This window comes from Tessaracoccus caeni (assembly GCF_029211185.1).
Taxonomy (GTDB): domain Bacteria; phylum Actinomycetota; class Actinomycetes; order Propionibacteriales; family Propionibacteriaceae; genus Arachnia; species Arachnia caeni.
This window is the reverse complement of the sequence record NZ_JARGDO010000018.1, coordinates 54,754-102,677: the sequence shown is the minus strand read 5'-3', so window position 1 is coordinate 102,677 and position 47,924 is coordinate 54,754. Positions and strand designations below refer to the sequence as shown.

Here is a 47,924-nt window from a genome sequence, read left to right as displayed (position 1 = left end):
CGGCATCGCGATCCGCAACGCCATCAACCTACTCCGAAACGCCGGCGTCACCGTCACCTTCCCCAGCCCCACAGAAGCGGTGGTCACCTAACTTTCGTATGAGCACCCGGAACGAGCCCCGAAGCCGTAGCCTCGAAAAGAGCCAGCGTGAGAATCCGCAGGTAGCTGGCCACAAGCCCTTATGTGTGGTCGCGCTCTCCTTCGGGCTCCTCGCGGAGCTCGTCGTACCCCGAAAGCGTGGATGTGGTGCTGGTCGTGACCGGCTCGAGATCAGCGGAGAAGGGGGTACTGAACGGGTACGCGTGACCTTGTGGTCAGTATTTCCGGCTGAGGTAGCAACCCGACCTTGATGGGCTGTGGCCTGCTGACCACAGGTTTCCGGGTTCTCGTGTCGAAGGTGATCTGCCAGCGAGGGTTCACCAGGTCTTCACCTTTCGGCTCGAGGAGGCCGTGGTGATGTGGGCATGCGAGGACGAGGTTGCCCAAAGACGTCGGCCCGCCCCGCACCCAGGGGACCACATGATGCGCATCGCACTCTGCGTCCGGCACGGTGCAGGAGGGGAACACGCACTTCTTGTCGCGTACTGACAGGGCCCGTCGGATGGCTGGGGTGACGAACCGGCGTGTGACACCGACGTCGAGGATCTCCGAATCGCCACCGAGCACGACAGGGAGGATGTTCGCGTCGCAGAGGAGCGTGCGGAGCTCAGCGGCGGGGATCTTCTTTCCTGAGGCGAGCACGCCGGCAGTACGAGCCTTCGTATAGAGGTCTTGCTCTGCCATGGTGACGATCACCGTGGCCGCCGCCCGACGACCCGTGCCGCCAGCGGGCTGCTGAGCGAGAGTGGCGAGGGCGCCGGCGTAGCGCTGTTCCCGGGTGATCTCTCGCTGGGGTGCGCGGGCCGGTCGGTCGCGTTCGGCTCGCTTGCCGGCGGCCACCAGCTGATGGAGGCTGTTGAGCAAGGGCTCGGCCTCGAGGTGTGGCAGCTGGCCTCGGAACCAGGTGGAGCCTTCGCCATCGTCTCCGAAGGTGAAAGAGCGGCGTCGTATCGCGATGCGACGCTGCTCCGCCAGGATGCGGTCTTCATGGTCGCCACTGGGGACCAGCTCCGGTGCCACCTGTCTCAGAGCGGCCTTGGCCTTGGAGGCAGTTCACTCGGCGTGGAGGTGGTGGCCTCGTTGATCAGGATGGCGCTGATCTGGTGGGCCTGATGACGTGTGATGCCCGGCGGGAGTTCTCCCATCGCCTTCACAACGCCACGGGCGTGGTCGGTAGAGATCTTTCCGTCGAGGACGGCGCTGCTCACCACGGGATTGCGAACCAGCTCCCGCCCCTGGAGCACGACCCTGTTGGCGTCCTTGCCATCGCGGTGTTCGGTTTGTGCGATCAGCGTGTTCAGCGGGGTGCCGGCCACGAGGATGGCAGCGTTGCGGCGTTCGACGGTGGCGGTGAGCATGCCGGCGAGGCCCGTGAGACGGTCGGCGGCCTTGCGGGTCTGCCACATCAGCTCCAGCAGTTCGGGCTCGGGTACGGAATCCCACTCGACGGGATCGATGCACGCGGCCCACCCCGAGATAGCCTGGATGGCCTCCCGGGTAGTGGTTCGCGTGGTGTTTTCCATACCCCCAACGCTAGACCACGGGTCTGACAAAACCGATCACCTGAACGAATCGGGCAACACCTCGTCTGCTATGGACAACATCTAGCCCACTTCGGGCAACATTGGCACCTTGCGCCGGCTCGTTCCGGCCGGCGACCGCTCCTGGATAGTGCGTCGTCGGAGTCTGGGGTGTGCGGTTCTAGTCGGCGTGATGGAGCGCACTTTTGCGCGTAGGTCGCCGCTGATGGTGAGGAGGTGCCTAGCGTCGGCTGCTTCGCTCAGCAAGACCGACGGAACCTCTACCACGACAGAAGGGGAGGGTTACTTTCGGGGGAGGGTGAGGATTTCGGCGCCGGTCTTGGTGATGGCGACGGTGTGCTCGCTGTGGGCTGTGCGGCAGCCGGTGGCGCTGCGGAGGGTCCAGCCGTCGGCGTCGGTGACCAACGCGGCGGTGTTTTCCATCACCCATGGTTCGATGGCCAGCAGCATGCCGGCGCGCAGCTTGAAGCCCCGGCCCGGCTGGCCGTTGTTGGGCACATGCGGGTCTTGGTGCATCGTCGAGCCGATGCCGTGGCCACCGAAATCGGTGTTGATCCGGTAGCCGGCCCGTCGCAGCACCTTGCCGATGGCCGATGAGATGTCGCCGATGTGCGCGCCCGCCTTCACCACCTTGATCGCTGCGGCCAATGCGCGTTCGGTGGTGTCGATCAGAGCGACGCTCTCTGCGGGACGGGCGTCTCCGACGAGGAAGCTGATGGCCGAGTCGGCCGCCACACCGCCGAGGATGACGGCGAGGTCGAGGGTGACGAGGTCGCCGTCGGTGAGTGTGTAGTGGTGGGGCAGCCCGTGGAGGACCGCGTCGTTGACGGAGGTGCACACGTAGTGGCCGAACGGACCGCGGCCGAAAGACGGTGCGTAGTCGACGTAGCAGGACACTGCTCCGGCCTCTTCGATCATCTCCTTGGTCCACTGGTCGATCTCCAGCAGGTTGGTGCCCACCGTGCTGCGCTCCCGCAGCGTCTGAAGGATGTGACCGACCAACGCGCCGCTCTCGCGCGCCTGAGTCAGCTGGGTGGAGTTGAGGATCTCGATCATGGGCTTCTTTCTCGTCGGTGCACCAAGCTACCCCATGGAACCGAGAGCGAACGGGAGGACGGCCTGGGCGCCGGCGGTGCGGAGGAGGCGGCCGGCGACGGTCATGGTCCAGCGAGAGTCGACCAGATCGTCGACGAGGAGGACCGGGGCGGCCATCGAGGCTAACTGTTGCTGCATCAAGTCTGGGACGGCGAAACGATGCCAGACGTCGCGCACCCGGTACGCGCTGTTCGTGGACCGCATGAGCGGCCCGGCGGCGGGGTTCAGAGCGAGGGGGCCGAGCAGGGGGAGTCGGCCGGCTGTCGCGATGCCGCGTCCCAACGACTCGACAAGGCGGGGACGGGACAGGCTGGGGATCCAGGCGACGGCACCGGGGCGCTCATCCCAGTTCCACTCTCGCAGCACCCGCACGCACGCGCGGGCCAGCTCGTCGGGCACCTCGGCGTCGATGGGGCGGCCGTCGGCGTCGGTGCGGAAGAGGTCGCGCAGGGCGTTGCCCCAGCCCAGGTCGGTGAGGCGGGCCGTGGCGCGTCCCTCCAACACCTGCTGTTCGACCGGGATCTTTCCCCTCAACGCCTTGCCTTCCGCATCGGTGAGGCCGAGCCGGTCGAGGCCCGACGGCCAAAGCGCCCGTGGGGCGATGGCCACGCCTACCCGATCCAACTGCGCACGGGCCGATGTGCTGACCTGCGCGGCGACTCCGGTGGGATACCACGGCCCGGCGCAGACGTCGCACCGGCCGCACGGCGACGAGTGGGGGTCGTCCAGCTGCGCGGTGAGGAAAGCCATCCGACAGACCTCGCCCCGCTCGTAAGTGAGCATGGCCTCCTGCTCGGCCACGCGCGCCGCCGCGATGCGGCCGTAGCGCTCCTGGTCGTAGCGCCATGGCTGGCCGGTGGTGGTCCAGCCGCCGGGCACGAACTCGACGGCGCCGTCGACGGCGAGCACCTTGAGCAGCAGCTCCAACTGGGCCCGTCGTAGGTCGACTCGGGCCTCCAACGCGGGAACCGACAGTGGTCCGTCGGCCTCGCCCAGGGCAGCGAGCACCGCGTCGGCGCGCTCTTGGGTGGGCATGGCGTTGGTGGCGAAGAAGTGCCAGATCTCGCGATCCTCGGTGCCGGGGAGTAACAGTACGTCGGCGTTGGGGGTGGCGCGGCCCGCGCGGCCCACCTGTTGGTAATACGCGACCGGCGAGCTGGGCGCGCCGAGATGCACGACGAAGCCGAGATCGGGCTTGTCGAAGCCCATGCCGAGCGCAGACGTGGCCACCAGGGCCTTCACCTCGTTCGCCTTGAGCGCCTCCTCAGCGGCCAGCCGTTCGGAACCGTCGGTGCGACCGGTATAGGGCAGCACTCGGTGCCTTGCCGCGGCGAGGGCGGCGGCGGTGTCTTCTGCGGCCGACACGGTGAGGCAGTAGACGATGCCGCTGCCGGGCAGTGAGCCCAAGTGTTCGATCAGCCAGGCCACGCGTTCGGACGTGCGGCTCAGGTGCAGCACGCCCAGGCGGAGTGAGTCGCGGGCCAACGTCCCGCGCAGGGTGAACACCTCCTGCGGACGCGACGACGAGGCGCCGAGCTGTTCGGCGACGTCGGTGACGACGCGCTCGTTGGCGGTGGCCGTCGTGGCCAGGACGGGAACGCCGTCGGGAAGCTCCGAGATGAGGGTGCGAATCCGCCGGTAGTCGGGCCGGAAATCGTGGCCCCAGTCGCTGATGCAGTGCGCCTCGTCGATCACGAGCAACCCCATGGTGGCAACCAGCCGGGGCAGCTGCTCGGCGCGGAACCGCGGATTGACCAGGCGCTCGGGCGAGACGAACAGCACGTCCACCGCGTCCTCGTCGAGGAGGCGCTCGATCTCCGACCACTCGGTGGCGTTGGCAGAGTTGATCGCCGCCGCTCGCACCCCGGCACGCTCGGCAGCAGTCACCTGGTCGCGCATCAGCGCGAGCAGCGGGGAGACGATCAAGGCGGGGCCTGCACCGGCCCGGCGTCGCAACAGAGCCGAGATGAAGTACACCGCCGACTTGCCCCATCCGGTGCGCTGCACCACCAGGGCGCGGCGCCGCTGCGCCACCAGTGCCTCGATGGCCTCGAACTGCCCGGCGTGGAACTGTGCGCCGGGGTTGTCCGTCAGCTGACGCAGGATGGCGACGGCCTCGTCGCGCAAGGGCTGGGGTTCGTGCATGGAGCCAACCTTTGCACGTCGCGCCGACAGCCCGCTTGGCGCGGCGCCTTAGCTGTGGATAACTTCGCCACGGTCGGATGACTGGGCGGTTCGCCTGGGGTGGCGACGCGGCCGGAACGAGCAGGGTCTTGGCCACTTTTCGGCATCAGACACCGGAAAATCGGCCATTGGCCGATTTTCCGGGATTGGAGTGGGGGTGCTCGGGCCCGAGGTTGGGCGGAAGGGGACTTGGGGGTGTTGGTGGCTGTGCAGGAGGTCAGTTCCGGGTGAGATTGCGACGTAGGGCGTCAGCTGCGGGTGAGATTGCGGTTCCGGGCGGCGGCGAGCGTCTCGGCGAATCCGTCGGCGGCCGACGTCGGGGCCAGCGAGAACGTCGACTCGAAGAGGCTGGAGTCGAAGACGTACGGCTTGGCGAACTGGTAGACCAGCTCGAGCGTCTCTCTCGCGGAGGAGTTGAACAGTGCGCCGAACCGCACGGTGCCCAGCGACATCACCTTCGCCCGTGCGTCGGACCCTGCTGCCATCTCGACGTACTCCTGTCCGGTGAGCGCGGGCGCGGTCGGCAGGTGCCAGGTTCGGTTGAGGGCAACCGGATCGGTGCCGAGGATGGCCAGCGCCTCGCCGATGTCCGGGGTGTAGGTGAGCGAGTGGGCCAGCCCTGCGTCGAAGAGCCAAGTGCAGCGCTTGTCGGCGGCGGCCCGGTCGATCACGAAGTCGTTGATCATGCTCGTCGTGGCGCCGGGACCGTAGAAGTCGGCGCTGCGACCGACGGTGACGTGCAGGCCTCGCTTGGTGCGCGCCGTCTCCAGCGCGCGGATTGCATCGGCGCGGATCTGTCCCTTCTTGCTGGTGGGACGCAGCGGCGTCTGCTCGGTCATCGGCGCGTCGACCTCGCCATAGGCGTAGACGTTGTCGAGATACACCAGGTGGGTGCCGTGCTGCACGGCGGCGTCGATCACATTGCTCAGGATGACCGGCCACTCGGCCGCCCAGACGCGTGCCGAATAGGGCAGTCCGACGGTGAAGTAGGCCACGTCTTTGCCCGCGAGCACCCGCGATGCGTCGGCGGGACTCCGCAGATCGGCGGTCTCGGAATGGGTGCCGTCGATGGTGCACGGGCGTCGCCCGACGGAGGTCACCGCCTCGCCGCGACGCAACAGCGCCCGGATCGTCTCGGTGCCGGTGATGCCGTTGCCGCCGAGGACGGCGTGGGTGAGAGCAGTCATTGGTCTTCCTTCGAATCGGTGCGGAACTCGTCGTGAGTGGCGTCTTCTTGGGCGAGGCGACGCAGCCCTGCGAAGAGCGGGTCGCCCAACACGCTGCCCACCACCATGAGCTCGGCCTGCTGCTCGGGTGTCGGCAGCTCGGCGAGCGCATGCAGGTCGGCGGCGGCGGCCGTGGCTGCGGCGGCCGCATAAGAGAGGAGATAGGCGTCCGGCGCGTCGAACCCGATCGCGGTGAGGCCGTCGAGTGCGCGCGCTGCCGCGTCGATGCCCGGGTTGTCGTCGGTGATCTTCCACGCCTGCGCCCGCGCGACGGCGACGACGCGCTCCCGCGCCTGCGGGCTCGGCTCCGGTTCACTGGTGCGCGAGCTGCTCATCGCGTGCTGCGCGACGCTGAAGACCTCGGGGAGCGGGGCGCTGTCGAATGCAGCGATGACCTCCTTCGCCGCAGCCACCGAAAGTCCGCCGGTGCCGAGCAGCGCCCGGACTAGCCGGACCCGCTGCACATGTGTGTGGTCGTAGGAGGTCTGGTTGGGCGCGGACTTCTTGCCGAGAGGCAGCAGGCCCTCGCGTTGGTAGTACTTCACCGCCGTCACGGGAACGCCCGCTTGGGAGGCCAATTCGGATATCTTCACTATCGGATAGTAGCACTATCTGAAATGCGAAGGAAGAGGGGGGGACTGGCGTTAGCTGTGAAGTCGCCAACCCGACGCCGCCTCCTGGTGATGCCAGAACTCCGCGAACCGGCCGCCCTGCGCCAGCAGCTCGTCGATCGTGCCGTCCTCGACGACGCGGCCGCGCTCCATGAACACGACGCGGTCGGCGGCCCGGATGCTGGAGAGGCGATGCGCGACGATCACCCGGGTGCGGGGCGCCGGGTCGGCGGTCAGCGCAGCCGCCACCGCCGCCTCGTTCTCGGTGTCCAGTGCGCTGGTGGCCTCGTCGACGAGCAGCAGCGGGGCCGGCTTCAGCAGCGCCCGGGCGATGGACACGCGCTGACGTTCGCCTCCCGACAGCCGAGCGCCAGCCTCGCCGACGCCGGCCTTCCAGCCGTTCGGCAGCGCGCGGAGCACCGGGGCGACGCGGGCCAGTTCGGCCACTCCCGAGAGGGCCCGCTCGCCGGCCTCGGGATCTCCGGCCAGGACGTTGTCCCGGATGCTGCCGTCGAAGAGATAGGGCTGCTGGAACACCATGCTGACCAGGGAGCGGCGCGAGTCGGCATCCAGCTGGAGGGCGTCGTCGCCGTCGATGACGATGCTGCCCTCCGTCGGGTGGTGTAGGCCCGCGAGCAGCGCGAGCACCGTCGTCTTTCCTGAGCCCGACGGACCGACGATGGCGGTGGTCGTGCCCGGTGCGAAGGCCAGATCAAGGCGGTCCAGTACCGGGGGAGCGACGTCGTCGTAGGCGAAGGAGACGCCCCGCAGCTCGGCTGTCACCGGTTCCGCCGTCCGCCGAGTGACGGAGCCGGCCGGAACGACGGGGGACTCGAGCACGGTGCGGATGCGGCGCAGCACCCCGCTGGCGGACTCCACGCCGCCGCTGAGTTCGGCCAGCACGGTGAACGCCTCCAGATAGCGCACGATCACCACGATCAGCGCGATCGCCTGCGGCACGCCGAGCCTGCCGTCGGAGACCAGCCACACCGTGGTTCCCGTGAGTGCGAGCAGCATCGCCTGGCTGACGACGCTGAAGACAAGCTGGCCGGGGATCTGCATGCCGATCAGGCGCATCATCGCCCCGTGCTGCGCGCGCAGCGCCGCGCCGACCTGGCTGCGTTCCGGATCCACTCGTCGGGCGGCGCGCAGCGCATGCTGGGTGCGCGCGAACTCGACGATCCGCTCGGTGAAGGCGCTGTTCGCCTCCGACGCCGCCTTGTCCGCCGCCCGGCCGAAGAAGCCTCCCGCGAGGTAGGCGCCGCCCAGCAGCGGCACCCCGGCCAGGGCGACGAGGCCCAGCATCGGGGCGATCGGCAGCAGCGCGATGCCGATCATGATGGGCAGCAGCAGCGCGGAGATCACCGGGGTGACCAGGTAGACCATGATGCCCGGCAGATCGGGCCCGGTCGCGGCGATGCTCTGCCGGGCTGTGGCCCGGTTGTCGCCCGTGAACCAGGTGAGGCGGGTCCGGGCCAGCCGGTCCGCCAGGGTGTGCTGACCGGTGTCCAGCAGCCCGAAGCCGAGCCGGTAGCCGACGCGTGCGCCCGCCCAGTCGAGCGCCCATCCGGCGGCGGTGCTGAGGGCCAGCGCGCCCACCCAGGGCCACGCGTCCTCGGGCCGCGTCCCGAACAAGGCCGCGAGCAGCGGAATCAGCAGTACGGCGCTGATCGCGCGTACCACGACGCTCACCACGGTGAGCGCGAAGTGCAGGACCAGGCTTGGCCGGGCGCCGTCGGGCAGCATCGCGAAGAGGGTGCGGATCACGAGCGCGCTCCTTCCGGGACGGTGAGGGTGCCGCGGGCCTCCCACAGCTGCCGGTACCGGCCGTCGGCGGCGAGGAGGTCGGTATGGGTGCCGGCCTCTGCGATCCGGCCGTGGTCGAGCACGACGATCCGGTCGACGTCGACGATGGTGTGCAGACGGTGCGCGATCACCAGCACGGTGCGCCCCGCGGTCAGCCTGTTGAGCGCCTGTTGAACCTGGTACTCGGATTCGGGGTCGGCGAAGGCGGTGGCCTCGTCGAGCACAAGAACCGGCGTGTCGGCCAGGATGGCGCGGGCGATGGTCAGCCGTTGCCGTTCGCCGCCGGATAGCGCCACATCGGGGCCGAGCGGGGTGTCGTAGCCCTGGGGCATCGCGGCGATCCGGTCGTGGATCTGGGCGGCCCGCGCGGCCCGCTCCACCTCGTCGAGCGCCGCATCCGGCCTAGCCAGCGCGATGTTATCGCAGACGGTGCCCTGCACCAGCTGGCTGTCCTGGAAGACGAAGCCCACGCGGCGGTACAGCTCGTCGGCGGAGAGCGCGCGCACGTCGTCGCCGCCGATGCGGATGGCACCCTCGCCGACGTCGTGGAAGCGGGCCAGCAGCGCGGCCAGCGTCGATTTGCCGGAACCCGAGGGGCCGACCAGCGCGGTGACCGTGCCTGGCTCGAGCGTGAGGGAGATGTCGCTCAGCACGGGTACTCCCGGTCGATAGGAGAATCCGACGCCGTCGAACTCCACGCGCCCGGCCGGCGCGGGGAGGCGCGGGAGATCGGGCGCGGTGTCGAGTTCAGGTTCGTCGAGGGTGAGCTGGATGCGGCGCGCCGCGGTCAGCCCGCCGCGAAGGCCGGACAGGCCGTATCCGATCCCCAGCAACCGGGCCCCGAAGGTGGTGCCGAGCAGCAGGAATGGCAGCAGTGAGGCTGGATCCATCGCGCCGACGGTGATCCGCAGCGTGCCGAACACGGCGATCAGCAGCAGGAAGGTGGTGGGGCGGGTGGCCAGGTCCATGATCGTCTTCTGCCGGATGAACGGCCGCTGCCAGGCGCCGAGGAAGTCGATGTACTCCTGGACCCGCGCGCGGAACGACGACGCGGCGCCGCCGCCGAAGACCCGGACGACGCTCTGCCCGTCGAGATAGCTGCCGGCCTCGCTGTTCATCCGCTCGGCCCAGCGCTGGGCCTGGGCGGTCTTCGCTCCGGACGCGACCACCATCGCCCACATCGTGACGATATAGACCAGCACCGGAAGCAGCAGCACCAGGCCCAGCCGCCAGTCGACGACGAAGAGGTAGACGAGCACGGTGATCGGCGCGACGATGGCCGCCACCGCGTCCGGGACGGCGTGAGTGGCCAGATAGTGAAGCGACAGGGTGTCGTCCTGGATGACCTGCTTCACCTGGCCGGAGGTGCGCGCGTCGAACCAGCCGAGCGGCAGCCGCGACAGTTTGGTGAGCAGGCGCTCGCGGACCTCGCGCTCGAACCGCGCGTCGACGACGTGCAGCCACACCAGCAGGCCCGTCGCGAGCAAGGCACCCAGGCCCATTACGACCATCGCCCAGAGGCCCAGACCCCACAGCTCAGCCGCCGCGGCGCCGTCGAGCATCCGGCGCGCCAGTTCGGCGATCAGGACGTAGGGAACCAGTTGGAGCAGCGTGACGAGGCCCTGCGACACGCCGGCGATGATGAAGGTCTGCTTCAAGGGGGCCAGCAGTCGGTTGCCTGCCTGCACGCGCCAGGTGCCGCGCGCCGCCGTGGGCTCGCCGACGGACGGCTGGGGCGACGTGGCTGCCGGTGTCGGCGCTTCGTCGGAGACCTCGGCAGCAGCTTGAGGCGCGACTGGCTGATTCGGCGCGGACTCCGCCTCGTCGCGCGAGCGGTTCTTGCCCATGGCCCGCCCGTGGATCCAGTAGGCCTGCGCGTAGACCTCCGACTTGGGAAAGCCGAACTCCTCCTTCAAGCGGGCGCGCAGCGCCTTCAGCGACGCCGACTCGCATGCCACCCAGGCCTTCCAATCGGACCAGTCGCGGGCCTCGATCGCCGCCGCCAGCGACGACGCATCCTGGCGCGGCACCCAATGCAGCGACAGCTTGGGGTGATCGGGCAGCGGGATAAGCCGGTCGCGCTCGTCGTGCTGCTCCAGGTACAACTCGATGGGCACCTCGGGCGGAATGGTCTGGAGGATGCCGGTGATGCCCGGGATCGACGCGGAGTCGCCGATGAGCAGGTAGCCGGATGGGAGGTCGTCGGGCAGCTCGAACTTCGTCGTGGCCAGCGCCATCACAGGGACCGTCGTGCCTCGTTGTGCGCGCTGCGCCCAGGTGGAAGCGGGTCCGGCGGGCTCGTGCAGCACGAAGTCGACGGCGAAGTCGCCGGTGGTCGGATCGGCCTCGGCCAGGGTATAGCCGCGCTGGTGCTCGGTCTCGCCCCCGTCCGGATCGGGGAACCAGAATCGCATCCAGGCGGTGGGTGCCACCTCGAGCTCGGAGAACAGCGTTGCCGAGTTCATCCGCACGCGCAGAAAGTGCGGCGCGATCAGCTCCGTCTCGTGCACGGTGGCGATGTGATCGCGGGCACCGAACCCGCGCATGATCGCCCCTTGGAATCCCCGTTTTGCCATCCGGCACCCCTCGTCTCAATAACGAAAGGCAAGCCTAACCTAAACGGGACGTTGCGGGGTTCTCTGGTGCGTCGGGAAGGCGGGTGCTATCGTCTCGGCTCAAGGAGCATCGCTCCTGGATCGACAAGGATTGTGACTGCACGGGCGAGCCGACGAAGGCACCCCCGACTGGGCAGGCAAGACCCTCTGCGCATCGTCATATGGCTTGATACAGCGTCCAACGGATGCCGCACTCGGGCCATCGCACAGAGAGGCACCACAACTGTGACCATCGACACACCCTTCCCGCCAGGGTTCCTGTGGGGCGGGGCGACTGCCGCCAACCAGCTCGAAGGGGCCTGGGACCAGGGCGGTAAGGGGCTCTCCATTCAGGACGTGCTCCGTCGCGGCGCGCTGAGTCCGCGCACGGAGCGTCCGACACCGGACAATCTCAAGCTCGAGGGCATCGACTTCTACCACCGGTATCCCGAGGACATCGTGCTGTTCGCGGAGATGGGATTCAAGATCCTGCGGATCTCCATCTCGTGGCCACGGATCTTCCCGACGGGGGTCGAGGATGAACCCAACGAAGAAGGGCTCGCGTTCTACGACCGGGTCTTCGACGAGCTGGACAAGCACGGCATCCAGCCGATGGTGACGCTGTCCCACTACGAGACGCCGCTCTACCTGACCGAAACCTACGACGGGTGGGTCAGCCGCGAGCTGATCGGGCACTTCGAGAGGTTCGCCCGGGTCTGCTTCGAGCGCTACGGGCATCGTGTGAAGTACTGGCTGACGTTCAACGAGATCAACGGGCTGCTGCACCTGCCGTTCCTAGCCGGGATCAACACCCCGCTCGAGGGGCTGACGCCGACGCAGCTGTACAACGCGGCGCACTACCAGCTCGTCGCGAGCGCTAGGGCGACTCGGATCGCGCACGAGCTGATCCCGGACGCGATGGTGGGCTGCATGATCATCGCCTCGCCGGTGTACCCGCTGACTCCTGATCCTCGGGACGTCGTGGCCGCGATGACGCTCGATCACGAGAACGTCATGTTCGGCGACGTTCACGTGCGCGGCACCTATCCGGGCTACGCGCTGCGCGGCTTCCGCGAGCAGGGCATCGAGCTGGACATCACCGACCAGGATCGCGACGACCTCACTCACACCGTCGACTTCGTCTCGTTCAGCTATTACATGAGCATGTGTGAGACGGGCTCGACGGAGCGTGAGGAGCACGCGGCGGGCAACATCCTGCGAGGTGTCGCCAATCCGACGCTCGCGTCATCGGACTGGGGCTGGCAGATCGACCCGGCGGGTCTGCGGGTGGTGCTCAACCAGTACTGGGACCGCTGGCAAAAGCCGCTGTTCATCGTCGAGAACGGGCTGGGGGCCAAGGATGAACTCGTGGAGATCGACGGCCAACTCACCGTCCTCGACGACTACCGCATCCAGTACTTGAACGACCATCTGGTGCAGGTGGGCGAAGCGCTGACGGACGGCGTCAACCTGCTCGGCTACACCAGCTGGGGCTGCATCGACCTGGTCTCCGGCACGACCGGACAGATGAGCAAGCGGTACGGCTACATCTACGTCGATCGCAACGACGACGGCACCGGCAGCCTGGAGCGCTATCGCAAGAAGTCATTCGGGTGGTATGCCGAGGTCATCCGTACCAATGGCGCCAACCTCGCTCCCTGACCGACGAACAGCACCATCGAGACCAAGGATTGTGACGGAGCCTGCTCCAAGGTGGGACTGCCGGCAAGACCCTCTCCACCACAACAACCATCACCCGTGGAGGGACATGAACTATGAAGACAACTGACCTCGCCGTAACGATCGGCACCCTGGTCGGAGGACCGGACAACGTCAACACCGTGACGCACTGCGCCACACGGCTCCGGTTCGTCGTCAAGGACAAGGACAAGGTTCGCCGCGACGACCTATCGGCAACCAAGGGCGTCATTCAAGTGGTCGAGTCGGGCGGGCAGATCCAGGTGGTCATCGGTCCGGACGTGGCCGATGTGTACCGCGAACTCATCAAGGCGCCGGGGTGGGCCAGGCTGAGCGGGGAAGGGGATAGCGGCGCAAAGGAGAAACAAGGCTTCGTCGACTGGCTGTTCGCCCTGTTGGCCGGCACCTTCCAGCCACTGCTGATGCCCTTGGTGGGCGCGTCGATGCTGAAGATGTTCCTCAACGTGGGATCCCAGCTCGAGTGGTACGACCCCGCAGCTCCGAGCGCCGCCATATCGGTGATGACCGCCGCCAGCAATGCGTTCTTCTACTTCCTGCCGATCTTGATCGCGGCGACGGCCTCGCGCCGGCTCGGCGCCACTCCCTACCTTGGAGCCGCCGCAGCGGCCGCGTTGCTGGAGCCGTCGTTCACCGGGCTGGGGCAAGCCGGGGACGTGCTGTCCTTCCTCGGCGCGCCGATGTACATGTTCAACTACACCTCCTCCATCTTCCCCGCTATCTTCATCGCGATCGCGCTGTCTTACCTGGAACCGCTGCTGCGCCGGATCATCCCCAAGAACCTCCAGCTCCTCGTGGTGCCGACGGTGTCTCTTGCGGTGCTGGTGCCCCTGGCCGCGCTGGTGTTCGGACCCTTCGGCGTCATCGTGGGCCAGGCGCTGACCGACGGCATCTGGGCCGCCAACAGCTTCTCGCCTGCCCTGATGGGGGCGCTCCTGAGCGGCACGTTCATCTTCTTCGTCATGTTCGGCCTTCACTGGGCGCTCGTTCCAGTCATCTTGTCGAACATCGAGGCATTCGGCGGCGACCCCATCATCGCCGTCACCGGCGGCTACAACTTCGCCGTCTGGGGCCTCGCCCTTGCGGTGTTCCTCCGCGCGCCCAGGGGTAGCGAACTTCGTGAACTCGCCGGCGCGGGCGCGCTGTCGGGACTTCTGGCCGGTGTGTCCGAGCCCATGCTCTACGGCGTGATCTTGCGATACAAGCGGGTACTGCCGCTGCTCATCGTGGCCGCCACCGTCAGTGGCGCCATCATCGGTGCTTTCGGTGCGAAGGCCGGTGGCTTCGCCCTGTCCAGCGTCTTCACGATCCCGTTGATGACTCCCACGCTGGGCTACGTGATCGGTATCGGCGTGGCCTTCGCCATGATGTTCGTCGGAATCCTCCTCTTCGGCTACGAGAAGAAGGCCCAGGTGACCGTTGGGGCCGATACTCCGCCGGTGGCCGTGGCTGCGGTAGTGCCCGTGACTCCGGCGGCCCCCATAACCGGAACGCTCACGGTGGGCAGCCCCATCTCCGGAAAAGTGATCCCTCTCAGCGAGGTACCTGATCCGGTGTTCGCGGGAGGCGCTGTTGGTGCAGGCGTGGGCATTCTGCCCACAAGCGGCCAGGTGGTTGCGCCGTGCGACGGAATAGTGATCGTGGCACCGGCGAGCGGACATGCCGTGGGCTTGAGAACCACCGATGGAGTCGAACTGCTCATCCATGTGGGTATCGACACTGTGAACCTTGCTGGTCGCGGCTTCACCACCCACGTCGAGGTCAAGCAAGAGGTCAAGGCTGGCGATGCGCTGATCGACGTCGATCTCAAGACGATCGAGGAAGCGGGCTACTCGCTCGCTACGCCCGTGCTGATCACCAACGCCCGCAAGATCGGTGAGGTGTCCGCAGCCACGGACGGATCGGTGGCTGTGGGCGATCCGCTCCTGGTGATCGCTCCGGCGCGTCAGGATACTGCTGCATCATGATGCTCGGCAGCGGCGCGGGTGCATCCGGGGTGGGCATCGTCCCGCTCGGGTGCCCCGCGCCCTCTGTGCAGATCGGAGAACCATGAGGATCTTGAGGGTCTTCAACAACAACTCGGTGGCGGCCGTCTTGCCCGACGGTCGCGAGGCGGTGCTCGTCGGGCCTGGTCTCGGCTTCAACACCCGTCGGGGCGACGAGGTGGACCCCGCCCAGGTGGAGAAACGCTTTGTCCTCGACCATTCCGACGCAGGCGAAGGCATGCGGGCCATCCTGGTGTCGCTGCCGTATCCGGTGGTCGAGTTGACCGCGAAGGTCGCCGAGAGACTGGCCGAGCGCCACGATCTCCAGTTGACGCCCGCCGTCGAGATCGGCTTGGCCGACCACCTAGCCGCCGCGCTCGACCGGCTGTACCGCAATGCCCCCTTGTTCAACAACCTGCTGTTCGAGACCAAGGCCACCTATCGCCAAGAGTTCGAGATCGCGCTCCAGGTGCTCGACTGGGTGGAGGAACTCTCGGGGGATCGGCTCCCGCTCGAAGAGGCCGGGTTCATCACGATGCACCTGGTCAACGCCGGTTTGACCGGAAACATGGTCGAGACGCAGCGCACGGCCTCCGCCGTGAACGGAGTGATGAAGATCGTCCGCGATTGGATGCCCACCGCGGCGCTCGACCCGAGCCACGTCGAGCGCTTCCTCACCCACCTGAAGTTCGTGGTGCGGCGGCTCTCCGAAGGCGCTCAACTCTCCGGCGGACACGATCAACTCTTCGAGATGCTCAGCCGCAGCGAGCCGGAGTCGCATCAGTGCGCCGTCACCATCGCCACTTTCCTGCACGAGACCTACGGAACAGAGCTCTCCCGCGAGGAGATCCTCTACCTGATGATCCACCTCGCCCGCCTCCGCCAAGGCGGGCCGACGCTAAAACCGAGAACCCCATGACCATGGTGGCAGGTTCCGTGCTGGTCAGTCTGCTCAGCCAGTTGAGTCGCGGATCGCAACAGCCCAGGAGAGGGTCCGGCGTTGGACGAGAGCGAACGCAGCTTGGTCGACCCCATACTCATCTGCTTCCTCGGCCTCAAAATGAGCGACGCGGGCCAACTGTGCGGCGAACATCAAGACATCGAATCCGTCGTCGTGCTCGCGACCGAGCGTCAAGAGATCCGCATCCGAATAGCGCCCTGATTCCCGAATGGCATCAAGGTCCAGGAAGTCTCGCACCCACCTGAAATCCCTAGTGAAAGACTGGCTTCAGCTCCGGGAACGCAGATTCCCAGAGCTCCCGACAACGATCGGGAAGCACCAGCTCCGGCCACACCCGTCGCAACAGCTCCGCGTTGAGCAATGCCTCTTGATCAGCGACAGTCCCCTCGCGTACGACGGCGCGATACGCCGCTCGCAAGAGGCCTGGACGCTCAAGATCAAAGCTCTTCCTTGGACCCCAATGGACCGTGATCGGCAGCTCCAGGACGCCCGCAGACGGTCCGCGCAGCGTGTCAAGCGAGGACGGCACGGAATACGGCACCACGTCGCGATAAAGAACCTTGCTCGTCACCGTCAGCACCTCCACTCCGTAGCCGGGCTCTCGTTCAGTGTACGCGGCGTGACCGCTTCCTATCCGAGGAGCGGCAGTCCGTGGAGTAGCTGCTGGAGGTGGATCACCTGGCGTGGGGTGTACTCGGCGATGGTGAAACCGACTACGTCTGCGGCACCGTCGAGGTCGGCGATCACTCGCCGCGCCTGTGTGATGGTGAGTCCTCCGAAGTCTGCGCCGAGACCGAGCTGAACCTCGGCAGCGTCGATGGTGTCGACGTCGAAGTGGATGGCGACCTTTGATGCTCCGGTCTCCTGCAGCCAGGCCAGCAGGCTGTCCGAGTTCTCGCGGAGGGCATCGGGAGCGAACGTGTGCAAGCCCCAGTCGACGACGTTGGTAAAGGCGTCTTCCTGCCAGGAATGCAGCCCGACGAGGGCGACCTTCGACGCGGGCAGGGTTGCCGGCAGCGCGTCGAGGATGTCTTGGTCGCCCTCTCCGATCAGAGCGGAGACGGCCATGGCGTGGTATCCCTCGTAGGCGGTGTCTCCTGTGTCCACGTCTGGGTGCGAGTCGATCCAGATCATCGCCAAGTCGTCGCCGTAGGTGGCCGCGAGCGCGGCGAAGGGCGCGACGCTGACGGCGCAGTCCCCGCCCAGTGTCGTGATCCTATCTGGCTCGTGTTCCTGGATGACGGCCAAGGCCGAACGCAGTTGCTCGACCACGATCTCCTTGGCCTCGATCCCGTCGTGTTCTTCGAGGCCACGGTCGCCCATCTCGGTGGGCACGACGGCGGTGGGGCCGTCGTGCGGAGGCAAGATCGCCTGGAGCACGGTCGTTCCCACGGTGTAGCCGCGGCGGGCGATGTCGAAGGGGAACTCGGTGGCGAGGCTGCGCACGCTGCTGCTGCCTGCGCCCTGCCACTGCGGCCACACCAGCCGGAGATGGGTTCCCGGCCGGGCGTCTGGGGAAGGATGAGTCATGGAATGTGCCTTTCTCGTCGAGGTACTACACACGTCGAAGGGCCTTGCCCACCATGCCGTAGCGGCGGCGGTCACAATCCTGGGGTTCTCCATCAGTGGATTCCCACTGTCCACTCTATAGGCCCAGACCCCCGGTGGCAGGAAGCGCGCTCCGACGTGCCCCAGCCGGTGGGGCGCGTCACCACCGTGCCGTGCGGGGTGCTCGAACGAAGGCTCAGGCGTGCTGAGTGGCGTCGTCGGCGGTCTTCACCCAGAACAGGGCGGCGATCGCGATGCCCAGCACGAGCAGACCGGCGGTGAGCAGGAACGGCCACGTGCGGTCCATGCTTGACAGCCAGCCGGCGAGCCAACCGAAGGGTGCTGTGACCAGCATCACGCAGGTGCGCTGGATCGCCATCACGCGCGAGCGCTCCTGCCGGTCGACGTGCAGGGCGACCAGCGATTCCCCGAGCACGAAGAGGATCCCGGAGCCGAACGCGTCGAGCAGCAGGCAGCCGCCGAGCAGCGCGTAGGTGGTGAGGTCGGCGGCGCCTCCCGACGGGATGGCGACCAGCAACACCTGCGCCCCCAAGTAGACGGAGAAGCCGATCAAGGTGGGCAACTTCAGCGAGCGTCCGTGGGTGAGATACGGAATCAGAGTGAAGAAGAAGGCCACCGATAGCAGCGAACGAACCATCGGGAAGAAGGGCAGCAGCGCGTCCGGCACACCCAGGTGCTGGTTGATCACCACCTGCCAGAAGGTGCCGTTCACCAAGGCGACGGCGCCGATGATCACCGCGACGGCCAGCGAGAAAACGGTGCCCTTGGAGCGGACGATGATCCCGAGCACGCCGCGATACTCGGACAGCGACCTCCAGATGCTGACCCCCTTGGTCTGCTGCATGCGGACCTTGCCCGTCGCGGTCTCCGTCGAGTAGCGATACAACAGCCAGATCTTGAGGCTCATGATCACGGCGGCGTTGACGTAGAGGATCCGAACGGCGGGTTCGAGGCCCAGCTGCGAGACGAGCAGCGCGGCGATGGGGGCGAAGAGGGCGGAGAAGTCGCCGGCCATCTTCATCAGCGAGTACATCTTCGGGATCTCCGAGCGATCCACGTCCTCGACCAGCAGGCAGTCCCACGAGTTCTGGGTGACCTGCCAGGTGCCGTTGATCACCGCCGCCACCAGGAACCACCAGAAGTTCTGTGAAGCGGCCCAGATCAAGCACGGGATCGTCCACGCGATGATGTCGAAGACGGCGGTGGTCATGCGTCGGCCCAGTTTGTCGGTGATCACGCCGCTGAGCAGGCCGAAGATCACCTGGGAGAGCATCGAGATGGTGGCCAGCAGACCGATCTGGGTGTCGTGCACGCCCAGGGCCAGCATGAACACCGACGCATAGGGCAGCACCAGCTGCATCGACATTCCCCACAGGGGTTCGGTGTAGACGCAGGCACGGCCGTTGCCGCGAAGGTTGGCCAAGGTCACCAGCGTGGGGTTGCGGAGGCGAAGCACCGCCCTAGTCAACTCTTGTGATCGAGCAATGTCCATCCGGGGGCAGTCGCGTCGTCCGCATGGAGGGCTTGTGTTGGTGCGGCGGCATAGGCTTCCCTCATGGCCAAGACTCATCCGCACATCGACACTCCGACCGCGAAGCAGCTGGCGACGCTGGTCGAAGGCAGGCCCGAGCCGCTCGTCGAGGTGTATCTCGCGCTGCACGAACTGGTGGTTTCGACGCTGCCAGACGTGAGGTACTCCGTCGATGAGGTGGATGCCAGCGTCGGCTACGCCGCTCATCAGTTTGGCTACAACGGTTGGGGGATGGCGGCGCTGACCCCGTTCGGCAAGTGGGTCTCGTTCACGCTACTGCAGGGCTCGCGACTGGCGGATCCGTCCGGGTTGCTGGTGGGCACGGCGGCGATGCGTCACGTGAAGTTGAAGAAGCCCGAGGAAGTTCGCGAGAACGAGGCGGCGATCCGGGCGCTGATCCGCGCGGCGGCCGAGTTGTATTCCGGCAACCCTGGCTGACCGAGCCACGCGCTGGACCAAGAAAGTCTTTCCTTCTTGGAAACTCTCATGTAGAGTTTCCAACATGGAAAATAACTTTGGTTCAGAAGAGCGCCGAGAGCAGGTGCTGCCGCCTACCGCAGAGGAAGCCCGCGCAGCGCTGGATCAGCTGGGGGTCGATGGGGCCAGCCTCGCCCAGCGGATTGTGACGCCGTGGTGGTATCACGTCGCCCTCGGCCTGATCGCCGCAGTGATGGTGGCCGCGCAGATGATGCCCGGTTCTGGTGCGGTGATCGTCATCGCGCTGGGGGTCGTTGCGCTTCCGCTGCTCATGTTCATCTATGCGCGCATCTATGGGATCTCGTCCACCGATCCGGCCGGCCCGCGTAGCAGGCGGATACTCATCGGCTGCATCGTCGTCCTCGTCGGCTCCATGCTGGCGGCGCTGGTCCTGAAGTTCTCCGGCGTGCCGACCTGGTGGGGGTGGCTGCCTGCGGCCTTCGCCTTCGTCGGCACGATCGTGATGGGCCGTCTCTACGACGATGTGTTGCGGGCGGAGCTCGCGGCGGGCGATCGCCGATGAGCGCGACGCCCGCGCCGGCGTTCAACGAAGTGATCCATTCTCCGGTGCGGCTGCGGATCTGTGGCCTGCTGCGCCATGTTGCCGAACTGGAGTTCGCGGTGATCCGCGACACCTTGGGGATCAGCGACGTGAACCTCTCGAAGAACGTGAAGGTGCTCGGTGAAGCTGACCTCGTGACGATGCGAAAGGAAAGCTCCCCCTCTCGGGCGGACTCCCGGCGGCTGACTTGGGTGGGGCTGACGCCGGAGGGGAGAAAGGCCCTGGAGGGACACCTGCTGGCGCTCGCTCAGATCGCCCAGGGGGTGGCCGTCGACGGGTGAGGTCGGGGTGATGAAGAAGGGGTGCGGTGTCGGTGGTTCACCGGTACCGCACCCCTCTCAGGAGCTATCGAAGGATCATTCGTAGGCCCATCCCCATGGCTCACTACCCTTGCGACGCACAGCCCCATCGCTGTTGGCGCCACCGGTGAGGACTCCATCACGATCACCATCCGCGACACGCGATCTCGTCTTCCCTTTTGCATCCTCCACTCCAACACGCAGCAACCCCATCCTCTGGTGGTCCGGGACCCTGCCCCCAAGAAAAGCAGGGCCCCGAAACCGACCAAACGCCTAACCGGACCAACCCGGTCAGCGGGTGCCTCCCGGAACAGAGACCAGCTACCAAGACACCGATATGTGTGGGATCCCCCGATCCGACACCGCCAGTGCTCTGTCCGGTTAGCCCGCCGGTCATCCCCATGCCCGACGTCGCTACACATAAAGACCGGATCCCGACGCAGCTATGACGCGAAACCAGAAAAAACATCAAAACTTTTTTCAACGGCCTGTTTTGGGCGCACGTCGACCCCTCGGGGCCTGCTTGTCGGACGGTGTCGGCGTCCAAGGAAACCTAGAGGTACTCGCGGGCGATCCGGTCGATGCGGGCTTGGATGAAGGGTGCCACCGTGCGCACCACGCGTTCGCGGGGCATGGATGCGAGCGGCTCGAGCTGCACGACGTAGCGCAGCACCGCCACGCCGTACATCTGTGCGATCGCGAGTTCGATCTCCTCCGCTACCTCGCGTCCGGCGCCAAGGTAGGCGGTCACCTTGTCCAGCACGTCGGTGCGAATGTAGGTGCGGAATCTCTGCGACGTGCTGGCATCGGTGATGAGCGCGCGCATGAGCGCCAGCATGGCGTCAGACGTGACGCGCTCCTCGTACATCACCAGGGCATGCCGGACGAGCCGTTCGCCGGCGGTGGAGAGGTCCGGAAGGAAGAGCTGCAAGATCTCGCTCGCCGGGTCTGACGGCAGATTGAAGCACTCGCGGAAGAGTCGCTGCTTGGAGCCGAAATAGTAGGTGACCATGGCGGCGTCGCACCCGGCGAGCCGTGCGATGTGGCGAATGGTGGCGTCGTCGTAGCCGAGCTCTATGAACGCGCTGCGGGCGGCCTTCGCTATTCGCTCGCGCACTTCGCCGCGCTGTCCTTGCGGTCCTCTCGTCGGTGCGTCGCGTTCGTCGGCGGCGTCGGCTTCGATGTCCGGCTGCCCACCGTGCCCGCATGTCTCGCTCTGCGAAGTCATGCGCCCAGTCTAATTTCTACGTCGTAGAAATTGGAAGGCTGGGACTGGACCGAGGCCTTCGGGCCACGGGGTTTCGACGGTCCGGTCGGCGCAGAGCGACGCAGAACGGGTGTGTCGCGCGTGGCCGGATGTCGGGCGTCGTTCGAGACGTGAGGCGAGTGGTGGGTGACTTGAAGCAAGTCATCAGTGATGACATCATTGGTGACATGGCTCGGAAGACACTTACCCCTTCGGCGATCGTCGACGCGGCGATCGCCATTGCGGCCCGCTCGGAACCGGGCGGCCTGACCGGTCGTGTGCTGGGCGACGAACTCGGCGTCGACCGCTCGGCGGTCTGGCGGCACTTCAAGGACCAGGACGCGTTGCTGCGCGCTGTGGGGGATCGGCTGCTGACGATGGCGCTGGAAGCGGTGCCCGCAGGCCTGGCCCCGCAAGACCGGATGATGGCGCTCGCCCGGGCGCTCGTCGGTGCGTTCGTCGCGCATCCCCACATCGGTGCGGTTCTTGGGGGTCGCACCACACAGGGGCCGGGCGAGTTCGCCGTCGTCGAGTTCAGTCTGCAGGCGCTGCGCGAGGCCGGCGTCCCCGCAGACCAGATAGCGCGCCAGCAGCGCATGATCGCCGACACCATTCTCGGCTATGCCAGCCTGCGGGCGGGACAGGAGCTGCTTCCGCCGGAGGTGCGCCGCAGCGACCGTCAGGCGTGGGCGGGGGCCTACGCCGTCGCGTCGCCCGAGACCTATCCGGCCATCGCCGAGCACCTCATGGACCTGGCCGCCGTCTCCGACGACGACGTGCTGGAGGCTCTGCTCGACGCGCTCTGGGCCGCCGTCCGCGCCGTCATCGACCTGCATGCACCAAAGGACTGATCACATCATGGCTTCTTCTTTGCGCTGGCGGCGCGTGCTTGTCGCGGTCCTCGTGAGCCTCGCGGCCGTCGGCGGACTCGCCTACGGCGCGACCGCCCTGCTGGAGGTGCCGCCTCCGCATCGGTTGGTGCAGTTCGTGGCCAGCGAGCCCTCGGAGCAGGGAAACGTCTTCCCGTCGCGTCCCATTACGTCATCCGCCCCCGCGCGTGAACTGCCGGGCGCGCAGGGCGTGGAGCTGCCCAACACGGTGCCCTGGAAGGGCGCTGAGATTCCGCTGCAGGAGATGCTGGAGGTGACCAACAGCCGGGCCTTCGTCGTGCTGCACGACGGCGAGCTGGTGCACGAATGGTACGACGAAGGCGTCGACGCTGAGACCCGGTTGTCGTCGTGGTCGGTGGCGAAGTCGGTGGTCTCGCTGCTCGTCGGACAGGCGATCGAGCGCGGTCAGCTGTCCGAGGACGATCGCCTGGTGGACCTGATCCCGGAGCTGCGCACGAGCGAGGGATACGACGAGATCACGGTGCGCGACCTGCTCGACATGGCCTCCGGCATCGACGTCTCCGAGAACTACAACCCTTGGTGGCCGATGACGGGAACGGCGCGCTTGCTGCTGAGCATCGACCTGCCCGAGTACCTGCAGGAACATCGCGAGCTGCGCTTCGAGCCGGGTACCCAGGGCGACTATCGCAGCGTCGACACCCAGATGCTGGGCATGATCTTGGCCAGGGTCGACGGGCGTCCGCTGGCGCAGATCGCCTCCGAGGAACTCTGGGCACCGATGGGGGCCGAGGCCGACGCGACCTGGAACCTCGACCGTGCGGGCGGCACCGAGAAGAGCTTCTGCTGCATCAACGCGACGGCGCGCGACTTCGCCCGGATCGGCCAGATGGTGCTGGACGACGGCCGCGTGGGCGACATACAGGTTGTCCCTGAGGCATGGATCGAGAGGATCTCCAGCCCGAGCGATCTCCCGATCGGAAAGTGGGGGTACTCAGCGCAGTGGTGGCATGCGCCCAGCAGTGACGGGGACTTCACCGCCTTGGGCGTGTTCGGGCAGTACATCTATGTCGACCCCGATGCGCGGACGGTCATCGTCAAGCTCAGCGACCACGGCACCGAGCAGGACGAGATCGACACCGTCGACGCGATGCGCGTGATCGCAGAGCACCTACAGGCCGACTCAGCAGAATAAAGATGGCTGAGCGGGGTGGATCTGTGCAATACGTACAGATCCACCCCGCTCAGCCATCTTTATGCACGTGCCACCCGAGAATCGCCCTGGATGGCGTGCTGCACGAGGGCCCAGCGCACGTCGCGTTCGCTGGTCAGGGAGCGGATCTCGGCGAGCGTGCCGTCGGGGGCCAGAAGGTCCACCTCGGCGGCGGTCTCGGTCGCCAGGCGTACTCGCCAGGAGCCGCCACCCTGCTCCCATGCTGCTACCGGCGCAGGCGGCGTCGCCAGCGGGCTCTTCCGCGTCCAGCCCACCTCCGGTCCGCGGTCGTAGAAGTGGCGGTAGGCATAGAGCAACGGGTGCCACGCCTCGGGATCGAGGTGCTCGGTGCCCTCCACGGTGATCGCGGACGCCGCGTGCACCCTCACCACCTCGGCCTCCACCATGGCGTAGATGCCGGCGACACCCGGTGTGATCCGGCGCACCTGCGCCTCCAACTGGAGCGGCGCTTCCGCGACGCGGGGCACGTCGACGAGCTGGGAAGGGATGGAGGTGAGGCCGGCGCGCTCGAACTTGTGCGGCTCGAACTCGTACTGCGCGGCCTTGTCCTCGGGCACCGGGTTCTTGCCCGTGACCCCGGCCAGTCGCTCCACGTGGGTCCACTGATGAGAAGCGGGGAAGTTGACCGTGAGCTCGGGGTGGGCGCGGACATTGTCGAGCGACTGCCCGCCCTCCTCGAGGCCCAGCACGATCATCCGGCCAAGGGCGAAGTGACTGGAGGCCGGGGCGAGATTGGGACTCCCGTCGGGATTGCGCGTGGCCACGAGGTAGACGGGTGTTCCGACGTACAGCACGCTGGGTTCGATGACGCGGTGTCCTTGGTTCTCCGACATGGCGCCACGTTAGTCAGACGCTGGGGCGCGCCGGGCCTGTCCGCGCCGCGTTCGCTCACCGATGAAGCAGGTGACCGGTCGTCGGCTCTGTTGCGCGGCACCGTGGTGGGGTCGTCGAAGGCGCTGTTCGGGTGGTGGTGCAAGAGTAAAATCGGGTTATGAAGGCCAACGCTGCTCTGCAGATCATTTTCGCGTTCTTCCTCGGCCTCGTCGTGGTCGCTTTCGTCGGTATCGGCGTCAACACGTTCTATCCCAGCCCCGACGGGAGCTACGGCGCGGTCTATGAGCGCTGGGCTCTCGTGACAGGACTCATCTTGCTGCTGTGTGCCACGGCGGTGCTCGTGGTGTCGCTGCTACTGCCGGCTGCGCAGGCGGTGCTGTCCAATGGCATCCTGCTAGGCGGGGTATTCACCATGATCTACGCCGTCGGCATGGCTTTCACGTCGGACACAGGCCTGCTTCGGTTCGGCGTGGTCGCCGTGGCGTTGGCTGTCACGATCGTCGTCGGCTACCTTCGGTTCGTTCGGGGCTCCCGGGGCGGTGCCCAGGTTGTCCCTCCGGTGGGCGGCGGTACGACGGGAGAAATCGAGGCACGCCTTTCGGAGGTGGAACGCAAGCTCGACGCGCTCGGTAAGGCCTTGCGCGACTGATTGCTGGTAAGGGGCTCGCGGGCAGATGGCCCCGCCGCAGCGCACGCAAGGGTGAGCTGGCGTCGTTGTTGAACTCGCTGGCTTGACAGCGGTTAGCCCCGAAGGCGATGTACGGCGAAGGTGATGGCTCGCTCGACGCCGGCGAGTTCGCCGTTGCCCTTCAGGATGTCGGGGATCATGTCGTCGGGCTTGGGATGCCAGGGGAGGTCCGCGAGGTAGGCCTCGTGCGCGTTCAGTGACGCGACCGCTCGTCGCTCCGCCTCCTCGTCGACCTCGACGTAGTGCGTCGGCTGGGTGCCGGTGAGGAGCAGCCAGGTGGTTCCCCAGGGCTCCAGGCCCTCCTCGATGAGATGGCGGAAGACCCAGCGGTTGTCGGCGTCGCGCACGGCGTCGATGGTGGCGAGCCCCGCAGCGCGGTGATAGGCGTGGTCGATGCCCCAGGGAACGTGGAGTTCGCCGGAGCCGCTCACCACCGCGTCGGGGCGGAAGCGGCGGATCTGCTCGGCGATGGCTCGGCGCAGGCCGAGGTCGTATTCCAGCATGCCGTCGGGGAAGTCGAGGATGGTGAGTACGCCGACCCCGACGATGTCGCAGGCGTTGCGCTGTTCCTTCGCTCGCAGCGGGCCGGCTTCTGCGGGGTCGCGCTGCATGCCAGCCTCGCCGGCGGTCAGCAGGAGGTAGCCCACCTCGATCCCTTTGGCCGTCCAGTGGGCGACGGCAGCTGAGGTGCCGTACTCGGCGTCGTCGGGGTGAGCAACCACCACCAGCACACGCCGGATCTCGCTCTCATCGAGTCGTTCGAGCGCTGTCATTGCGTGCGGGCTGTCCATGACGTCAGCTTATTGGCCGGCCTCGGCCAGGAACTGCAGAACGGGAAGCGGGGTCAGGATGTCGCGGGTCTAGATCCCGTTACTCGACCTCGCTCGCCGTGGGGCTGGCCAGGAGCTGGGGAAGGGCAGCGGGGTCAGGATGTCGCGGGTTCAGATCCCGTTACTCGAACCTCGGTCGTCGTGGTTCCAGTCAGGGGCTGGGGAAAGGACAGCGGGGGCAGAGTGTTGCGGTTTCGGGTTCCGCTACTCGACCTCGGTCGTCGTGGTTCCGGCCAGGAACTCGGGAACGGCGGTCTTGGGGCGTCCGATGATGGCTCGGTCGCCGTCGGCGTCGTGCCGGATGACGATGGGTCGCTGCAGCAGTTCGGGATGGGCGACGAGCGTCGCCACCACCTGATCGGCGGTGGTCACGTCCTCATCGAAGAGCCCCAGCTTGACGAAGGTAGCGTCGCGGCGGACGAGTTCGGTGGGATCGGTGTCGAGGATCCCGATCAGCTCCCGCAGCTGCTCGTCGGTGCGCGGCTCCTTCAGGTAGGGGATCACCTCGAACGACCTGCCCGACTCCTCGACGGCCTGCAGCGCCGCGCGGGAGGTGGAACAGCGGGGATTGTGCAGGATGGTGATGTCGGTGCTCATGCCGCCAGTCTGTCAGACCTTCGCCGGACGCTCCTTCGACGCTCTTTGAGGTGCGAAGGCTCAGGGCGAGGTACGAGCCCCGAAGCCGTAGCCTCGACAATCCGGACGAGCGCGGAGCACTGATGACGCTCTTTGAGGTGCGAAGGCTCAGGGCGAGGGACGAGTCCCGAAGCCGTAGCCTCGACAATCAGGACGAGCGCGGAGCACTGATGACGCTCTTTGAGGTGCGAAGGCTCAGGGCGAGGGACGAGCCCCAAAGCCGTAGCCTCGAAAAGAGCGACCGGCGGCCGAACGATTACGTCAACTACCGTGGCCAACTTCCTGCGGACTCTCGCGCTGGCTCTCCTCGAGGCTCGGCCGCGGGCGGCCTCGCGCCTCGAAGAGCGTGGGGTGCGGAGTGCTGATGGCGCTCTTTGGGGAACGAGGAACGAGCGTCTCGACGGTTGGCAGGGGCGCGGAGTGCTGATGACGCTCTTTGAGGAGCGAGGAACGAGCGTCTCGAAAAGAGCCCCCGTAAGAATCCGCAGAAACCCCATCGCGACCAGACACGGCAACCTCCGACATGGGTGGATGATGGGCGGGGAGAAAAGAGGACTGATGTCGACGTATACCCATGGCCATCACGAGTCGGTGCTGCGATCGCACCGCTGGCGGACCGCTACGAACTCGGCGGGGTACCTGTTACCGCACCTGAAGCCGGAGATGACGCTTCTCGACGTCGGGGCTGGACCGGGCACCATAACCGCAGACCTCGCGGAGCTGACCGCCCACGTCACCGTCGCGGAGATCAACGACGAGGTGCTTTCGCTATCACGCAAGCACCTCGCCTCGCGGGGCGTCGACAACGTGAGCTTTGACGTCGAGGACGTGCACGCGCTCAGCTACCAGGACGCCACCTTCGACGTGGTGCACGCGCACCAGGTGCTGCAGCACGTCGCCGATCCGGTGCAGGCGCTGAGGGAGATGCGACGGGTGACCAAGCCGGGCGGCATCGTCGCGGTGAGGGACAGCGACTACGCCGCCTTCACCTGGTATCCGGCCTCGCCAGGCCTGGACCGCTGGCTCGATCTGTATCGGCATGCCGCGACGGCGAACGGTGGCGAGCCCGACGCTGGTCGACGCCTGCTCGCCTGGGCGCACGCGGCGGGTTTCGAGGAGGTAGAGGCCACGTCCAGCACGTGGTGCTATGCGAACCCCGAAGAGCGCGCATGGTGGGGCGGCCTCTGGGCGGATCGGATCGTCGATTCCGCGATCGCGAAGCAACTCGTCGAGAGCGGTCGCGCCACGCAGGACGAACTGGCCGAGCTTTCCGACGCATGGCGCGCCTGGGCTGCCGAGCCCGACGGCTGGTTCTCGGTCCTGCACGGCGAGATCCTCTGCCGCAGGTAACGGGAATGCAGCTTAGCTGCTCGCTGTTCCACCAAAGTCGGTGGAACAGCGAGCGGTTAAGAGCCCAGGACAGTGCTGCCTGGTCGAGGATCGTCCAGATGAACTCGTGAGGTTCTCTGTAGACCTCGGAAGGCAAACCCTTGACCAACTTGCCCTCTGGTTGGTAAGCAGCAGGATGGGTTCTCAGCAGAGGTACGCCACTTCGCGGCGGAGGCTTGTCCTCATCGTCGCGGCATTGGTGGCCCTCTCGGGCGCTGCTGTGGCCGTGTGGGCTTCGACGTGGGGACCGCAGTGGTACGCCGTGGTGCCAGACAGCTACCATGTTGGCCCAGATGAGTCTGAGTTGGTGCTATTCCTGAGCGCAGACAAGGAGCCCGCCCCGGTTGAGGCGACCGTTGTCTCTCAGGAGCCCGACTCCGTCGTGGTGGAGGTTCATACCCGTGACAATCCAGAGTTTGGCACCGCTCTCGGCTATGAACGGACCGTCGCGATCGAGCTTGCTGCACCCCTCGAAGGCCGACGGGTATTCGACGTCTCGGGTCGGGAAGTGCCGAAGAAGTAGGAGGGTGCCTGCCGGTTGCAGGACGACGATCGTGACGCGCCGGGTGCGCATCGCGGCTGGAGCATCGGTGCGTCCGACTGGGCGGGCCCGCCTTCCCGTTGCCGTCTGTGCCGGCCTTAACCGCTTGCTAACCCACCGACTTCGGTGGGTTAGCAAGCGGTTAAGCCGCCGGCTGTCGGTGGACGGCCGGCCTCTGGTTCGACGATGTGGCTGCCGATGGTGCTCAAGCGATCGTTTCGCGGCCTCAGCTCAGGTACAGCAGTGAAGCGCGCTGCGGGGTAGAGGGTGGTCATCTAGGCTGACCCTCGTACGGAGCGAGCCGATGGGGGCGACGATGAAGCCAGCAGTTGTAGGGCAACTTGCGGAGGGCTTGGCTGCCGTCGCTATCGCCGCGTTCTGCGGGAATCCGATTGTCGCCACCGCGCTGGGCAAGGCCATCCCGATGGTGCGCTCCCGATGGGAGGGCAATGCAGAATCGAAGGTCTTACAGCGTGGCCTGACTGACGCCATCACTACTTGGGCTGAGAGGGAGCATCTGGGCGACGACGCTGGTCCAGGATTGGCGCTTGCTACGGGGACAATCGCGAAGTACGGCCTGGGGCCAGACGAGATGCAGAGGTGCAACTACGACGCGGACGAGATCACAGAGGAGATCGTCGGGCGTGCGGCGAAGCGCGACCCTGAATGGGTCAGCCCGGAGCAGACTCGGGACAGCGCCTACATCGTGGCGGAGCGGAGCATCCGCACGACGATGGCCGCGTTGATCTCAAGAACCAATCAGGTCGAGGCCGCGATCCTGCCTGCGCTGAAGCAGGCTTCCGAGGGACTTTCGGATGAGTTGCTGAGGCTGTCTGTGGATGTCGGCGAAGTTAAAGCCGACACGGGCAGGTTGGTGGACACGCTTGTGGAGTCGGCCTCGGCGGGCGATTTGATGATCTACCTTCAACAACGCATCGACGACTGGGATGCGGCGGCATGGATCGGGAAGCGGCCCTCGCAGATCGAGCGAAAGCTCACTATGTCGAGCGAGAACGGCCGGTCTCGCGTTTCTGTCTCAGATGCGTTGCGTGACAACCCGCACCTGGTGATCCTGGGCGGACCTGGTGCCGGGAAGTCGTGGCTGGCGAAGCGGATTGCGCGCGAGGCGGCCGAGGCTGCGCTTGCGGCGTTGCGGGCTGGTACCCCGACGAGTGAGGTCGAGCTTCCGCTGTTCACCACCTGGGACGTGTGGACGCGGCAGCCCACGGGCGATGTGCGTGAATCCCTCATCGCTGCGTCCTTCAGTCCACGTGTTCGGCACGGCGACTTGGGCAGCACGCAACGCGTGGAACGAATCAGACGACTTCTGGGAGAAACGCCGAAGGCTGTCGTTATCGTTGACTCCATCGATGAAGCGACGGACAAAGGTGATCTCGAGGGCCGTATCCACACATTGGAGAGCCTGCACGGGTGGCACACGGTCGTCACCAGCCGCCGGTCGATCTGGAACGAGAGCGCCGCCACTCGCGAGCGGAAAAAGGGGGTGGTTAACCTCGAGCCTCTGACCTGGGACGACGTGCCTCCCTTTGTCAGCACGTGGTTCGCGGACGATCCCCCTCGAGGTGAGGCTCTGATTCAGCATCTCGACTCGGATTGGCGGCTGCGAGAGTTGGCCACCGTTCCGCTGCTACTGAGCTTCTATTGCAGGCTGGCCGGGGACAACCCCGTAGATGCGCCGCTTCCGTTGAGAAAGCACGATTTGTACGACACAGTCATACGGCGCCTCATAGCGGGGAAATGGCGCACTGACGAAGCAACCAGGAAGGTTGCGGAGGCATATGCCGTCCTCACTCGGTGGGCATGGGACGCGGTCAAGGACGTCAACCACTTCACTGGTAGCAGGCGTTGGGGCGAGACCTTTGAGCCGGGTGAAGCGGCTCCCGACGATCTTCGTCACGCCGTCGATAGCGTTGCCCCGGAGGTGGCCAGCGATGATGAGGGCAATCGCTTCCACGCGTTCAGGCACCGGACGATCTTGGAACACCTTGTCGCTGCGCATATCGCGGGCCTGAAGCCGAAGAAGGCGTTGAAGGAACTGCTGCCTCATCTCTGGTTCGACCCAGACTGGGAGGAGGTTGTGCCACGCGCGATCGCGATGCATAAGCAAAGAGATGAGCTTCTGAGCTTGCTGGTGAAGGAGGTGAAGGCAGAGCCCAACTCTCCGATCGCGTCGGTCGCGAACGAGGTGCTGGACGTGTTGTTGCTCCGCGTCGTCATGGAAGCGGGGCCGAAGGACTGGAAAGAGCATGGCCATGCGATCTTCGACGACCTCAAGACGAGGATGCCTATGTATTACTTCGTTGCGGTCACGCAGGCATCGCCGTCATCGACGACCAAGGCTGCTGCCATTCGTGCTGTCGCTTCTGAGCTGGAGAGCGCGTCAGACTCCGATTTCTGCGAGCTGGTGGAGTTGCTGATCGAACTCGGTGTTGTCGACCAGAATAGAGCGGAGCGCCGCAACTCGATCGAGGCCGTCCTGCAGAGGTTACAGAGCGCGTCAGACGATGACGTACCGAACCTGGTGAACCTCCTGATTGCCCTCCGGCCGGATAGCGATGCTAGTCAGAGAGCGAGTGACGCGGTCTTGCGGGTTATGGCGGCCGTGCCAAGCGTCCAGCTGGCCAACCTCCTGATCGAGCTCAAGCCGGATGACAAGACTCGTAGGAGAGGAATCGATGCGGTGTTGCGGGTCATACCGATCGCTTCGGGCTTCCAGTTAGCGGCGTTGGTGAGGGTGATGGAGACGCTTGGCGAGGGCTCGGAGGAGGCTCCTGAGTCGCCTATTGAGGTTCTCCTGCGGCGACTAGCTAGGGAGAACTCCTGGTTCCTTAGCCTTGTGGTGGACGCTATGGTCACCCTCGAACTTACCGAAGGTGAGCGGCAGAGTTCGGTGCGTGTACTCCTTACAAGGTTAGGAAACGCATCGGCTGACGATCTGACTCACCTGGTCAAGGCCCTTGCCAGGTTCGAGTTGGTGCCGAACGAGCGCCGGGAGGCAGCCCGTCTCCTCCGGGAGCGCCTCAAACGCTCTTCGTCACTGGAGCTTCGTAAGGTAGTGGACGCGCTAGTTGTGTTGGGCATGGACCCGGAGGAACGGGAGCAGGCGATCGATGCGGTCTTGGAATTCATGGCGAGCGAGCGCGCAGCACTGCTGATCTACCGGGCAAAGGCTCTGGTCGTCTTCGACCTGGACAGCGCCGAGCGCCGGCGCGGGATGGATGTGCTCTTGCAGCGGCTTGAGGGCGAGGGGCTTTTCGACGTGGGTTTCGTCGCAGACGCTCTAGTCGCGTTCGGGTTGGATCCGGACGAGCGTCGAGATGCCGTCGAGGTGCTACTGCTAAGGCTGAAAGACACCTCAAAGCTCATCTCCGAGTACCTACGCAGTGCCCTCATCAAGGTCGGTCCCGGTGTGGAAGCGCGTAGGGAATGGGTAGTTGACGCGATTGTGGTGGAGCTGAGTCGGGCTCGAGACCACTACCAGGTGACCCGGCTGCTGACTGCCCTTGCGGCAACCGTTGCGTCGCCGACTGGGCGACGTGCTCGCCGAGCGGCAGTCGCTGCGGTTCTGAAGCACCTGCCGGAGGCTGCCGCCTATGGTGTGGCCAGCATGGCGAAGGCGCTCGCGGAGTTGTGTCTCACTGTCGATGAGCGCCGCACCGTGCTTGACGAGATCCTGAAGCAACTCGAGGGAGCCTCCGCCTTGGATGCCCACTTCCTGATCACAGCGGTCGGTGCCTTGAGCCCAGATGTCGAGGACTGTCGGACGGTGATCGCTGCGGTCCTGAAGCTGCTCGCGGAAATCTCTGTGTCAGTCAGTGACGAGGCATCGGATACCTCAGCCAGAGGTGCGCACGATCTTGTGGTGGCCTGTGCCGCGCTCAACTTTGGCGTCACGGCTCGTGGTGAGCTCGTGGACACAGTCGTCAAGATGCTGGCCGATGCATCGGCCGAACAGGGTGAGTGGTTGCTCAAGGCATTGGCAGCAATAGATCTGGATGACGAAGAGCATAGGAAAGCGGCTTGTGCGGTTGCCGAGAAGTTCGAGAAATTGATGAAAGCCGAGCCTTCTGAGGTGATGGGGTTGGTGGCCTGGGTGGAGGCGCTCAGCTTGGACGACGAAGCGAACGACGTTGTCAAGACCATCCGAGATCGGCTGTCGGTTGCGGAACCAGGGGATACCGTCCTCAGCGCACAGGTCCAAGTCTTGACTTCGCTCGTGAAACTCGATCTGGGCGAAGCCACGCGTCAGGACGTAGTCAACGCCCTCGCCAGGGCACAGATTGCGGATCCCTGGAAGAGCCAACAGATGGTGTGGCTCATCCGGCGGTGGTCGACGACGGAGCAGTGGTTAGAGCTTCTGCGGTCGGAGGCCACACCCGAAGCGATCTAGAGCCAGCCGTTTTCGTATGCCTGGCGGACGGCCTCGGCGCTGGTGGTGCAGCCGGTCTTGCGGATGGCGCTGGAGAGGTGGTTGCGGACGGTGCCCTGGGACAGCGATAGGCGCCTGGCGAGGGTCGAGGCCGGGGCGCCGTCGCGGGCGGCGCGCAGGACGTCCTGTTCGCGGTCGGTCAGCGGGTTCGGGCCGTGGGTGAGGGACTCGACGGCGAGTTGCGGGTCAACGACGCGGAGGCCCGCGTGGACCCGGCGAACGGCGTCGGCGAGTTCGGTGGCGGGAGTGTCCTTCACGACGAAGCCCTGCGCGCCGGCGTCGAGGGCACGACGGAGGTAGCCAGGTCGGCCGAAGGTGGTCACGATCAGGCAACGGCATCGGGGGAGCGCCGCCCTCAGCTCGGCCGCCGCGTCGATTCCGCTCAAGCCCGGCATCTCGATGTCGAGCATGGCGACATCAGCCTGCGAGTCCCGCGCTGCAGCCACCACCTGATCGCCCCGGCCCAGCTCGGCCACCACCTCGATGTCCGGCTCAAGGCTCAGTAGGGCCGCAAGGGCTCCACGGACGAGGGCCTGGTCGTCGGCCAGCAAGACGCGGATGGGACGTTCGGTCATGCGACCACCACAGCCTTCGGCCCGCAGTAGGTCGGCGCCGATTCAGCGTCGCCTGCCACCCGGATCCTGTGTGGATCCTTGCTCATATCCGCGCCTCCGTTCTCGGGCATCTTTGGAAGAGCTTCCTTCGGTGTCGCGCGCCGCCGGCGGGCTGGAGGGCAAGGGGACGCCTGGTCATACGATCACCGCGATTTCCAGGCCGCCGGACGGAGGCGCGGTGAGGGTCACCGTGCCGCCGGCCTCTGTCACTCGTTCTTTTAAACCCCGCAGGCCATTGCCTAGTGGGGCAGCGCCCAAGCCGCGTCCGTCGTCGGTGACGCGCACCTCGCGCGGGCCGACCTGGATGGTGCACCTCGTCGCACCCGCGTGGCGAACCACGTTGGTGACGGCCTCTCGTACCACCCAGGCGAAGAGCACCCGGAAGCGGGGCTCTACCTGCTCGACCTCTCCGGTGACAGTCGCCGCGACCGCCGCGTCGGCGAGCACGTCTCGCGCAGCGCTGAGCTCGTCTTCCAAGCGCCGAGCCCGCAGCGTTCCGACCGTGGCGCGCAGCTCGGCGATGGCCTCACGGGACAGCGACTGGATGTCGTGCACCTCGGCTGCGGCCCGCTCGGGGTCGACGTCGATCAGGCGTTCGGCGAGTTCGGCCTTCATCGAGACGGCGGTGAGCGTGTGGCCGAGGATGTCGTGGACGTCGCGCGCCACGCGTTCGCGCTCTCGGACCACCAGCAGGTTCCTCTCCGTCTCCTCGTGGGAGATGCTGGCGTCGATCACGTAGCGCGTGACGCCGGTGAACAGTCCGACGATCGCCGCGATCAGCAGGATCGACCAGGCCTCGGCCAACGCGCCGCTCCACAGGGTCACTGCCACCATGGTCGCGAACACGGCCCCGGCGATCAGCAAGGCCGGGCGCAACGGCAGATGGAAGATCGCGTAGGCCATGACGAAGATGCCGCAGCCGAGCACGTTGATCCCGATGACCGGGCTGACGACGAGCGCGATGCCCACCAGAACCGCCAGCACAACCCATGCACGGTAGCGGTGATCCTCGTCGGGGATCGACGTGAAGAATGCCACGTAGACGATGGCGAAGACGACGAGCAGACCGGCCGCGCCGTAGCGCAGCCATCCGGCTGCCGGGGCGTTCAGGGCCGCGAGCACCGGGTAGGCGATGAAGAAGACCCAGGCGCCGCCGAGCAGCCGACCCCATCTGTCCCAGGGGCTGCCGTCCCCCTTGACCTGTGGGATCGCCGCCGGATCGCCGAAACCGGGCACCTCGTCTCCCTCCGCTACCGCCACGCGCCGACACGCCGCGTCGGTGCTCTTCCTCTCATTGTCGCTCGCGCGAACGCCGGACGAGCAGGATCGCGGCGATGCCGAAGATCAGCATCCAGACCACGACGTTGGCGACGGAGGTCCACAGCGGCTCGACGAGCAGGTCTCCCGTCGACTGGTCGATCTCGTTCCCCTCCGTCAAAGGACGACGGGCCAGCGCGGCCAAGCCGTAGAGCGGGGTGAATTTGGCGAAGGTGAGCATCGCCCCGCTCAGCGGCATAAAGACGTTGCCGAGAAAGCCGAAGATCACCACCATGCCCGACGCGATCCCGACGGCGTTCTCCGATCGGAACAGGAACCCCACCGCCAAGCCGTAGAGCGAGAAGAGCAGGGCGCCCGCGAGCACGAGCGCGGCGGTGGCGGGCCACACCCACCATTCGGCCTGGGCGTCGGTGAAGGAGCCGATCAGATAGATCAGCGCGATGGGCAGCGCGGCGACGGTGGTGCCGACGAGAGCCTTGGTGAGCACGAAGCGGCTGTCCGGCATCGGTGTCAGCCCGAGCTGGCGTCCCCAGCCCTGCATTCGCTCGACGGCGGCCAGCCCGCCCACCGACGTGGTGGCGGTGACCGCGCCGTAGGCGGCCATGTTGATCATCACGTACATCGACACGTTGCCGTTGCCGATCTCGTACTGCCCCCACTCCATGGAGACGCCGAAGATGACGTACATGAAGGCCGGGATACCGATGGTGAACACCAGCGCAGAGGGGTCGCGCAGCGCGCGCTTCAGCTCGAGTGCGTAGTAGGTGCCCATGTCAGTTCGTCTCCTTGGTCAGTGCCATGAACGCGGCCTCGAGGCTCGGCGCCGTCACCTCGATGTCGTGGCCGCCCCAGGCGAGCACGTCGGCGAGCAGGGCATCGGAGTCCGAGGTCTCGACGGTGATCGTGTGGGTGTTCGCGACGACGCTAGTCACGCTCGGCATCGCCGTCAGCCTTGGCGAGACGGAGGCGACGTCGTCGTGGGCGAAGCGCACCGTCCGCACGTTGGTGAGCGCCTGGATCTCTCTGGTGGGGCCGTCGGCGATGATGCGGCCGCGATTCATCAGGACGATCCGGTCGGCGAAGGCCTGCGCCTCCTCCAGGTAGTGCGTCGCGAAGAGCACCGTACGGTGCGACTCCGCCCGCATGGATTGCCAGAAGGCCCGCCGGGCGTTGACGTCCATGCCCGTGGTGGGTTCGTCGAGGATCAGCAGGTCGGGGTTCGGTAGCAGGGAGAGCGCGAAACGCAGTCGTTGCTGCTCGCCGCCGGAGCACTTGGCCACCTTGCGCTTGCCCAGCTCGGCGATGCCCGCGCGTTCCAGCACATCGTCGACGGCGAGGTGCGCCGGGTATTGGGCGGCGATCACCTCGACGGTCTCGCGCACGCTGATGTCGCGCAGCAGCCCGCCGGATTGCAGCATCGCGGCGACGTGGCTCGCGACGACGGCCTGTCGCGGCGCCATCCCGCAGACGCTAAGCGCCCCCGACGTCGGCGTGGTCAGGCCGAGGATCATGTCGATCGCGGTGGTTTTGCCGGCACCGTTGGGTCCGAGGAAGGCCACCAGCTCGCCGGTGCCGACTGTGAGGTCGATGCTGACGACGGCGTGTACCGGATCCGCGGACCGGGTGCGGAACGACTTGGAGAGGTCTCTGGCCTCGATGAGGGCTTCCATATCTCCATGGTGTCCGCCGGCGCAGCCGCGCACCGATAGGGGCTGTCACCTCCTCGCTATGACAACTGTCATGCCCGTTTTTGTCGGCCCAGGCCCATAAGCTCTGGGAATGGTGGTTGACGACCTCAGGCAAGACGAGTTGATCCGCGTGGTGCGGGCGGGCACCAACAACCTGCGCGACGTCAGCGTCGACCTGCCCAAGAAGAAGCTCACGGTGGTGACGGGGGTGTCGGGATCGGGCAAGTCGTCGCTGGTGATCGACACCATCGCGGCTGAGGCACAGCGCCTGGTCAACGACTCCTATCCGAGTTTTGTCCGCAACCGGCTGCCGCAGCTGCCGGCGCCCGAGGTGCAGTCGATGGCCGGGCTCACGTTCACCGCGCTCATCGACCAGCGTCGGTTCACCGGAAACGTGCGCTCGACGGTGGCCACCGCCTCCGATGTCGCCCCGCTGCTGCGGCTGATCTTCTCGCGCATCGGCGAGCCGTCGGCTGGGTACTCGCCCGCCTACTCGTTCAACGATCCCGCCGGCATGTGCCCGCGCTGCGAGGGCCTGGGCAGTGTGATCGACATCGACGTCGACGAGCTGATCGACCTGGACAAGAACATCGACGAGGGCCCGGTGCGGTTCAGCCAGTTCCGGCCCGGCGTCTACCGCTGGAAGCGCTTCGCCTACTGCAACCTGTTCGATCGCAAGAAACCTCTGCGCGACTACACGCCTGAGGAGATGGACCTCTTCCTCTACGCCGAGCAGTACAAGCTGCCCGATCCCGATCCGCGCTTCCCCCAGTCGGCCCGCTTCGACGGCGTGGTCACCCGAATGCGCGACGTCTACGTCAAGAACCGCCCGTCCAAGATCTCGGCGTTGGTGCGCGAGGAACTCGACCGGCTGATGACCGAGCGCACCTGCCCCGAGTGCGGCGGCGCGCGGCTCAACCAAGCCGCGCGCTCAAGCCTGATCGACGGGCGCTCGCTCGTCGACTGGACGGCCATGTCTGTCGTTGAGTTGCGCCGGCTGCTCGACGACTTCGACGACGCCCGCGTCGCGCCGGCACTCGTCGGGGTGCGGCACACCCTCGACGCGCTGCTGTCCGTCGGGCTGGGGTACCTCTCGCTCGACCGCCAATCCTCGACGCTCTCCGGCGGCGAGGCGCAGCGCGTCAAGATCGTGCGTCATCTCGGCAGCGCGCTCACCGACGTCACCTACGTGTTCGACGAGCCGTCGGCGGGCCTGCACCCGGCCGACGTGCAGCGTCTGAACGCGCTGCTGCTCAAGCTGCGCGACGCCGGCAACACGGTGCTGATTGTCGAGCATCATCCGCAGGTGATCGGGGTGGCCGACCACATCGTCGACATGGGGCCGGGCTCCGGGTCGGCGGGCGGGCGCGTGCAGTTCGAAGGCGCCGTCACCGCGCTGCGCGAGAGCCAGACGATCACCGGCCGGCTGCTGTCCCAGCCGCTGACGCTCACCACACATCCCCGGACACCGAGGGGCTATGTCACCGTCACGAACGCCCGAGCTCACAACCTGACCGGCTTCGACGTCGACGTGCCGCTGGGCGTGCTCACCGCCGTTACCGGGGTGGCGGGTTCCGGCAAGAGCTCGTTCGCCACCGTCGAGTTGCCCCGCCAGCGTCCGGAGTTCGTCGTGATCGGCCAAGACCCGCTGCGCGGCGGGGTGCGCTCCACCGCGCTCAGCATCCTCGGCATCGCCGACGAGGTCCGCCAGGCCTTCGCCGACGTCTCCGGCCTTGCGCCCGCATGGTTCAGCTTCAACTCCAAGGGCGCTTGCCCCGGCTGCAAGGGCAAGGGCTACATCACTACTGAACTGGCTTTCCTCGACGACGTCGCCACCCCCTGCGACGCGTGCGGGGGAGCGCGCTTCAACGCCAAGACGCTGGGCGTCACCATCGACGGACATAGCATCGCCGATGTGCTGAGCATGACGCCGCTGCCCGTCGCCGAACTCTTCTCGACCCACCCGAGCATCGCCCAGACCATGGGTTGGCTGGAGCGCGTCGGCTTGGGCTACAGTCCCGTCGGGCAGTCGCTGGACACCTTGTCGGGCGGCGAGCGCCAGCGCCTGCTGCTGGCGCGGCATCTCAGCGCGTCGCCGTCTCATCTGCACAAGTACATCGTGCTCGACGAGCCCACCACCGGCTTGCACCCCAGCGACGTCAACCGGATCAACCGGCTGTTCGCCGACCTGGTGGAGACGGGAGCGACGCTGGTGGTCGTCGAACACAACCTCCGGGTGGTGGCCCAGGCCGATCACGTCATCGACATCGGCCCCGGCGCGGGCTCCGACGGCGGCCGGCTCGTCTTCGCCGGCGCCCCGAACGAGCTTCGGGAATGCGCAGAATCGCTGACCGGAAAGGCACTGAGCGTCGCTAGCCGCCTTACAGACGGGCTGCGATCTTCGATGCCGTGATCTCTGGCCTAGGCCGATTGGGTGCCGCTCGGTGCCGCCGACGAGCAGAAGCCAGCTACTGCCGGCACGGTCGAGGCGTGGGGGCGTTCGGACTCGAACCCGGTCGGAGGGTGGTACGGGTTGCGCAAGGGGTATCGCGGTCGCTTCGGCACGTACCTGCCGCCGCTCTTGGAAGCGTTGGGACTTGCCGAACTCACGCACGACCCCCGCAACAACCGAATGCGAGCCATCGACCCGTCTGCATGACCTGCACTAGACGCCCGGGCCGTGGGCTCACTCGGCGGCCAGGGTGACGAGGTTGCCCTCCGGGTCGGTGGTGTAAGCGAGCCGTTCGCCCCAGGGCATCATCGTGGGCTCCCTGAGCACGGAGCCTCCGGCGGGCGGCACCGCCTCGACTGCGGCATTGAGGTCGGGCACGTAGACGAACAGTTCGTGACGCGGCCCGGGCCCGGGCTCGACTCCGGCGAGCTGCCGGGGCGATTCTTCGGTAGTGACGGCGATCTCTGCGCCATCCCGGTTCAGACCGATGAAACCCGCCGTGCCGTCGGGTGAGAGCAGTCGGGAGTGCTCGACGAAGCCGAGCGCGGCATAGAATCCCGCCACCTGCTCCACGTTGCTCGCGTAGAGCACTGGAAATGCTCGTAGTGTCATTGGCTCACCCTATATCGCCCGCTTCGTCGGCACTTCGACCGGCACGAGATCGCCCGATCATCGCGTGTAGCGGCTACACCGCCACCTTGGCGCGCGACGCCTGTGCAACCGACTCCGGCGTGGATGACGTTTGGCGAGCGGCGCGGCGCGTGGCGATGAGTCGGGTCGCGGCGAGGGTGCCGATGAGTCCGAATCCTGCCAGCGCGAGCATCGCGGGCTGGAAGCCTGTGATCGCGGTATCGGGGTGGGCGAGGCCGCCGCCGCTGAAGGCGAACACGGCCACGGCGACGGCGATGCCGAGCGCGGCCCCGACTTGCCGGAATGCGTTGCCGACGCCGGAGGCGACGGTGATCGCGGGCGCGGGAACGGTGCGCATCAGCGCGGTGGCCGAGGCGGGGAACGCAATGGCGACGCCGAGGCCGGAGACGATCAACGGCACGAGGATCGCCGTGTAGTTCGTGGACGCGGTGACAGCGAGCAGGATGGCACCGAGGGATTGGAGCGCGAGGCCGAGGGCCAGCAGCGGGGCTTCGCCGATCTTGTCCGAGAGCCGCCCGACGACGGGTGCGACGAGCACGGCGAGTCCTGTCCAGGGTAGGAGCGCGAGGCCGACGCCGAGCGGGTCGGGCGTGATCGCTGCCTGAATGTACTGAGCGAGCAGGTACGCGGTTCCGAACAGGCCCGCCCCGAGTGCAGCCATTGCGATGCAGGCGGCGAGGAACCCGTCGTGACGGAACAGCGCAGGCGGCACCAGAGGGGCGGCAGCGCGGCGTTCCCAGCGGGCGAAGCCGACCACCAGCACCAGGCCCGCGACGACCTCGCCCCACAGCGAAGCGTCGCTGAGGGAGGCCGGGCTGACCCGGGCGAGCGCGTGGGTGACGAGCGCGATGCCGAGGGTCGCCAGCGCCAATCCGAGCAGGTCTGCCCGCCCGGTCTGAGGTGCGTCGGCCGGGATGCGGCGTGCGAGGATGAGGATGACGGCGGCGACGGGGAGGTTGAGCCAGAACACCCACTGCCAGGCGAGGCCCTGGGCGACGAGGCCGCCGATGAGCGGGCCGATGGCGACGGCGATGCCGGTGATCGCGCCCCAGATGCCGATGACCTTGCCGCGCCGCTCGGCAGGTGTGGCGGCGGTGACAATGGCGAGGGCGAGTGGTACGCACACTCCGCCCGCCGCGCCCTGCACCGTGCGCGCAGCCACCAGGACGCCGAGCGTCGGGGCGAGCGCGCACAAGGCGGAGGCGAGGGCGAACAGGGCGACGCCGACCGTGAGCATCCGGCGTCGCCCGAAGCGATCGCCCAGCATCGACCCAGCAAGGATCGAGACGGCGAACGCGAGTGCGTAAGCGTTCACGACCCAGGAGAGGTTGTCGATGCCCGTGCCGAAGTCGTGCCGGATGTTGGGGAGCACGGTGGTGACCACGAGGGCGTCGAGGCCGACCATGAACGAGGCGAGCGAGCAGGCCAACAAGGTTGCGACGCGGGTCGTCTTGGCCGTGGGTGTGGTGGACATGATGACTCCTTGTCCGTGTTATCCGTGAGTGTTCATTCCTGGGATTCGAGGCTGCGGGCGAAGCAGTGCAGGATCGCTGTCCAGCCCTGGGTGTAGCCGAGTTGTGTACCGAGGCGGGCGGGGTCGATGCCCTGCCATCCGCTATGCACGAGCGTGACCAAGGTGTGCTGCGGGGAGACGGCCTTGAACGTCACGGTGATGACCGTCTGTTCCAGGCCGGGGGTGACGTGCCAGTCCATCGCGAAGCGGTGGGTCGGTTCCCAGGTCAGCAGGGTGCCCCAGCGGGCGCGGCTCCCATCGCGACGTATCTCGGTGATCGCCCCACCAGGGCGACGGTCGACCTCGACATCGACGACCTCGCCCGGGGCCATCGAGTAGTCCTTGAGCGGCCACCAGTCCGCGAGCGTGTCGAGGAACAGCGCGAACGTCTCCGGTGCGGGGCAGCGCACCGTGACCTCGGCCATCACCGCGTCTTCCAGGGGGTTTCGCTCCGATTCGTTACGGGGCACCGCCGAGAGGTGCCGGTTCCGGTTCTGCTCAGCAGCCATGATCAGCCCACCTCCCGCTGCTCGCCCGCGTCACTGTGGTATTCCGCCTCGGTGACGGACTGCGCGACTTTCAGGCTCGACGCCCACAGGTCGTTGAGGTAACTGCGGAGTTCTTCCAGCGCGTCGGCGTCGGCCCGGTATAGGCGGCGTGCGCCGTCGCGCCGCTCGACCAGCAGCCCCACGTCCTTGAGGACGCGCAGGTGCTGAGAGACGGCGGAGGCCGACACATCGGAGAACTGCGAGCTGATCTGACCGGCGGGCAGCTCGTTCTCCGCGACCAGTTCGAGAATCGCGCGTCGGCGCGGCTCAGCGAACGCTTGCAGCGCCTGTTCCCGGTTCAGGGTCATGCCGCACCGAACCCGTCACGATCCCACAGGCCCACCTGGTGCCCGTCAGGGTCGGCGAACACCGCGATGGTGCCGAAGCCAGGAATCTCGGTCGGTTCCTGCACGATGCTGCCGCCGAGTTCCACCGCGCGCGCCAGGCCAGCCGCTAGATCGGGCTCGTGGAAGTAGACCCGGATACCACCGGCACCGCCGTCCATCACCGGGCCGATGCCACCGCCAGCGGCACCCTCGCCCGACTGGGTATCCACGACCGCGTAGCCACCCATCTCCGGCAGCGCCATCACCTGCCAGCCGAACACCTCGCGGTAGAACGACTGCGCCCGCTCCATGTCCGGCGACGTGACCTCGAAGTACGACAGTTTCGATCCCATGATGACTCCTTTGTTCAGTCGAGACTTGATTTAGTAGACACTAAATTAAGCAGAAGGTTAAGTCAAGCGCCTTCGGTGCCCTGGTGTGAGGTGAGAATCTCGACGGTCTCAGACGGTATCCCGGGAAGTCGGGCAGGCGGGTCGAGCGAGGAAACCTGGGCGAACTGCAATGGCTCTCCGATGCGGGCGGTCCGGATGTCGAGATTGAGCCGGGGAGGGGGCGGCTCCTGGCCGAGCCTTGTCCGTTGAGAGCTGGCCGCTGAAGTGCGGCATGACGGCGACACCGACGCATCGGGTTTGGGGCCTACGGGATCCTGTTTGCCTTGCCGTAACGTCGCTTCCAGGCCTGCGAGAGTCGGGTGGCCGGCTTTTCGACGGCGTGGTAGAAACCCCAAGCGACGAGGATCGCCGCGGTCACGGCGCACGCGAACACCACCCCGATATGGGCGTTGGGGAGGAGGTGGCGCACGGTGAGGATGATCGGCTCGTGCACCAGGTAGAGGCTGAAGGAGATCGCGCCCAGCCAGTGCACGGGGCGCCATTCGAGGAAGCCCCGGAAGGGCGACCAGGTCACCGCGAGCAGCACCAGAATGATGGTTCCCGTGAGTCCGACGAGCTCCAGTCCGCGCCCGAACTTCGCGTCGACGCCGAGGCCGTAGGCCCACCAGCGCGCCGGCGTGAGCACGACGGCCACCAGGAAGAACAGCAGACCGAGCCGTCGGGTGCGCAAGAACTGCTCGAGCCAGGTGGTGATGGGCCCCCAGTAGGCAGCGAGCAGCGCCCCGATGGCGAACATGGGAAGGTAGCGGAACTCGCCCCAGCCGAAGATGGCGCCGAGTCCGAGTGCGACGATGAGTATAAGAGCCTTGGTCTTCCAGAATCGCGCTCCCACCACCACGAAGGCGATGAACAGCGGCAGCATCAGGGAGAAACGCACCTCCCAGACCAGCGACCACAGCGGACTGATGCCGAACTCGCCACCGCCGTAGATCACCGCGAGGTCGTGGTGCAGCATGTCGGCGTCGTAGCCGGCCGGCCGGTTATTCGTCCATCTCGAGAACGTGTCTGATTGCTGTCTCGGCACCAACGTCATCGACAGCCATGAGAGAACGACGGCGCCCCACACCGGAAGATAGAGCCGGATCATCCGGCTGGGGTAGTAGCCCTCCCAGTCGAAGTTGGCGCGATTCGTGACGGACAGCGTGAGCACCACGCCGCTCAGCACGAAAAACAGCATGACCGCCTCCGGCCCCGCCCACATGATGCGCAGCGGTGTCAGGGAGATCCACCACTCCCAGGTGCCCGTCTCGGGAACGATGAGGCGGCCGTAGATGTCGTCGAAAGTCGGCACCATCAAGAAGGTGTGATCGAGCAGAACGACGAGGGCAGCGACGCCGCGCAACCCGTCGAGGGCCGTGATTCGCGATGGTCTGGCAGTAGGTGGCACGTTTACGAGGCTAGTGGCTCGTCTCCTGAAGCCAAGTCTTGGGGCTCCGAATCGCGGTACATCTCCCACATGCGACGCAGCAGTCCGTCGTCGAGATCCACTCCTGTGACGGGCTTCTCGTGAGCATCCGAACGGTCGCCGTGCACCTCGCGGTACAGCTGCTGCATGCGGCGGTCGAGATGCTCGGCGGCGGCCGCGGCCTCGGTGAGGTCGGCCGCGATGTGGGCGGGCACGGCGCCGTCGTACTTGTAGAAGATCTTGTGTTCCAGGCTGGCCCAGAAGTCCATCGCGATGGTGCGGATCTGCACCTCGACGGTGACCGGAACCGCACCGGTCGACAGGAAGACGGGGATCTGGATGATCGCGTGCAGGCTCTTGTAGCCGTTGGGTTTGGGATTGGCGATGTAGTCCTTGATCTTCAGTACCTTGACGTCGTCCTGCGACGTGAGGGCCTCCATGATCCGGTAGGTGTCGGGGATGAAGCTGCAGGTGATGCGCACGCCGGCGATGTCGGTGATGTGCTCCCGGATCGCGTCGAGCGAGGGCTCGAGGCCGCGTCGGATCACCTTGTCGAAGATGCTGGACGGCGACTTCACCCGCGACCCGATGTGCTCGATCGGGTTGTACTGATGCAGGTGGAGGAACTCCTCGCGCAGGATTTTCACCTTCGTCATCACCTCGTCGGCGGCGAACTCGTACTCCATCATCAGGCGAGTGAAGTCGTCGCGCATCTGGCGCACGAAGGCGAGCATCGCCGGATCGGGGGCCTGTGGCAGTTGTGCTGCCCGTTCCGTGTTCTGCTGAACGTCCTTGTGAGTGGACACGGTACGGATCCTCGCTTCGTCGATGGGGTCTTGCCGAGCCCACTGTAACTCTGCCCGACAAGACCCCTCGTCAACGTCACCTCACGAGTAGAGGCGCTCCAACCAGAGTCGCCACGCCTCCCTGGCCGCTTCGCCGTCGACCTCTTCGTAGATGTAGTGGCCGACGGCGATCGGCATGTTCATCGGAGCCAGGTTGTGGAAACGGTACAGCCCGTCCTTGGCCCGGATCGCGATGAAGTCGTCGGTGGGGATCACGTAGTCGACGACGCCCTCGATCGGTGGGAGGCCGTCGGGGGTAAGCGTGATGGTCTCGCCCAGTCGCGGCGGCGCCGCCAGCCCGAGCCCCTTCTCCAGAGTGGCCCAGCCATCCGGCTCGGCCGAGGCCATCGGGGCCGCCGCCTCCACGTAGGTGGCGGGCTGCCCGGCGAAGTACGTGAGGTACAGCTCCAGGGTGTGCAGGTACATGTCCCAGCCGTAGCTCGTCATCTCCTCGAAGCTGAACTCGTCGTTCCAGTCGTCGCCGAGGAAGCCGCTGTGCACGAACCGCAAGACGGTGATGCCGCCTTCCTCGGTCTCGATCAGGTACTCGAAGGCGTGGAAGGCGCCGTTCTCCTCGGCCGGGGTGCGCACCATGAGTCTGGTGAGCGGCTCCTGCTCGACGATGGTGCCGTCTTGTTCGATGGCGTTCGGGTCGGGGGACCAGGCGGTCTGTCCCTCTCTCGTCGCGATGGCGTGCCACACCTGTTCGGGGGTGGCTTCCAGTTTGATCTCCTTGCGGATCTCGAAGTTGCTTGACATGTCAGGACTCCTCGTTGTTCTGGGGTGGGGACGGGACGGTGGTGTCGGCGGGAATGCTGGGATGGACGGCGACCACCAGGCGATGAGGGCGCCCGCCGTCTGTGTGGTACTTGGCGACGAGATCGGTCAGCTCTCGCGAGAGCTCGTCGGCGAAGGCGGCGCGATCCGCGGCGGAGGCGAAGCGCACCTCGCCGTCCACGGCAAAGGTGGCCACCGACTTGCCGGCCTCTTGCGAGCCGCGCAGGAGGGCGCCGACGTCGCGCACCAAACGCGCGGCCAAGGCCAGCAGCCAACGGGCGGAGAGGCGGTCGGGGGCGCGGCCGGGATCGGGCTGGAGTGGTTCCAGCGCGGTGGGGGAGATCACGTAGGACGACGCGGTGGCCTGCAGGACGCGTTCGGTGAAGTTGCCCTTGCGACGCTCCTCGACCAGTTCGATGAGCCCGTGCTTCTCCAGTGCGCGCAGGTGATAGTTCACCTTCTGGCGGGGGAGATCGAGCTGCGCGGCCAGCGTCGAGGCAGACCCCGGCTCTGCCAGCGCCGCGAGCAACCGCGAGCGCATGGGGTCTAGTGAGACCTCCGCGGCCTCGGCGTCTTCGATCGCGACGACATCCAGCATGTGCCCTAGTCTTCGCTAGACAAAATTATTTGTCAAGAGCGATGTGAGGGTGCTGTTCTCGTCCGATCTGCCCGGATCCGTCCGTCATGACCACCGAGCTATCGGGGCCGCGCCTGGTGTTAGCGAAGGGCGCGGGCAGCTCCGTCGCGGAGCGCGCGATCCAGCGCATCGAGGCTGGTGGTCTTGAGTGTCCAGCGCTGCCAGTAGAGCATCACGTCGTGTGGGGAGAGGCAGGATCCCGGAACGAGGGATAGGTCGACGCCGTCCCAGGAGCGTTCCTCCAGTTCTGGCAGCATGCCCCAGCCGTAGCCATGGCGGACCGCGTCGGAGAACTGGCTGCTCGCCGGCACGGTGTGCCACGGCGTCTCGCCCCAGGGGATGCCGGCTTCGACGAGCCGGTCGGTCTGCAGGCTGTCGCGGCCGTCGAAGACGAGTACTGGTGCGCGTCGTAGGGCGTCAGGCGTGACGCCGTTGGCAAACCATTGCTCAGCGAAGGAGGGGGAGGCGACGGGGCGGTAGCGCATGGCGCCGAGAGGCTCGACGGTGCACCCCTGGACGGCGGTGCGCTGGCTGGTGACGGCGGCCATCGCGGTGCCGTCGCGGAGCAGGTCGGCGGTGTGATCCTCGTCCTCACGCAGGAAAGTGAGTCGCATCGTCGATGCGAGACCGGCCAAGGCCGGCAGCACCCAGGTGGCCAGGGAGTCGGCGTTGACGGCGAGCCGCACCTCCGGCAGTGCGTGGGGCGCAGCGTCGAGAGTCGTGGTGGTATCGGCCGTGAGGGCGTCCATCTGTCGAGCGAGCAGCAGCACGCTTCGCCCGGCCTCCGTGGGTCGTACGGGACGGGTGCGTTGCAGGAGCACCGCGCCGACGGAGTGCTCCAGCGCCTTCAGTCGCTGGCTCACCGCCGAGGGTGTCAGATGCAGATGGCGCGCGGCCGCCTCCAGTGTGCCGTGATCGGCGATGGCGGCCAGCGCCCGTAGCTGAGGAAGATCCCACTCCATGGGGCGATCATAAGCGTTGCTAATGAACCGTTAGAAACATTCGCTGGTCTCTTGATCCATGGCTGCCTAGTGTCGTCCCCGTGCTTACCACTGCCCTCGCCGGATTCGGCTTTCTGCTCAGCCTCATCGTCGCTATCGGCGCCCAGAACGCCTTTGTGCTCCGTCAGGGGCTGCGTCGCGAGCACGTCGGCATCGTGGTGGCGATCTGCGCCATCAGCGACGCGATCCTGATCGCGGTCGGCACGGCGGGTGTGGGGGCCGTCGTGGCAGCCAACCAGACCTTGCTCGTCGTCGTGACCGTGCTCGGTGCCGGGGTGTTGCTGGCGTACGCGGTGGCTGCGCTGCGTCGGGCTGCCCGGCCGCAGGCGCTGGTGGTCGATGGTGTCGATGAGCCTGGAGGTCTGGCGGCGGTGACGCTCACCGCCGTCGCCCTGACTTGGCTGAATCCGCACGTCTATCTCGACACCGTGGTGCTGCTCGGCTCCGTCGCGTCCACCTACTCGTCGCCTTGGACCTTCGCGGCTGGGGCGATGACGGGCAGCGTGTTGTGGTTCGCCGGCCTAGGCTTCGGTGCTGGCCTGTTGCGCCCGCTGTTCGCCAAGCCGGTCGCGTGGCGAATCTTCGATCTGGCTGTTGCGGTGATCATGATCGCGGTGGCAGTGGGGCTGCTTCTAGGGCTTGCCGGATGAGAGGTCCGGCCGGTTCAGCCCTGCCGAAAGCGCATGCCCCGAGCGTCGAGCTCTTCTCTGAGAATCCGGATCGCCTTCGGTCCTACGCCGTGGATGGCGAGCAGCTCCTTCTCGGTGTACTCGGGCAGCTGCGCGAAGCGAGTGATGCCGTGCACGGCAAGCTCGCGTGGCGCG

At 66.6% G+C, this 47,924-nt stretch carries 46 protein-coding genes (1 of these 46 running past the window's edge); 15 read left to right on the top strand and 31 right to left on the bottom strand.

What is annotated here, in order from left to right; all coding sequences use genetic code 11:
* Nucleotides 1-270: 270 nt before the first annotated feature.
* The 8 genes from P0D62_RS15170 to P0D62_RS15135 all read right to left on the bottom strand — a co-directional run bounded on the left by P0D62_RS15170 (nucleotide 271) and on the right by P0D62_RS15135 (nucleotide 11,138).
* On the bottom strand, nucleotides 271-1,119 hold the full coding sequence (locus P0D62_RS15170) for an HNH endonuclease signature motif containing protein (RefSeq protein WP_275703398.1): 849 nt from the start codon (nucleotides 1,117-1,119) through the stop codon (nucleotides 271-273).
* 5 nt (nucleotides 1,120-1,124) lie between these two features.
* A complete protein-coding gene (locus P0D62_RS15165) occupies nucleotides 1,125-1,622 on the bottom strand; it encodes a DUF222 domain-containing protein (RefSeq protein WP_275703397.1) in 498 nt (165 codons plus the stop codon).
* A gap of 300 nt (nucleotides 1,623-1,922) precedes the next feature.
* Nucleotides 1,923-2,696: a type I methionyl aminopeptidase gene (map, locus tag P0D62_RS15160; protein ID WP_275703396.1), complete on the bottom strand. Its 774-nt coding sequence runs from the start codon at nucleotides 2,694-2,696 to the stop codon at nucleotides 1,923-1,925.
* Between the two features lie 27 nt (nucleotides 2,697-2,723).
* Nucleotides 2,724-4,880, bottom strand: coding sequence for a RecQ family ATP-dependent DNA helicase (locus P0D62_RS15155; protein ID WP_275703395.1), 2,157 nt, complete (start codon nucleotides 4,878-4,880; stop codon nucleotides 2,724-2,726).
* A 287-nt stretch (nucleotides 4,881-5,167) separates the two neighbouring features.
* Nucleotides 5,168-6,106 carry an NAD-dependent epimerase/dehydratase family protein gene (locus P0D62_RS15150; protein WP_275703394.1) on the bottom strand — a complete coding sequence of 313 codons (939 nt, stop codon included), beginning with the start codon at nucleotides 6,104-6,106 and terminating at the stop codon, nucleotides 5,168-5,170.
* Nucleotides 6,103-6,738, bottom strand: a complete 636-nt coding sequence (locus P0D62_RS15145) for a MerR family transcriptional regulator (protein ID WP_275703393.1) — start codon at nucleotides 6,736-6,738, stop codon at nucleotides 6,103-6,105. The genes P0D62_RS15150 and P0D62_RS15145 overlap by 4 nt, the downstream gene beginning before the upstream one ends.
* 51 nt (nucleotides 6,739-6,789) lie before the next feature.
* Nucleotides 6,790-8,523: an ABC transporter ATP-binding protein gene (locus P0D62_RS15140; protein WP_275703392.1), complete on the bottom strand. Its 1,734-nt coding sequence runs from the start codon at nucleotides 8,521-8,523 to the stop codon at nucleotides 6,790-6,792.
* On the bottom strand, nucleotides 8,520-11,138 hold the full coding sequence (locus tag P0D62_RS15135) for an ABC transporter ATP-binding protein/permease (protein ID WP_275703391.1): 2,619 nt from the start codon (nucleotides 11,136-11,138) through the stop codon (nucleotides 8,520-8,522). The genes P0D62_RS15140 and P0D62_RS15135 overlap by 4 nt, the downstream gene beginning before the upstream one ends.
* Nucleotides 11,139-11,402: 264 nt before the next feature.
* Here P0D62_RS15135 and P0D62_RS15130 point away from each other — a divergent pair, with 264 nt between their 5' ends.
* The 3 genes from P0D62_RS15130 to P0D62_RS15120 all read left to right on the top strand — a co-directional run bounded on the left by P0D62_RS15130 (nucleotide 11,403) and on the right by P0D62_RS15120 (nucleotide 15,776).
* Nucleotides 11,403-12,818, top strand: coding sequence for a glycoside hydrolase family 1 protein (locus P0D62_RS15130; protein ID WP_275703390.1), 1,416 nt, complete (start codon nucleotides 11,403-11,405; stop codon nucleotides 12,816-12,818).
* Nucleotides 12,819-12,931: 113 nt separating this feature from the next.
* Nucleotides 12,932-14,839, top strand: coding sequence for a glucose PTS transporter subunit IIA (locus tag P0D62_RS15125; RefSeq protein ID WP_275703389.1), 1,908 nt, complete (start codon nucleotides 12,932-12,934; stop codon nucleotides 14,837-14,839).
* Nucleotides 14,840-14,921: 82 nt separating this feature from the next.
* On the top strand, nucleotides 14,922-15,776 hold the full coding sequence (locus P0D62_RS15120) for a PRD domain-containing protein (RefSeq protein ID WP_275703388.1): 855 nt from the start codon (nucleotides 14,922-14,924) through the stop codon (nucleotides 15,774-15,776).
* 33 nt (nucleotides 15,777-15,809) lie between these two features.
* Here P0D62_RS15120 and P0D62_RS15115 read toward each other — a convergent pair whose 3' ends face one another.
* The 4 genes from P0D62_RS15115 to P0D62_RS15100 form a co-directional block, all read right to left on the bottom strand.
* Nucleotides 15,810-16,055 (bottom strand): hypothetical protein, encoded by a 246-nt coding sequence (locus tag P0D62_RS15115; protein WP_275703387.1) that lies wholly within the window; start codon nucleotides 16,053-16,055, stop codon nucleotides 15,810-15,812.
* Nucleotides 16,056-16,068: 13 nt separating this feature from the next.
* Complete coding sequence (locus P0D62_RS15110) at nucleotides 16,069-16,389, bottom strand: transcriptional regulator (RefSeq protein WP_275703386.1); 321 nt, start codon at nucleotides 16,387-16,389, stop codon at nucleotides 16,069-16,071.
* Between the two features lie 59 nt (nucleotides 16,390-16,448).
* Nucleotides 16,449-17,348 carry an arginase family protein gene (locus P0D62_RS15105; RefSeq protein ID WP_275703385.1) on the bottom strand — a complete coding sequence of 300 codons (900 nt, stop codon included), beginning with the start codon at nucleotides 17,346-17,348 and terminating at the stop codon, nucleotides 16,449-16,451.
* A gap of 214 nt (nucleotides 17,349-17,562) precedes the next feature.
* The gene (locus P0D62_RS15100) at nucleotides 17,563-18,843 is read right to left on the bottom strand and encodes an MFS transporter (protein ID WP_275703384.1); all 1,281 of its coding nucleotides are present in this window, start codon (nucleotides 18,841-18,843) and stop codon (nucleotides 17,563-17,565) included.
* A 99-nt stretch (nucleotides 18,844-18,942) separates the two neighbouring features.
* Here P0D62_RS15100 and P0D62_RS15095 point away from each other — a divergent pair, with 99 nt between their 5' ends.
* The 3 genes from P0D62_RS15095 to P0D62_RS15085 all read left to right on the top strand — a co-directional run bounded on the left by P0D62_RS15095 (nucleotide 18,943) and on the right by P0D62_RS15085 (nucleotide 20,238).
* Nucleotides 18,943-19,356, top strand: a complete 414-nt coding sequence (locus P0D62_RS15095; RefSeq protein WP_275703383.1) for a DUF1801 domain-containing protein — start codon at nucleotides 18,943-18,945, stop codon at nucleotides 19,354-19,356.
* Nucleotides 19,357-19,420: 64 nt separating this feature from the next.
* Complete coding sequence (locus tag P0D62_RS15090; protein WP_275703382.1) at nucleotides 19,421-19,918, top strand: hypothetical protein; 498 nt, start codon at nucleotides 19,421-19,423, stop codon at nucleotides 19,916-19,918.
* Nucleotides 19,915-20,238, top strand: a complete 324-nt coding sequence (locus P0D62_RS15085) for a transcriptional regulator (protein ID WP_275703381.1) — start codon at nucleotides 19,915-19,917, stop codon at nucleotides 20,236-20,238. Before P0D62_RS15090 ends, P0D62_RS15085 begins: the two co-directional genes overlap by 4 nt.
* Nucleotides 20,239-20,809: 571 nt before the next feature.
* Here P0D62_RS15085 and P0D62_RS15080 read toward each other — a convergent pair.
* A complete protein-coding gene (locus tag P0D62_RS15080) occupies nucleotides 20,810-21,484 on the bottom strand; it encodes a TetR/AcrR family transcriptional regulator (RefSeq protein ID WP_275703380.1) in 675 nt (224 codons plus the stop codon).
* 206 nt (nucleotides 21,485-21,690) lie between these two features.
* On the opposite strand from P0D62_RS15080, the gene P0D62_RS15075 reads away from it, so the two are divergent.
* Nucleotides 21,691-22,353 (top strand): TetR/AcrR family transcriptional regulator, encoded by a 663-nt coding sequence (locus P0D62_RS15075; RefSeq protein ID WP_275703379.1) that lies wholly within the window; start codon nucleotides 21,691-21,693, stop codon nucleotides 22,351-22,353.
* A 7-nt stretch (nucleotides 22,354-22,360) separates the two neighbouring features.
* On the top strand, nucleotides 22,361-23,545 hold the full coding sequence (locus P0D62_RS15070; protein WP_275703378.1) for a serine hydrolase domain-containing protein: 1,185 nt from the start codon (nucleotides 22,361-22,363) through the stop codon (nucleotides 23,543-23,545).
* A gap of 59 nt (nucleotides 23,546-23,604) precedes the next feature.
* On the opposite strand, the gene P0D62_RS15065 is transcribed toward P0D62_RS15070, so the two are convergent.
* Nucleotides 23,605-24,417: a flavin reductase family protein gene (locus tag P0D62_RS15065; RefSeq protein ID WP_275703377.1), complete on the bottom strand. Its 813-nt coding sequence runs from the start codon at nucleotides 24,415-24,417 to the stop codon at nucleotides 23,605-23,607.
* Between the two features lie 158 nt (nucleotides 24,418-24,575).
* On the opposite strand from P0D62_RS15065, the gene P0D62_RS15060 reads away from it, so the two are divergent.
* Nucleotides 24,576-25,067, top strand: coding sequence for a hypothetical protein (locus P0D62_RS15060; protein WP_275703376.1), 492 nt, complete (start codon nucleotides 24,576-24,578; stop codon nucleotides 25,065-25,067).
* Between the two features lie 92 nt (nucleotides 25,068-25,159).
* On the opposite strand, the gene P0D62_RS15055 is transcribed toward P0D62_RS15060, so the two are convergent.
* A complete protein-coding gene (locus P0D62_RS15055) occupies nucleotides 25,160-25,897 on the bottom strand; it encodes a PIG-L deacetylase family protein (RefSeq protein ID WP_275703375.1) in 738 nt (245 codons plus the stop codon).
* A 243-nt stretch (nucleotides 25,898-26,140) separates the two neighbouring features.
* The gene (locus P0D62_RS15050) at nucleotides 26,141-26,533 is read right to left on the bottom strand and encodes an ArsC/Spx/MgsR family protein (RefSeq protein WP_275703374.1); all 393 of its coding nucleotides are present in this window, start codon (nucleotides 26,531-26,533) and stop codon (nucleotides 26,141-26,143) included.
* 597 nt (nucleotides 26,534-27,130) lie between these two features.
* Here P0D62_RS15050 and P0D62_RS15045 point away from each other — a divergent pair.
* The 3 genes from P0D62_RS15045 to P0D62_RS15035 all read left to right on the top strand — a co-directional run bounded on the left by P0D62_RS15045 (nucleotide 27,131) and on the right by P0D62_RS15035 (nucleotide 32,913).
* Entirely contained in the window at nucleotides 27,131-27,922 is a 792-nt protein-coding gene (locus P0D62_RS15045; protein ID WP_275703373.1) for a class I SAM-dependent methyltransferase, read from the top strand.
* A gap of 40 nt (nucleotides 27,923-27,962) precedes the next feature.
* Entirely contained in the window at nucleotides 27,963-28,484 is a 522-nt protein-coding gene (locus tag P0D62_RS15040; RefSeq protein ID WP_275703372.1) for a hypothetical protein, read from the top strand.
* 334 nt (nucleotides 28,485-28,818) lie between these two features.
* The gene (locus P0D62_RS15035) at nucleotides 28,819-32,913 is read left to right on the top strand and encodes an NACHT domain-containing protein (protein WP_275703371.1); all 4,095 of its coding nucleotides are present in this window, start codon (nucleotides 28,819-28,821) and stop codon (nucleotides 32,911-32,913) included.
* Here P0D62_RS15035 and P0D62_RS15030 read toward each other — a convergent pair.
* From P0D62_RS15030 to P0D62_RS15015, 4 genes are all read right to left on the bottom strand, one after another.
* Nucleotides 32,910-33,527 (bottom strand): response regulator transcription factor, encoded by a 618-nt coding sequence (locus P0D62_RS15030; protein ID WP_275703370.1) that lies wholly within the window; start codon nucleotides 33,525-33,527, stop codon nucleotides 32,910-32,912. The genes P0D62_RS15035 and P0D62_RS15030 overlap by 4 nt on opposite strands.
* A gap of 174 nt (nucleotides 33,528-33,701) precedes the next feature.
* Nucleotides 33,702-34,826 carry a sensor histidine kinase gene (locus P0D62_RS15025; RefSeq protein ID WP_275703369.1) on the bottom strand — a complete coding sequence of 375 codons (1,125 nt, stop codon included), beginning with the start codon at nucleotides 34,824-34,826 and terminating at the stop codon, nucleotides 33,702-33,704.
* A 31-nt stretch (nucleotides 34,827-34,857) separates the two neighbouring features.
* Nucleotides 34,858-35,616 (bottom strand): ABC transporter permease, encoded by a 759-nt coding sequence (locus tag P0D62_RS15020; RefSeq protein ID WP_275703368.1) that lies wholly within the window; start codon nucleotides 35,614-35,616, stop codon nucleotides 34,858-34,860.
* A 1-nt stretch (nucleotide 35,617) separates the two neighbouring features.
* Nucleotides 35,618-36,514 (bottom strand): ABC transporter ATP-binding protein, encoded by an 897-nt coding sequence (locus P0D62_RS15015; RefSeq protein WP_275703367.1) that lies wholly within the window; start codon nucleotides 36,512-36,514, stop codon nucleotides 35,618-35,620.
* 109 nt (nucleotides 36,515-36,623) lie between these two features.
* Between P0D62_RS15015 and P0D62_RS15010 the strand changes: the two genes are divergently transcribed.
* Nucleotides 36,624-38,945 (top strand): excinuclease ABC subunit UvrA, encoded by a 2,322-nt coding sequence (locus tag P0D62_RS15010; RefSeq protein WP_275703366.1) that lies wholly within the window; start codon nucleotides 36,624-36,626, stop codon nucleotides 38,943-38,945.
* Nucleotides 38,946-38,966: 21 nt separating this feature from the next.
* The gene (locus tag P0D62_RS15005) at nucleotides 38,967-39,191 is read left to right on the top strand and encodes a DUF6855 family protein (protein ID WP_275703365.1); all 225 of its coding nucleotides are present in this window, start codon (nucleotides 38,967-38,969) and stop codon (nucleotides 39,189-39,191) included.
* Between the two features lie 27 nt (nucleotides 39,192-39,218).
* Here the strand turns inward: P0D62_RS15005 and P0D62_RS15000 are convergent, their stop codons facing one another.
* The 10 genes from P0D62_RS15000 to P0D62_RS14955 all read right to left on the bottom strand — a co-directional run bounded on the left by P0D62_RS15000 (nucleotide 39,219) and on the right by P0D62_RS14955 (nucleotide 47,061).
* Nucleotides 39,219-39,596, bottom strand: a complete 378-nt coding sequence (locus tag P0D62_RS15000) for a VOC family protein (RefSeq protein ID WP_275703364.1) — start codon at nucleotides 39,594-39,596, stop codon at nucleotides 39,219-39,221.
* A 73-nt stretch (nucleotides 39,597-39,669) separates the two neighbouring features.
* Entirely contained in the window at nucleotides 39,670-41,109 is a 1,440-nt protein-coding gene (locus P0D62_RS14995) for an MFS transporter (RefSeq protein ID WP_275703363.1), read from the bottom strand.
* Nucleotides 41,110-41,141: 32 nt separating this feature from the next.
* Entirely contained in the window at nucleotides 41,142-41,657 is a 516-nt protein-coding gene (locus P0D62_RS14990) for an SRPBCC domain-containing protein (RefSeq protein ID WP_275703362.1), read from the bottom strand.
* Nucleotides 41,658-41,659: 2 nt separating this feature from the next.
* Nucleotides 41,660-42,004, bottom strand: a complete 345-nt coding sequence (locus P0D62_RS14985; protein WP_275703361.1) for an ArsR/SmtB family transcription factor — start codon at nucleotides 42,002-42,004, stop codon at nucleotides 41,660-41,662.
* A complete protein-coding gene (locus tag P0D62_RS14980) occupies nucleotides 42,001-42,375 on the bottom strand; it encodes a VOC family protein (RefSeq protein ID WP_275703360.1) in 375 nt (124 codons plus the stop codon). Before P0D62_RS14980 ends, P0D62_RS14985 begins: the two co-directional genes overlap by 4 nt.
* 304 nt (nucleotides 42,376-42,679) lie before the next feature.
* Nucleotides 42,680-43,822: an acyltransferase family protein gene (locus P0D62_RS14975; RefSeq protein WP_275703359.1), complete on the bottom strand. Its 1,143-nt coding sequence runs from the start codon at nucleotides 43,820-43,822 to the stop codon at nucleotides 42,680-42,682.
* 2 nt (nucleotides 43,823-43,824) lie between these two features.
* Entirely contained in the window at nucleotides 43,825-44,646 is an 822-nt protein-coding gene (locus P0D62_RS14970) for a GTP pyrophosphokinase (protein WP_275703358.1), read from the bottom strand.
* An 81-nt stretch (nucleotides 44,647-44,727) separates the two neighbouring features.
* Nucleotides 44,728-45,444, bottom strand: coding sequence for an SRPBCC family protein (locus P0D62_RS14965; RefSeq protein WP_275703357.1), 717 nt, complete (start codon nucleotides 45,442-45,444; stop codon nucleotides 44,728-44,730).
* A 1-nt stretch (nucleotide 45,445) separates the two neighbouring features.
* Nucleotides 45,446-46,060 carry an ArsR/SmtB family transcription factor gene (locus P0D62_RS14960; protein WP_275703356.1) on the bottom strand — a complete coding sequence of 205 codons (615 nt, stop codon included), beginning with the start codon at nucleotides 46,058-46,060 and terminating at the stop codon, nucleotides 45,446-45,448.
* A gap of 119 nt (nucleotides 46,061-46,179) precedes the next feature.
* Nucleotides 46,180-47,061, bottom strand: coding sequence for a LysR family transcriptional regulator ArgP (locus tag P0D62_RS14955; RefSeq protein WP_275703355.1), 882 nt, complete (start codon nucleotides 47,059-47,061; stop codon nucleotides 46,180-46,182).
* 80 nt (nucleotides 47,062-47,141) lie between these two features.
* Here P0D62_RS14955 and P0D62_RS14950 point away from each other — a divergent pair, with 80 nt between their 5' ends.
* On the top strand, nucleotides 47,142-47,750 hold the full coding sequence (locus tag P0D62_RS14950; protein WP_275703354.1) for a LysE/ArgO family amino acid transporter: 609 nt from the start codon (nucleotides 47,142-47,144) through the stop codon (nucleotides 47,748-47,750).
* Between the two features lie 14 nt (nucleotides 47,751-47,764).
* Here the strand turns inward: P0D62_RS14950 and P0D62_RS14945 are convergent, their stop codons facing one another.
* A protein-coding gene (locus P0D62_RS14945; RefSeq protein WP_275703353.1) for a helix-hairpin-helix domain-containing protein crosses the window boundary here: on the bottom strand, nucleotides 47,765-47,924 show its 3' portion. 47 nt of this gene lie beyond the right edge of the window; 160 of the gene's 207 nt are visible here — the last part of the coding sequence; its start codon lies off the right edge, out of view; its stop codon occupies nucleotides 47,765-47,767.

Bases quoted from the DNA above. Each gene is read 5' to 3' on its own strand.
- P0D62_RS15165 (WP_275703397.1), bottom strand. From the start codon at position 1,622: ATGGAAAACACCACGCGAACCACTACCCGGGAGGCCATCCAGGCTATC.
- map (WP_275703396.1), bottom strand. From the start codon at position 2,696: ATGATCGAGATCCTCAACTCCACCCAGCTGACTCAGGCGCGCGAGAGC.
- P0D62_RS15155 (WP_275703395.1), bottom strand. From the start codon at position 4,880: ATGCACGAACCCCAGCCCTTGCGCGACGAGGCCGTCGCCATCCTGCGT.
- P0D62_RS15150 (WP_275703394.1), bottom strand. From the start codon at position 6,106: ATGACTGCTCTCACCCACGCCGTCCTCGGCGGCAACGGCATCACCGGC.
- P0D62_RS15135 (WP_275703391.1), bottom strand. From the start codon at position 11,138: ATGGCAAAACGGGGATTCCAAGGGGCGATCATGCGCGGGTTCGGTGCC.
- P0D62_RS15125 (WP_275703389.1), top strand. From the start codon at position 12,932: ATGAAGACAACTGACCTCGCCGTAACGATCGGCACCCTGGTCGGAGGA.
- P0D62_RS15120 (WP_275703388.1), top strand. From the start codon at position 14,922: ATGAGGATCTTGAGGGTCTTCAACAACAACTCGGTGGCGGCCGTCTTG.
- P0D62_RS15105 (WP_275703385.1), bottom strand. From the start codon at position 17,348: ATGACTCATCCTTCCCCAGACGCCCGGCCGGGAACCCATCTCCGGCTG.
- P0D62_RS15095 (WP_275703383.1), top strand. From the start codon at position 18,943: ATGGCCAAGACTCATCCGCACATCGACACTCCGACCGCGAAGCAGCTG.
- P0D62_RS15090 (WP_275703382.1), top strand. From the start codon at position 19,421: ATGGAAAATAACTTTGGTTCAGAAGAGCGCCGAGAGCAGGTGCTGCCG.
- P0D62_RS15085 (WP_275703381.1), top strand. From the start codon at position 19,915: ATGAGCGCGACGCCCGCGCCGGCGTTCAACGAAGTGATCCATTCTCCG.
- P0D62_RS15080 (WP_275703380.1), bottom strand. From the start codon at position 21,484: ATGACTTCGCAGAGCGAGACATGCGGGCACGGTGGGCAGCCGGACATC.
- P0D62_RS15075 (WP_275703379.1), top strand. From the start codon at position 21,691: ATGGCTCGGAAGACACTTACCCCTTCGGCGATCGTCGACGCGGCGATC.
- P0D62_RS15070 (WP_275703378.1), top strand. From the start codon at position 22,361: ATGGCTTCTTCTTTGCGCTGGCGGCGCGTGCTTGTCGCGGTCCTCGTG.
- P0D62_RS15065 (WP_275703377.1), bottom strand. From the start codon at position 24,417: ATGTCGGAGAACCAAGGACACCGCGTCATCGAACCCAGCGTGCTGTAC.
- P0D62_RS15060 (WP_275703376.1), top strand. From the start codon at position 24,576: ATGAAGGCCAACGCTGCTCTGCAGATCATTTTCGCGTTCTTCCTCGGC.
- P0D62_RS15055 (WP_275703375.1), bottom strand. From the start codon at position 25,897: ATGGACAGCCCGCACGCAATGACAGCGCTCGAACGACTCGATGAGAGC.
- P0D62_RS15050 (WP_275703374.1), bottom strand. From the start codon at position 26,533: ATGAGCACCGACATCACCATCCTGCACAATCCCCGCTGTTCCACCTCC.
- P0D62_RS15045 (WP_275703373.1), top strand. From the start codon at position 27,131: ATGTCGACGTATACCCATGGCCATCACGAGTCGGTGCTGCGATCGCAC.
- P0D62_RS15035 (WP_275703371.1), top strand. From the start codon at position 28,819: ATGAAGCCAGCAGTTGTAGGGCAACTTGCGGAGGGCTTGGCTGCCGTC.
- P0D62_RS15030 (WP_275703370.1), bottom strand. From the start codon at position 33,527: ATGACCGAACGTCCCATCCGCGTCTTGCTGGCCGACGACCAGGCCCTC.
- P0D62_RS15020 (WP_275703368.1), bottom strand. From the start codon at position 35,616: ATGGGCACCTACTACGCACTCGAGCTGAAGCGCGCGCTGCGCGACCCC.
- P0D62_RS15015 (WP_275703367.1), bottom strand. From the start codon at position 36,514: ATGGAAGCCCTCATCGAGGCCAGAGACCTCTCCAAGTCGTTCCGCACC.
- P0D62_RS15010 (WP_275703366.1), top strand. From the start codon at position 36,624: ATGGTGGTTGACGACCTCAGGCAAGACGAGTTGATCCGCGTGGTGCGG.
- P0D62_RS15000 (WP_275703364.1), bottom strand. From the start codon at position 39,596: ATGACACTACGAGCATTTCCAGTGCTCTACGCGAGCAACGTGGAGCAG.
- P0D62_RS14995 (WP_275703363.1), bottom strand. From the start codon at position 41,109: ATGTCCACCACACCCACGGCCAAGACGACCCGCGTCGCAACCTTGTTG.
- P0D62_RS14990 (WP_275703362.1), bottom strand. From the start codon at position 41,657: ATGGCTGCTGAGCAGAACCGGAACCGGCACCTCTCGGCGGTGCCCCGT.
- P0D62_RS14985 (WP_275703361.1), bottom strand. From the start codon at position 42,004: ATGACCCTGAACCGGGAACAGGCGCTGCAAGCGTTCGCTGAGCCGCGC.
- P0D62_RS14980 (WP_275703360.1), bottom strand. From the start codon at position 42,375: ATGGGATCGAAACTGTCGTACTTCGAGGTCACGTCGCCGGACATGGAG.
- P0D62_RS14965 (WP_275703357.1), bottom strand. From the start codon at position 45,444: ATGTCAAGCAACTTCGAGATCCGCAAGGAGATCAAACTGGAAGCCACC.
- P0D62_RS14960 (WP_275703356.1), bottom strand. From the start codon at position 46,060: ATGCTGGATGTCGTCGCGATCGAAGACGCCGAGGCCGCGGAGGTCTCA.
- P0D62_RS14955 (WP_275703355.1), bottom strand. From the start codon at position 47,061: ATGGAGTGGGATCTTCCTCAGCTACGGGCGCTGGCCGCCATCGCCGAT.